The following is a 57,671-nucleotide window of genomic DNA, read 5'->3' as shown; positions in this document are numbered from 1 at the left end:
TTGCTGCTGGCTAGTTGGCCAGCAATGCGCGGGGGTGACCCTGCGCGATGCGCGCCACTCGCGTGGTGCAGCCGTGGCGTACCACGTAGCCGTCGCAGGCGGCGGGTGCGAGAGGACACAGCATGCAACGTGCGCAGCCATCATCTCTGCGCGGCATGCATCCAGTCTTCTGCACATGCCAGGGCGTCGGCTTGGGTTGCGCTACAACCACCGGCCAGATGGCGATCGTGCGCAGGGTCGATCGCCTCCCATTCCCAATGTGGTGCAGACCGCCACACCGCGAGCATGCACATGCGCGCATCGGCTAGCCGGACATCGCGTTGCCAGATTTGCAGCGCGTCCACCCACACGCGGTGCCAATGCAGATGCGTGCAGTCGGCGTCGGCATGCACGCCTGGATCGCGCATGGACGACGCAGAACGGCCGGTGTTGGCACTAGCGCGCACGGAGCGCATCCGGAAGGAGTGAGCGGGAGCAGTGACGATCATCACGGGGATCCTTGGTCGAGCAGATGCGCCATGCGGGATGTGTCACTCCCACCCACACATCTGCGTTACTGGCAACGCCGGCTGCGGATGTCGTGGGTACCTGATGGCTAAGATGCCGCCTATCTAGCGGCGGCCGGGCTACCATCCGGCCTGCTCTCTTTCGACCGCGGCAGCGTACCCAGCTGGCGCCATCTGCGCAAGCACTCCCGCGCCTCGTTCGGTGCTTGTTTTTAACTGGTTTCTGTGTGCAAACAGGCGTGTGCCAGCGATGTATGCGTGACCGAAAAAACGCGTTCAGCTGCGGCTGGCACATACGAACAGAGCGCCTGTTGGTACGCCCTTTCTTGTTGGCGTTTTCAGACATCGCAGCCGCGCCCCGGCGATGTGATCCCTATAGCGGGATTCTGGACTTACGTGCCTTTTGTCAACCGCGCTACCGGCCCGGTGTTGCGGGCGCTTGTGTCGCGTAACTGCCGCTATCGAGCTTGAAAAGCGCCACGCCGCAGCGGTGAGCTAAGCTATTTGCGGACCATCACCGCTGCGCCACATGCAGGCGCAGCCGGCGAGGGCGCACACGTTGGCCGTGATCAGGCTTCCAGTGCGGCAAGCACGTCAGCGTGCAACTGCTCGGCGCCTGCCTCGGTGTTGAAGCGTGCCACGACATCTTCGCCAGAGATCAGGCCGATGCGGACCGTGTGGCAATACGAGCCAAAGTTCTCCCCGGCATTGAACGGATCGCTGATGACGGAGATATGGTTGAGGCGAACCCGGGTGGTGCCGAACGTGATGAACATCTGTGGTCTCCTGTGTGAGTGGCGAGTGTCCCACTTTGTGCGGCATGGCAGAAGCACGACGCTTGCCAGACCTTGGCTGGCGCCGCTATGCGGATGAGCGAGCCACACCTTGGCGCAGGCTTCAGGCGTCGTACCGGCGGCAGCGACCACGTACACTGCCCGGCCCTGACGTAGAGCATGACCGATGTCCGATCCGATCCGTCTCGACAAGCACGTGGCTGCCGTGTTCGGCTGTTCGCGCGGCGAGGCGCAGCAATACATCGAAGGGGGATGGGTCAGTGTGGACGGCGTGGTGGTGGAAGAGCCGCAGGCGCCGATCACCGGCCAGCAGGTGAGCCTGGCGGCCGACGCGGTGCTTGGGCAGGCCGAGCCCGCCACCTTGCTGCTGAACAAGCCGGCTGGCATGAGCTGCGAGGCCGCCGTGGCGCTGGCCACGCCGCAAAGCCGCAGCAGCCTGGATCAGACCGAGATCCGCGTGCTGAAGCGCCACTTCCTGCGCCTGAGCGCGCCGATGCCGCTGGACGACGAGGCCAGCGGGCTGCTTGTGCTCAGCCAGGATGGCCGGATCTTGCGCAGGCTCACTGCCGATGCGGCCACGATCGAGCAGGAGTATCTGGTGGAAGTGCGCGGCGAACTGCGCCCGTACGGCATGGCGCGGCTGGCAAGCGGCCTGGTGTATCAGCAACGGAGCCTGCCGGCCTGCAAGGTGAGCTGGCAGAACGAAGAGCGTCTGCGCTTTGCCATCAAGCACGTACAGCCGGGGCAACTACGCTACATGTGCAACGAGGTAGGGCTGGATGTGGTCACCATCCGTCGCCTGCGTGTTGGCCGGATTTCGTTGGGCAAACTCGCGCTAGGCGAATGGCGTTACCTGCCCACCGGCGAGCGCTTCTGATCTTGTGGCGTCTGTCGCCCGATAACTCGTGCGGTGATAAAAAGCGGTTGGAATTCCGAGCGTTGCCTGATGTGCTGCGCTGAGGGCATCACGATGCGCCTGCCTCTGCCTCTGCAGATGGGCGAGGGCTGATCGTGATGTGAGCCGCTGCAGTAATCGGCAGGCTGATCGAGGCGCGAGAGTAAGCAAGCTTTCGTCGCGCTAGGCGATGTTCGTCATTGCACATGCCGCAAACAGACTGCCGATCCGCGAGGTACTTCGAACTCCCCCAAAGCTAGAGTAGAGACGCGCCTTTCAGCGCGCCGACGTGCTCCGCCGCAGTTGCCGCGTGTGAATCACTTCTTGTTGCGCTTCTTCTTGGCGCGGGTCACCAGCCACACGACCACGGCGATGATGCCAACCACCAGGATGACGAAGGCCGGTGACAGAAATGAGTTATCGCCCATGTGGATCTCCTGAAATTCAACAGCCAAGCGCTGCATTGGGTTTAGCCTAGCGAGCGCCTTGGGTGATAGCGTGAAATGGACACGCAATCGCGGATGCATGCATGCGGTCGCAGCGCTGCTGGCCTTTCTCCTAGTGCGTTCGACTGCGCGTTTGGCGTTGCCACGACGCACGCATCGACGTCAGGCGACGTTGATCGAAAGATTGATGGCAAAGCTCATCGCATGCGTGTCAAGCGTTCCTCCGGCTTGGTCGCAGGCTCGAACCAGGTGCGTGCAACCGGTCGGCAGGCGCTCATGGATAGACGCCGATGGACAGAACGGCGTGAGGACGCTCAAGGGCTGCGGATGCAGTGCATCCAAGGAAGGCCGCTGCCGGGATATAAGCCACCAAGGTGGATACAGCAAGCGTACTCAGCGATGCATTCAAAATGCGCTGGTCGCAGCCGTGTGTCACGGAGGAACTGGGATTGTTGTACGCAGCGTCAGGCGCCGAGCACCACGACAGAATCAGTTGCTGCGGCGAATTTGATCGCTGAGCTTGAGAAAGCATCGATCGCAAGCGCGATGCGCATGCCTTGATCTGGTGTGCCCACAGGCCAGGGGATTTGCTGATGTGCTGATCAGTGAGGGTATGAAACCTGGACCGCATTCGGTCGATCTTGCGCGGGATCGCAGACGTGCTCACTACTGACGCCATGCAGCTAGCGACGTAGGTCGTGCAACTCGGTATCTTTCACTACCGTCTGGCAGCGAGCACAACCATTTCAGGGCAGCGTCAAGCAAACAGGCCAGCCGGATAGGCATATTCCGCCTAAGGCAGTGACCATCATGATCCGGCGAGGGCGTGCTCCGCGCCCCGCGAGTTGAGCGGCCAACAGGCCTCGCGTCCGGCAGCTGCAGTATCAAGTGAGATGTGCGTCACGAAAATCAGGGGCGAACTGACGGGCTGTCAGGGCGTTCCTGACAGCGGTCTCGGCCGCAAAACGCCTGCTGCGCCGGGCTTACGCCATCGGTGTGGACGGCACGCGGTGCTTGGCCATGACGCTGCGGATCGCATTCAACAGCTGCTCGGGCGTGTACGGCTTTTCGAGGAAGGCCACACCATCAGGAAGGATCTCTTCTACATATTCCACGGCTAGACCGGAGGTCAGCAGGATCGGCAGGTTGTACGGCGCATGCGCTGCTTTCAGCGCGAGGTCTACGCCTGTGAGGCCGCCCGGGAAATGGATGTCGGAAAACAGCACATCGACGCGCGGGTCGCTTTCGATCAACGCCAACGCTTCTTCCACCGAACCGGCACTGCGGCAGGTGAAGCCATAGCTCTCCAGCACAAGGCAACTGAGTTGACGTGTTCCATCGCCATCTTCGACGACGAAGACAACCGGTCGTTCCTTGTTCTGTGACATGAGCACATCTCGTGAGGCAAGCCACATTTTCCGCAAAGCAGGGGTGAACCCCTTGTCAATGCAGGCCGAGCTGTAGTGTTACCAACCGAATGGGCCAGGGCCGTAACCGCCAGGTGCGTAGCGTGGGCCGAAAATGGGGCCTTCGCCGCGACCAACACTGATGCTGACGCCGATCTGATGCGCCTTGCCGTCATCGTCGTAATAGGTCTTGCACGAATTCAGATTGACGGCCTGCCAGTTGCTGTTGCCGCCACGGTTCGAATAGCCCATGCCGGTCTCGACCGCACCTTGCAACTTGCCCTGACACTGTTCGGCTCGCTCGGCGGCGATGGAGGCAGCGGAAGGACGCGCCAGTGCCGGTTGTGGGCCCGTCTTGTCGCCATAAAAGGTGCCCGGCGGATCGGTGCTGTATTCCGGATCGGAGCGGTACTGCACCGGCTCCTTGGGAATGCTCAAGTCCAGCGAACGGGGCGTCACCGCGTCGGTGCCGCTGTCGCCGGTCTGGGCGAGCGCACTGCCGGTGGCGAGCAGGGTGGCCAAAAGAAGCAGGCTGCGTTTCATCGGTTGGACTCTAAAGGAGGGACTGGCGGCGCGCGCCAGATCGCTCCGCTGAAACTAGCAACGGCAGATTGAATGCGCGCTGTCGCTTCCGCGGATTGTTGTGCCGGCCGCGGCACCGGGCCGACACACACCTGGCGCATCAGCCCTGTTCGCGCACGATCTCGATCAGTTGCGCACCGTAACGGGCCAGCTTGCCGCCGCCGATGCCGCCCACACGCGAGAGGGCATCGATGCTGGTGGGCCGTTGTTCGGCGATATTGCGCAGTGTGCTGTCGTGGAAGATCACGAAGGCCGGCACGTTCTGCTCCTTGGCCAGTTCCGCGCGCAGGCCGCGCAAGGCGTTGAACAGCCCCAGATCCTGCGGCTGCACCGGCAGCCCGGTGCGTTGCGCGCCGCGGTCGCGCTCTCGCCCGGCAGCCGGGTTTTCGCGCCGCATCATCACCTGGCGCTCGCCCTTGAGTACCTGGCGACTGGCATCGGTGAGGCGCAGGCCGCCGTGGCCTTCGCTGTCGACTTCCAGCAGGCTGGCAGCCACCAGCTGGCGGAACACCCCGCGCCAGGTACGCTCGTCCATGTCGCGGCCGATGCCGTAGGTGCTCAGCTGGTCGTGGCCGAGCTGCTTGATGCGCTCGTTCTCGCTGCCGCGCAGGATGTCGATCAGATGGCCCACACCGAAGCGCTGCCCGCTGCGATACACGCAGCTCAGCGCCTTCTGCGAGGCCACGGTGGCGTCCCAGGCGGCGGCCGGGGTCAGGCAGTTGTCGCAGTTGCCGCAGGGCTTGGGATAGGTTTCGCCGAAGCCGGCCAGCAGCACCTGGCGGCGGCACTGCATGGACTCGCAGTAGCCCAGCAGGTGATCGAGCTTGGCGCGTTCCAGGCGCTTGCGCTCTTCGGCGGCCTCGCCCTGTTCGATCATCTGCTTGAGCAGCACCACATCGCCCAGGCCATAGCAGAGCCATGCCTCGGCGGGCTCGCCATCGCGGCCGGCACGCCCGGTTTCCTGGTAATAGCCTTCCATCGATTTGGGCAGGTCCACGTGCGCCACGAACCGCACGTCTGGCTTGTCGATGCCCATGCCGAAGGCGATCGTGGCGGCCATGATGATGCCGTCCTCGCGCAGGAAGCGGCGCTGGTTCTCCGCGCGCACTTCCGCCGGCAGGCCGGCGTGGTAGGGCAGGGCATTGAAGCCTTGCGCACACAGCTGTTGCGCGGTTTCTTCCACTTTGCGCCGCGACATCGCATAGACGATGCCGGCCGAGCCGCGGTGGCGGCCCAGGAACTCCTGCAGCTGCTTGCGCGCGTTGTCCTTCTGCACCACGGTGTAGCGGATGTTGGGGCGGTCGAACGAGCTGACGAAGTGGCGCGCCTCCACCAGGTCCAGGCGCTCGGCGATCTCGCGTTGGGTGGGCGGGTCGGCGGTTGCCGTCAATGCCATCCGCGGAATGTGTGGCCAACGCTCGTGCAGTACGGTGAGCTGGCGGTACTCCGGGCGGAAGTCGTGGCCCCACTGCGACACGCAGTGCGCTTCGTCGATGGCGAACAAGGCGATGCGGCTACGTTCCAGCAGCGACAGGAAGCGCGGGGTGAGCAGTCGTTCCGGTGCGACGTACAGCAGGTCCAGATCGCCCGAGAGCAGGGCGCGTTCCACCCGCTGGGTGTTTTCCGCATCCAGGGTGGAGTTGAGGAATTCGGCGCGCACCCCGAGCTGGCGCAGGGCTTCCACCTGGTCCTGCATCAGGGCGATCAGCGGCGACACCACGATGCCGATGCCGTCGCGCAACAGCGCCGGGACCTGGTAGCACAGCGACTTGCCGCCACCGGTGGGCATCAGAACCAGCGCGTCGTTGCCGGCGGCGACGTGTTCGACAATGGCTTGCTGGGGGCCGCGGAAATCGTCGTAACCGAAGACGCGGCTGAGCAGTTCGTGTGCGGGGGAAGACATCCGCCTAGGATACCGCGCGGGTCAAGCCCGGGCCGGTGTCATGCGGGCGGTGTTGCGCAGTGGTGTGTCGGGGATCGCCGCGCCGTGGTGGATGCGGTAGACGAAGACGTCTGCGGATGCAACTGAGCGCTGGCCGCGTGGCGCAAGAGATGTCAGGCAGCGGGTGCGGGTGCGACGGCCAGGGCTTCGCTCCGTACCCTCACCCCAACCCCTCTCCCGGGGGGAGAGGGGCTTAGTGTCTAGCACTGCTTACCGGTGGTAGGCAATTGCGCAGGGGGCCAAGGTTGGGCAGGGCTCAAGGTTGCGCCTTTGGCAAAACCTTGGACAAACCCGTGGAGGCTACGCGTGAAGGGTTTACTGCAGCAGCGAGCGCAGCATCCAGGCGTATTTTTCATGGGTCTGCAGACGCTGGGTCAGCAGGTCCACGGTCGGGTCGTCGCCGGCGTCGTCGGCGGTGCCCAGCACCTTGCGGGCGGTGCGGCAGACCGCTTCGTTGCCGCTGACCAGCTGGCGCACCATCTCGCGCCAGTCGGCGCTATCGCTCAGGCCCGGCTCTTCCGGGATCGAGGTCAGCGCCACGAACTCGCGGTACGAACCCGGTGCGTTGTAGCCCAGGGCGCGGATGCGCTCGGCCACTTCGTCCAGCGCGCCCCACTGCTCGGTGTACTGGGTTTCGAACATGGTGTGCAGCGAGTTGAACATCGACCCGGTGACGTTCCAATGGAAGTTGTGGGTCTTCAGGTACAGCGTGAACGCGTCGGCCATGTAGCGGGCCAGGCCGTCGGAGATCTGCTTGCGATCGGCATCCTTAATCCCGATATCGATGTGTGGCGCCGAGGGAGCGGCGACCGGCAACGCGTCAGTGGGAGCCGCGGGTTTGTTTGCTGCGTTCTTCTTCTTGGACATGGATGGTCCTCCTTAGGAACTGATATGGCGTCACAATAGACAGGCTAAAGGATCACTTGTCATTCAATCTTTCACATTTTTCCATCGATGAGCGCTATCGACACTGACCTCGCCACCACGTTGCGTGAGCGCCGCGGCGCCGTGGATGCCGCCATGAGCCGCGATCGTGGCCGTTTGCTGGGCCTATGGTCGCGCTGGCAAGGCAAGCCCGGCAACCCGCAGCTGCGCCAGGCCTTCGAACAGGCGCTGGCCGCCTCACAGGCGCAACGGCAGGCGCGTGCCGCGCAGCAGCCGGCGATCACGCTGGATACGCAACTGCCGATCGCGCGCGAAGCCGATCGCATCATCGCGCTCATCCGCGACCATCCGGTGGTGGTGATTGCCGGTGAGACCGGTTCGGGCAAGACCACCCAGTTGCCCAAGCTGTGCCTGGCAGCCGGGCGGGGTGCGGCCGGCATGATCGGCTGCACGCAGCCGCGGCGTATCGCTGCGCGCGCGGTGGCCGCGCGCGTGGCTGAAGAACTCAACACCCCATTGGGCACCACGGTGGGGTTCCAGGTGCGCTTCACCGATCGCGTGGGTGAGGACTCGCGCATCAAGTTCATGACCGACGGCATTTTGCTGGCGGAGATCGCCAGCGACCGGTGGTTGTCCGCCTACGACACCATCATCGTGGACGAAGCGCACGAGCGCAGCCTCAACATCGACTTCCTGCTGGGTTATCTCAAGCAGCTGCTGCGCAAGCGTCCCGACCTCAAGTTGATCGTCACTTCGGCCACCATCGACACCGAGCGGTTCTCGCGGCATTTCGATGACGCGCCGGTGATCAACGTGGAAGGCCGCACTTTCCCGGTGGATGTGCGCTACCGCCCGCTCGAAGGCGAATCTGGCGACGGCGACACCGGCGATGTTGGGCGCGATGGCGAACGCACCGTCAACGACGCCATCGTGGCGGCGATCGACGAGATCACCCGCATCGACCCGCGTGGCGATGTGCTGATGTTCCTGCCGGGCGAGCGTGAGATTCGCGATGCGCACCAGTCGCTGGAGCGGCGCAAATACCGTGAGACCGAAGTGGTGCCGCTGTACGCGCGGCTGTCGGCGGCCGACCAGGACCGCGTGTTCAACCCGGGCCCGCGCCGGCGCCTGGTGCTGGCGACCAACGTGGCCGAAACCTCGCTGACGGTGCCGCGCATCCGCTACGTGGTGGATCCGGGCTATGCGCGCGTCAAGCGCTACAGCCCGCGGCAGAAGCTGGACCGGCTGCATATCGAGCCGATTTCGCAGGCCAGCGCCAACCAGCGCATGGGCCGCTGCGGGCGTATCGCCGAGGGCATCTGTTACCGGCTGTACGCGGAGGCGGATTTCGCCGCGCGCCCGGCCTTCACCGACCCGGAGATCCGGCGCGCGTCGTTGTCGGGCGTGATCCTGCGCATGCTGCAGTTGGGGCTGGGGCGCATCGAGGAGTTTCCGTTCCTGGAAGCGCCGGACGAACGCGCCGTGGCCGATGGCTGGCAGCAGCTGCTGGAGCTCGGTGCGATCGATGCGGAGCGGCGGCTGACGGCGATCGGCCGGCAGATGGCGCGCCTGCCGGTGGACGTCAAACTGGCGCGCATGCTGGTGGCCGCGCAACAGCACGGTTGCCTGCGCGAGATGATCATCATCGCCGCGTTCCTGGGTATCCAGGATCCGCGCGAGCGCCCGCCGGAAGCGCGCGAGGCCGCCGATAACGCGCATGCGCTGTTTGCCGATGCGCGCTCGGAGTTCGTCGGCATCCTGCGCCTGTGGGACGCCTACCGGCAGGTACACGAAGACCTCACCCAGTCCAAGTTGCGCGATTGGTGCGGACGGCATTTTCTCGGCTTCCTGCGCATGCGCGAGTGGCGTGAACTGCACCGCCAGTTGCGCTTGCTGTGCGAAGAACTGGGCTGGAGCGAAGAGCCGGCCGGCGCGATGCTGGCGCCACTGCTGGCCGGTGCCAGCGCGCCGGTGCGCGAGGACGGGCAGGCGCACCGTGCCACCCGTGGGCAGCTGCACCGTGCCGCGCGGCTGGCGCGCGAAGGCAAGCCGGATCCGGCGGCGCCACCCGCGCAGGCGAAGGCCGCGGCTGCAAAGAGCTCACCTGCCGATGCCACCGACGCGGCGGTGCGCACGTCCGAGCGCGAACGTGCTGCCGCCTACCAGGCCTTGCACCGCGCACTGCTGGCGGGCCTGCCGACGCAGATTGGCCACCGCACTGAAAAAGGCGATTTCCTGGCTGCGCGGCAACGCCGGTTCGTGCCGTTTCCGGGCTCCGCGTTGGCACGCAAGCCGCCACCGTGGATTCTTGCGGCGACCTTGCTCGACACCCAGAAAGTGTGGGGCATGACCAATGCGGCGATCGAGCCGGACTGGGCCATTGCCGAGTTGCCGCACCTGCTGGCACGCAAGCATTTCGACCCGCACTGGTCGCGTGCACAAGGGCAGGTGGTGGCCTCCGAGCAGATCAGTCTGTTCGGCCTGGTGCTGGCGCCCAAGAAGCCGGTGCACTTCGGCAAGATCGACCCCGCCACCTCGCACGACCTGTTCGTGCGGCAGGGCCTGGTGCCGGGCGAAATCAACACGCGTGCGGCGTTTGTCGCCGATAACCTCAAGGTGCTGGAACAGGCGCGCGAAGAGGAAGCCAAGCTGCGCCGCGCCGGCATCGTGGCCGACGAGGACTGGCAGGCGCGCTGGTATCTGGATCGCATTCCGGCCGAACTGCATTCGGCCAGTGGCCTGGATGCGTGGTGGAAGACCTTGCCTGCCGACAAGCGCCGCAGCCTGCATTGGTCGTTGAACGATCTGCTGCCCGGCGAAGGCAGCGAGGCGGACCGGTTCCCGAAGTATTTCGCGCTGGGCGATGCGCGGTTGCCGTTGCAGTACCGCTTCGAGCCGGGGGCCATCGACGATGGCGTGACGCTCGAGGTGCCGTTGCATTTGCTCAATGCGCTGGATCCGTCGCGCTTGTCGTGGCTGGCGCCCGGATTTGTGGCCGACAAGGCGTCGGCACTGATCCGCAGCCTGCCCAAGGCGCAGCGCCGCAATTACGTGCCGGCTCCGGATTACGGCCGCGCGTTCTACGAGGCCTTCAGCACGCCATCGGCGGACGATATGCGCGGCGAGCTGGCGCGCTTTTTGAGCAAGGCCACCGGTGCGCCGGTGGCGGCGCTGGATTTCGACGAAGAAGCGCTGGACACGCACTTGCTGATGAACCTGCGGCTGCGCGACGAGGACGGCAGGGTGCTCGCCGAATCGCGCGATCTGGTGGGATTACGTGCGCGCTTTGGCGAGCGTGCCGGGCAGGCCTTTGCCGCGCGTGCCGGACGCGCGCTGGCGGCGGAAGGGCTGCGCGATTTCCCGGCCACGCCGATCCCCGAACAGGTGGCCGGCGAAGCGGGCGTGCCCGCCTATCCGGCCTTGGTGGATCAGGGCGAGGATGCCGCGCTACGGATCTTTGCCGACCGCAACGAAGCGCTGCGGGCGCATCCGCGTGGTGTGCGCCGGCTGCTGGAAATTGCCTTGGCCGACAAGATCAAGCAGGCGCGCAAGCAGCTGCCGGTGTCGCCCAAGACGGGGCTGTTGTATGCAGCGATCGAATCGCAGGAGCGCCTGCGCGGCGATCTGGTCGATGCGGCGCTCAATGCGGTGCTGGCCGAGGGGCTGGGCGCGATCCGCGACCCTGCCGCGTTCGCACAGCGCCGCGAGGATGCGGTCAAGCGGCTGTTTGGCGAAGCGATGGCACGGTTGACGCTGGCAGAGAGCATTCTCGGCGCGGTGGCCGAACTCAAGCCTTTACTGGAAGCACCGTTGATGGGCTGGGCGCGTGGCAATCTGGATGACATGGAACAGCAGCTACGCGCGCTGGTGCATGCCGGGTTCCTGCGCGACACGCCGGCCGATGCGCTGGCCAATTATCCGCGCTATCTCAAGGCGATGATCCTGCGCACCGAACGCGCCAAGCGCGACCCCGCGCGCGACCAGGCACGCATGCTCGAGCTCAAGCCGTTCGTGGATGCACTCAACGACGCCGCGGCGCGTGGGCTGCAACAGCACCCGGATTGGCAGGCGCTGCGCTGGGATCTGGAAGAACTGCGGGTGTCGGTATTTGCGCAGGAGCTGGGCGCCAAATCCGGCGTCTCGGCGAAAAAGTTGTCGCAACGCGTGGCGGCCTTGCGAGGGTAAGGCGCGCGCTGGCAGATGGCGGCGGGTTGCCGCTGCCTGCGAGGCGTCGCCTTGCCGTCTGGTTTCGTGCGCGTGAGTCTGCGGATGTTTGGCGTGTGATGCGCGCTATTGCGTGTGCCGCTGCCCACTCCGCAGGCCTCAACCGCAGAGCGCAGCTTCGACACCGCAGCGCCGTGCAGGTCGTACTGACCCGCTAACACCACGGCGCCGGGAGCTGCTGCATTGCTCCCGGCGCCCTGGCATGCGGTAGGTCAAAACTTCAGGTGCAGGGTCGCCATGTAACGGCGGCCACTCTTGTAGCGCCCGGCCAGATGCTCCTTGTCGCCGAGATACTGCAGGTATTCCTCGTCCAGCAGATTTTGCGCGTCGATCTGCAGCGACCAGTTCGGGCTGAACGCATAGCCCACGCTGGCGCCGAGTTCGGCGTAGTCGTCCACGCTGGCGGGCGCGGCGCCGGCCACGTAACCGCCGGCCAGGTAGCTGTCACGCCAGTTGTAGGTCAGGCGGGCGTTGAGCGGGCCTTTTTCGTAGTACGGCGAAAACGCCACGCTGTTGCGCGACTGGTAGGGCAGCGGGTCGCCGGTGTTGTTTTCGCCATTGGCATAGGTGTAATTGGCAGTCAGACCGAAGCCGCTGTCGCCGAACGGCTGCTGGAAAGAAAGGTTGAACCCCTTGACCTTGCCATCGCCAGCGTTGCGTGGCCGCTGGATGCTGTAGTCGCAATAACCGTCGGCGGTGCAGCCGTTGCTGCCGATCAGCTGCGCCCAGCTTTGCGGCGCGGTGTCGCGCAGGGCGTTGTATTGCCGCTCCACGCTGACGCTGGTGTCGATGTAGTTGTCGATCTTCTTGTAGAACACCGACCAGGCCACCACCGACTGCGGCGCGAAGTAATACTCCGCCGACAGATTGAAGTTCCACGATTCGTACGGCGATAGCTCCGCGTTGCCACCGCTGCCGGTCAGTGTGGTGTCGTTGAGGAAGGTGTTGTTGACCATCTGGTTGTACGGCGCCCAGGCGATCACCTTGGCCGCGGCAAAGCGGAACACCCAGTCGTCGCTGGTGTCGTAGGACAGCGTGAGCGATGGCAGCAGGAAGTCTTCCTTGCGCGTGCGCGTTTGCCACAGGCTGTCGGCGTTGGCCAACGACGGGGTGCCGCTATAGACGAACCCGCTGCCTTCGGTCTTGGAGTCCACATAGCGCACACCGAGGTTGCCACGCAGGCCGCCGCTGGAGAAGTTCACCTGTGCGTAGGCGGCGTTATTGGTCTGCTCCAGCGCCCAGCTGTTATTGAGATAGCTGGCCGGATCCGGCGCGCTGTAATCCACCGGGCTGTTGCGGATCCAGTTGAGCACATTGTCGCGGCCGGCCTGCACATGCTGCCCGTGGTCCGGGTAGAAACCTTGCAGGTCGGTCAGGCCGATCGTGCCCACATCGGCCAGCGTGCCCGGCGTGACGCCACCATAGACGTTGAGCTCAAAGCGCTCGTCGTGTTTGCCGTGGCGCACGCCCAGTAGCAGCTGATTGAACACGCCATCGAATTGCAGGTTGAAATCCAGCTGGCCGTAGGTGTCCTTGCTCTCGGTGGAGAAGATGCCGTTGTTGCCGAACCAGCCGCCGGCCGAGCCCCAGTTGGCCGGGTCGCGTGCAGCGGCCGGGTCATCGAAGCGGATGCCGCGGCGCGTATCCCAGCTGAAGCCGCCGTTGTAGAACGGCTCGATGAAATACTGCGACAGATCCTTGTTTTCGGACTTGCTCTGGCCCACCTGCCCGTTGAGACCCCAACCCTCGCCGCGGAGGGCGCCACGCAGGTCCAGCCCTTTGGTGGTCACTTCCGATTCGCGCACGTTGTTGTCGTAGATCACCGTGCCGCCCAAGGGGTCGGCGTTGGCGCTGGAATGGCCGCTGGTGACCACGCCATTGCGCACGCCACCCAGCTGGTCCACCGCGCCAACAGTGCCTGCATTCCAGGTGAGAAAGCTGTACATCGACTGGTTGTAGTTGTCGAAGTTCTCGTTGATGTACAAGCCGCTGAGATTGAACTCCAGCGCATCGCTGGGCTTGAGCTGCAGGTTGACCACGGCGCTGTCGCGTTCGCGGTCCTGCTGGAACCACGCGGCGTTGATCGAGTTGGGCACGTCCGCATCGGCCGGCACGCCGCCGGCTGCATTGGCGAAGGTGCTGGCTGGCGCATAGCCGAACACTTCCATGCCGCGCCGGTCCACGCGTTCTTCGTAGTGCTGCGCGGAGACGGTGACGCCGAAGGTTTCTGCCGGATTTTTCCAGCTGTACAGCAGCGCCGCATTCGGCTTGCCCTGGCTGGCCTGGTCGCTGTAGCTATAGCCGATGGAGGCGGCCACCTCGTTGGCCTTCAGGTCGAGCGGCTGGCGCGTGTGCATGAGCACGGTGCCACCCAGGCTGCCTTCGGTCAGGCGTGCTTCGGACGACTTGATGATTTCCGCACGCCCCAGGATTTGCGGTGCCAGCAAGGTGTAATCGAAACCGCGGCTGGGCTGTTCGCCGTAGAGCCAGATTGCCTGCGCCACCGGGTGGCCGTCCAGAAAGGAGAGATTGAGGCTGGGGTCGGTGCCGTCGATGCTGACGCGCTCGCCCTGGCCAAAGCGACGGTCCAGGGTGACGCCGGGAATCTGCGACAGCGCTTCGGCCACGTTGGTGCTGGGGAACTTGCCGATGTCCTCGGCGGTGATCGCTTCGGAAATGCCGGTGTTGTTACGCTTGGTGTCCAGCGATTTTTCAAGGCTGGCGCGGATGCCAACCACCTGCACGGCATCCAGTTCGGTGGCCTGTGGGTCGGCCGTCTGCTGTGCCTGGGCGGCGAACACCAGCGACATGCCAATGGCGCTGGACAGCAGCGAAGTGCGGTATTTCATGATGTCTCTCCTCATCACGCAACAGGGATGGACGGCGGGCCTGCGCTCGCCGGATGCACTGGGGGTACACGCCGCTCGCGGTCGGGAGACGCGAGTGGTGGAGCGCTTACGACACCTCGGTGTGGTGTTGCAGATACCAGCTGGCCGCGCCGAGCACGCCGAGTTGCCCGTGTTCGACCAACTTGACCGGAATGCGCTCCAGCACCGGGCGCATGCGGCCCTTGGCGAGGAAGCGTTCGCGGAAATCACTCGCAGCCAGAAACTGGCCGATGCTCGGCAGGATGCCGCCGGCCAGATACACGCCGCCGGAGGCGCCGTACGCCAGCGCCATGTCGCCGACCGCGCTGCCGAGCAGCGCGCAGAACAGCTGCAGGCACCGCCGCGCCAGTGCATCGTCGCTGTGGAGCGCGGCGTGGGTGATGTCGGCGGGCAACGGGTGGATGGGCGTGGCCGCGTGCAGTTCGCACAGCGCCAGATACAGGTTGCGCAACCCGGGGCCGGAGAGCACATGCTCGATCGGCAGATACGATGCGTCGCGCGCCAGGATGCGCAGCACCTGCGCGGTGTCGGGGTCATTGCTTGCCAGTGCGACCTGGCCGGCTTCGGTGGCGAGCACGGTCGGCTGGCGCGGGCCGTTGATCCACACCGCAGCGCCTAGCCCGGTGCCCGGGCCGACCACCAGGATCGGGCCACCGGGCTGCGCATGCCGCGGCGTGGGGCCGCTTAGTTGCACCACCGCACGCTGTTCCATCTGCGGCGCGGCATACGCCACCGCTTCGAAGTCGTTGACCAGATGCACCGCACGCACGCCAAGCGTGTCGCGCAACTGACGCGGCGCGATGGTCCAGGGCAGGTTGTTGCTGATGAAGCGGCCGTCGTCCAGCGCGACACCTGCGCTGGCGATCACCACTGCATCGACGGCGCGGCTATCGCGCAGGAAATCAGCCAGGATCGCGTCCAGGCTGGCATGGTCGGCGCAGCGGTAGGTGCGGTACTGCGAGAGCTCGATCGGCGCATCCGCGCCATGCGAGACCCGGCCGACACGCACATGCGTGCCGCCGACATCGGCAGCCAGAAACGTGGTGGGAGCGGGGACAACGGGCAGAGCAGAAGCGCAAGCAGAGTGCGAGGTTGCAGCCACGGTCAGTCCTCTGGGACGCCTGGATCGGCCGATGCCGTCAGCGCGTAGCGGCTTGTTTAGGAGCTGATGACAACGCTGTCAATGGTCCAGTCGGGTTGGATCGATCTTGTTGACAGGCTCAAGCGCTAAAACAGCTCCGTGATGGGCTTTGTGCGGAGTTCCTTGCGCAAACTGTCGAAGCCATGCCAATCGTTTGCAGGGATTCACCGGGCGTGCATGACATCGTTGTGCCTGCCGCGTGGCACGCACTTCCGGCGTCTGTCGCGACCGTCGGAGGCGGCCATGAGGGATGCCCAGGCCAGATTCCTGTCCTGCTGTGGCGACCAAGTCCTGCCGGCGTGCTCAGGTGGCGGGCGGCGGCGCGACCGCAGGCAAGGTCCGGCAGGCGGCGTTGTCCGAGGGCGGCGCCTGGGTCGGGTAGTCCTGCTTGCCGAGCACATAGGTCTGGCTGGTGGCGACAAAACCGTCTGCGTAGGTGGCTTCCACAAAATAGGCGCGCCAGCCGGCCTCAGGAACCTGCACAGGAACCGTCACCGCACCGCGCTTCCAACTCACCGCCGTGGCGGTGTAACGGATGCCGCAGGCAAAGCGGAAGTCACGCGCCTGCGGATTGCTCGCGCTCCATACCTTCACCTGCACCGGGCGCTCGCTGGAACGCACCCGGATGGCAGGCGTTGCGCCGCCACGCAGGCTGCCGCGCAGGTCGGGCAGCGGGCGCTGCTGCTGCAGCCGGTTGACGAACGGCACCAGCGTATCCACCACCGATGCGCGGATGCCACCGTGCGATGCATTGGGCACCACGCGCAGCGCTTTGGTGCCGGGCAGTGCGTCGTAGAAGAACTGCGTGTTGTCTGGCACGAAGAAGTCATCGCCGCTGGCATTGACGATGTCCTTGGGCACGGACAGCCGCTTGCGGTAGCGCGTGTGCAGGTACTGCAGGGGGTCCTGGATCTGGACCAGCTGCGCAAACGCAGGCGTGGCGAGCTGGTTGGTCATGCCTTCCTTGGCGTAGGCGTTGAACGGCACCGGCCAGTTCCCGCCATAGACCTTGGCCATGTGCGTGAGCACGGCCGGCATGTTCAGGATGTCGATCACGAAGGGCGCCACGGCCTCCACGCGCTGGTCGGCGATGGCCGCATGCCAGCTGGCCCAGCCGCGCTTGGACGCGCCGGCCAGGATGAAACGGTGAATCCGCAGCGGCGCCAGTTCGCGTTCGGCCAGGCTCATGGTGCGCGCGATGGCCGCGGCCATCGGAACATGCAGCGGCAAGGTCTTGCGCTGCGCCGGCGCTTTCATAAACAGCGACCAGGTGTGCGCAACGCTGTCGTCTTCGCGGCGTGCGGTGCCGTCATCGCGATACGTCAGCGCCTGGCTGGGGAGGTCGCTCAGCACGATCACCACGGTGCGCGTGCGCTGCGCCAGGGCCGCGATCGCCTCGGGGGCCAGTTCACTGGATGGCTTCGCCGGGCCACCATCGACGGGCTGGCGCGTGCCATTGCTGGAGATCAGCAGCGCACGCGTGGGCAGGGCATCGGGCGGCACATAGAGCGCAACGTCGTGCTGCCAGCTGGCCGGCTGGACCAGGCCTTCCGGCGACCAGTCCTGCGAGGTCAGCAGATAGTCGCGGCGTTCGACCCCGGCCACGGTGCTGGTGGCAGTACGCCGGTAGCTCAGCGGCTGCGCCTCTACCGCATCGTGGTAACACACCAACGCCTCGCCAAAGCCAACAGCGGGATCGGTGGCGCAGCGCTGCGTTGCGGGCGATGCACAGGCCGAGCCGGCAGCGAGCAGGGCGAGGAGCAGAACGCTGCGACGAGCGAAGGACGTCATTGCATGTCTCCAGACGCAGGATGCGGGGCTAGCGGGTCTGCAGTGAGCAGGCGCGCCAGCATGTCACAGCGCTGATCGGCGATGGCCGGCCCTGCGAACCCATTGCAGCAAACACGCATCTGCGGCGTGCATGAGTTTCAGGCCAGGGCGTGTGCGGCGCGCCAGCAGGCGACGCCGCTGTGCGCGCGGGCTTGGGAACGGTGTGCTCCCGCCGGGTGATCGGAAACGATCCCTCCGCCGCCGGCACCCATCTCGCAAATGCTTACTTGACCCGGCGCACCTTGGCCTGGGTGTTGTAGCCCTCGATCTGCATGTACCACACGCCGATCAGGCCGGGCTTGATCTTGGTCTTGGGCGAATCCTTGCGCACGCCGGGCAAGGTCACGCTGTCGGTCTGCTCCCACTCCTGCCCATTGGCGAGGGTGTAGGTGCGGCCCTTGGAGAAGCCCCTGAATGCACCGACCACGGTGCTTTCAATCGGGTCCTTGATACCGAAATCGGAGAAGCCGCGATTTTTCACGATCACTTCCTGGCGGCCGGCTTCCTTGGCCTGCTCCACCACCACCGCCGCTTCCTTGGCCACCTTGCCCTGCAGCCAGTCGTTGAGCGCGGCGAGTTCGCGGGCATCGAGCTTGTCCAGGCCGGCGGCCTTGAACTGTTCAGCGCTCATCTGCGACTGCAGGTCGCCCTGCACGGCGCGCTGCGCCAGGACTGGCGTGGCGTGTAAGGCGAGGGTCAGGCAAACCAGGAGGGGAACGCGGCGCGCGAACGACATGGAGGCAACCCGGAGAGAGAGGCGGCTAGTGTAGACGCTCGGCCGCGTGCCGCCAGCGGCTCATTCGGTGTCGCTGATTGCGGCCTCGGCGGCAACGGCGGCAGGACGCTCCGGCCGGCGATAGACGAAATCCGGTGCCGGCGATGCGGCCTCGCGTTCGGCGGTGGCGCGGATCCCGGCATGGGCCGGGGAGCGTTCGCAGACCGGGTCCAGGGTGGCGGCATCGCCGGCCAGGGCCAGTGCCTGGCAGCGGCAACCGCCCCAGTCGATCTCCCGCTTCGGGCAACCCTGGCAGACCTCGGGCATCCACGCGGTGCCGCGGAAACGCGCGAAGGCCTCGCCGTGATTCCAGATATCGGCCAGCGAGCGATCGCGCAGGTTGTCGAACTGCAGGCCGTCGATGGTTTCGGCCGCATGGCACGGCAGCACGTCGCCACGCGGAGAGATATTGACGAAGCGCTGCGCCCAGCCGCCCATGCAGGGCTTGGGCTGGCGCGCGTAGTAATCGGGGGTGACGAAGTCGATGGCCAGCTGGTCGCCAAGGCTGCGCCGCGCGGTCTCCACCGCCACGATGGTCGCGGCCAGCTGCTCGCGGCTCGGCATCAAGGCGGCACGGTTGCGCAGGCCCCAGCCGTAGTACTGCGTATGCGCCACTTCAATGCGCTCTGCACCCCATTCCAGCGCCAGCGCGATCATGCCGGGCACGCGCTCGGCGTTGTGCCGGTGGATCACCGCGTTGAGCGTCAGCGGCAGGCCGCGCGCACGCACGGCGGCGGCGAAGGCACGTTTCTTGGACAGGCTGTTGCGGTAGCCGGCAATGTGGTCGGCGCCGGCCGGGTCCACGTCCTGCACGCTGAGCTGCACATGTTCCAGGCCGGCGGCCTGCAATTGGTCGAGCATCGGCTCGCCGCCGGCCACGCCGGAGGTGATCAGGTTGCTGTACAGGCCCAGCGCGCGTGCATGCGCCACCAGTTCGGGCAGGTCCTTGCGCAGCATCGGCTCGCCGCCGGAAAAGTGCGCCTGCAGCACGCCCATCTCGGCGGCCTGTTCCAGCAGCGAGCGCCAGCCGGCGGTGTCCATTTCCTCGCGTAATGCCGCCAGCGCGATGGGGTTGGAGCAATACGGGCAGGCGAGCGGGCAGCGATGCGTCAGCTCCAGCAGTACCGAAAGCGGTGGCGGCACAGTGCTCATAACCGCAGCAAGCGCTTCTGGTGCAAGGTGGTGGTGAGTTCGATCACGTCGGTCTCGATCTCGCTCGCATCGGCATCGAATTCGGCGGCCAGCGTCTGCGCGATCTGCGCCAGCGACTGCGTCCCGTCGTAACGCTGGGCCACCACCAGTGCGATGTCATCCAGCTCCACCACGCGTTCGGGCGCCAGCAATACCCACTGGTCGCGCGCGCGGTCGTGCTGCAGGCGTACGCCGGCACGCAGCGCAGGGCAGCTGTCGCGGCTGATGGTGCTCACGCGGCGGCCCGCTTGCTGTCGCGCTCCGGCACGAACGCATCCGGCCAGACAACGCCGGGGCTGACGTAGGCCACGTGCAATGCGTCGAGTTGTGCCCACAGTACCGAGCATTTGAAATGCAGCGCGGCTTTCACCAGCTGCTGTTTTTCGATGGTGTCGGCGTGTTGCTTGACGTAGTCCAGCGCGAAATCCGAATCGCGCGGCGCTTCGGTCAGGCGGTGCTCGAAATACGCCAGTGCTTCCGGCGAGACAAAGTCGTAGTGCTGCAGCATGCCGGCCACGCGCTGGCCGATGATGTTGGGCGCAAACAATTCGGTGAGCGAAGAGGCGATCGCTTCCAGCAGGCTCTTTTCGCGCACGAAGTGCAGATAGGCCTGCACCGCGAAGCGCGTGCCCGGCAGCAGGGCACGGCCCGATTCGACCAGCTCGCGTGGCAGGCCCAGTGCGTCGGTTAGGTGCAGCCAACGCGCGATGCCGCCATCGCTGGGGCTGTTGCCATCGTGGTCGAGAATGCGCTGGCGCCAGATGCGGCGCAGTGCGGGGTCTTCCATCCGCGCCAGGATCGCCGCGTCTTTCAGCGGAATGCAGCGCTGGTATTCAAAACGATTCAACGCCCATGCCTGCACCTGGCCGCGATTGAGCTTGCCGTGGTGCAGCAGTGCATGGAAAGGATGCTGGTCGTGATACAGCCGCGCGCCGATCGCGCGCAGATCCGCTTCCAGCTGGTCGGGCGAGAGCAGGGCAGTCACAGGGAAATCTCCAGGCCGTCATGTGCCACGTCCCAGCCGGCTGCGCGCACTGCGGCGTGCTCCGGCGAGTGAGCGTCGAGGACGGGGTTGGTGGTGTTGATGTGGATAAGGACCTTGCGCGCCACCTGCAACTGCGCGAACGCGGCCAGGGTGCCGTCAGTTCCGTCGATGCTCATGTGGCCCATGCGCTGGCCAGTTTTCTGGCTCACGCCCAGTTGCACCATTTCGTCGTCGCGCCACAGCGTGCCGTCGAAGAACACCAGCTCGGCGCCATGCAGGCGCGCGCGCAGGTCATCGGTCATGGCCGCGCAGCCGGGAATGTAGTGCACGCGGTGGCGGCCATCGTCGATGGTCAGCCCAAGCGTCTCTTCGTTGGAGCCGGCCAGGTCGCCGCCGCTGCGCGATTCCATAAACAACGGCACCTTGCCGGGAACCGAGAACGGCGTCAGCTGCAGGTCGCACAGGGTCAGCGGGGTATTCAACGCGAACGGATGCCGGTCCACGTACTGCGGATTGAGCGCGTCGAAGATCGGGTTCTGCGCGAGCAGGTCAAGCACGCGGCTGCTGGCATGCAACGAAAAGCGTTGGCTTTCGCGCATCGAGAGCAGGCCGGCAATATGGTCGATCTCACCACTGGTCAGCAGCACCGATTCGATCGGTGAATGGCGCAGGCCGTGTTGCGGCCAAAGCGCGGGCGTGGCGAGAATCTGTTGGCGAAAATCGGGAGAGGCGTTGATCAGGACCCAGCGCTGGCCGTCGGCACTGACGGCGATACTGGCCTGGGTACGACGCTGGGCACCGTCCGCTTGCTGCCATGCCCGCTGACTCGCGGGTGTGTGGCAATTCCACTGCGGGTGCCCACCGCCGGCCGCCGATCCCAAAACGATGATGCGCATGGAGAACTGTTACCTGTCTGCCGGCAACAGCCGGTCATGCATCGAAAGAGAGGGCGGCAGGGTCGCTCAGAACTCGCCGGAAACGTAGCAGTTGATCTCGGCGCCACAATTGACTTCACGTACAACAGGCTTCTTCCAGGTCTTCATCGGCTACCTCGCAGTTGGTTGGAGTAACGCCGGCGCAGATTGCGCCGCGACGACGTGCAGGGAGCATAGGCACGCGGTTTGGGCCAGTTGTAAAGAGCATGTAAAAAGCTTGGGCCACGTCGCGCTTTGCACCGGCCTGGCGCCGCGATGGGTTGCCAATCAAGGCGTTGCCGGGTGAACCGTGCGTAAGCGCAGCGGGCACGCATGGGCGTGAGGGCGCACGAAACACGCGTTGTGGAGATGGTGACGCGCACGTTACCGTAGCTGTCAGCCCCCATGTCCCTGCCGCCTTTGTGTCCACCGTTGTGAACAGCTCCGCCCCCGACCGCCTGCATGCCGTGCTGCAGCGTCCCGCCCTCGCATCGATCGCGCCCGCCTTGCGCGATGCGTTGGCCCAGGCCTGGGCAGCGTCCGAAACGGCGCAGGCAGACAGCGTGCCGTGGGCCTTGCTCACCGATACGCTGGACGCCCTGGCGCACCTGGCGGCCGACGAAGCGACCCTTGTGGCCGCGTTGTTGTTCGATATTCCGGCGCTACGCCCGGGTGTTGCCACGCTGCCATGGCAGCCGGCGGAACGGCGCGGCGTGGTGGAGGGGCTGCTGGATGGCCTGGATGCCGCCGACCAGGTCTGGGCGCTGCATGCCGGGCGCGAGGCGGGGCGTAATAGTGAAGGCCTGCGCCGCCTGTTGTTGTCCATCATCCACGACCTGCGCGTGGTGCCGATCCTGCTGGCCCGCCAGCTGGCGCGCATGCGCGTGGCCGACCGGCAGAGCGAGGAAGAGCGCCGCGCGCTGGCCCAGCTCACCCGCGACATCCACGCACCGTTGGCCAACCGGCTGGGGATCTGGCAGGTCAAGTGGGAGCTGGAGGATCTGGCATTCCGGCACCTGGAACCGGATACCTACCGGCGCATCGCCCGCGATGTGGACGAAACCCGGGTGGCGCGCGAGCGCTACATCGAGGCGGTCAAGCGCACGCTGTCGGCAGCGCTGGCACAGCAGGGCCTGCGCGCGGATGTCAGCGGGCGGCCGAAGCACATCTACAGCATCTGGCGGAAGATGCAGAAAAAGCGGCTCTCCTTCGACCAGCTCTACGATGTGCGCGCGGTGCGGGTGATGGTGGACGACGTGGCCGCCTGCTATGCCGCGCTGGGTGCGGTGCACGCGCTATGGGCGCCGGTGCCGAGCGAGTTCGACGACTACATCGCCCGGCCCAAGGCCAACGATTACCGCTCGCTGCATACCGCGGTGGTGGGTCCGGAGGGGCGCACCATCGAGATCCAGATCCGCACCCACGAGATGCACGCCCAGGCCGAACTCGGCGTGGCCGCGCACTGGAAGTACAAGGAAGGCGGCAAGGGCGCGGAAAAGGCGTTCGATCGCAAGATCCTGTGGATGCGGCAGTTGCTGGAGCAGGTGCAGGACGGCGAGCACGGCGAACTGGCTGGCGCGCTGGATGCGGAGCTGATCGAAGACCGCGTTTATGCGCTCACGCCCAAGGGCGAGGTGATCGACCTGCCGCAAGGGGCCACGCCGCTGGATTTCGCTTACCACGTGCACACGATGGTGGGGCACCGCTGCCGCGGCGCACGCGTGAACAACCGCATCGTGCCGCTGACCTACCGGCTGCGCAGCGGCGACCGCGTGGAAATCATGACCGCCAAGGAAGCCGACCCGCGCCGCGATTGGCTGTTGGCCTCCAACGGGTTCCTGGCCAGCGGGCGCTCGCGCGACAAGGTACGCGCCTGGTTTCACAAGCTCGACCGCGCCCGCAACGTGCAGGCCGGCAAGGACGTGCTCGATCGCGAGCTCAAGCGCTTGGGGCTGCAGCATGCCGACCTCAGCGTGGCCACGCGCAAGTTCCACGCCGACAGCATCGACGACCTGTACATCCAGGTGGCGCTGGGCGATACCGGGCCCAACCAGATCAGCCGCGCGCTGCTGGAAGCCGAGCGTGCGGCGTCGCAGCCGGCCGTCCCGGCGCCGCCGCGCCCGACCGCGCGCCGCGACGGGCTGGGCAAATCCAAATTTACCGTGCAGGGCGTGGGCAATCTGCTGGTGCAGCTGGCGCGCTGCTGCCACCCGGTGGCGGGCGAGCCGATTGCCGGGTATCTCACGCGTGGCCGCGGCATCACCGTGCATCGGGCCGACTGCGTGGCGCTGTCGCGTCTGGCTGCCGCGCATCCGCAGCGGGTGCTGCCGGTGGAGTGGGGCCAGGCCGGGAGCGGTTACGAGGTGGACGTGCAGGTGCGGGCAGTGGACCGGCGCTGGCTGCTCAAGGACATCACCAACCTGATCGCGCAGGAAGACGCGCATGTGCTGGAAATCAACAGCGATAACGTGCGCGACAGTGGCCGCGCGCAACTGCGGCTGCGCCTGAAAGTGAGCGATTACGAGCAGCTCTCGGCGCTGCTGGGCAAGCTGGACGCCTTGCCCGGGGTGAACGAGGTGCGCCGGCTGGGCTGAGCGCACGCAGTCTTCGCAGCCGGGGCGGCTACCATTGCGTGGTGAACGCGTCCCCGTCAGGTCGCGCCAAGGACGGACGCCACCGCATGTTCCCGCTTCCGCGCTGGGCCAGATCGCCGCGCCTCTGGGCGCCGCTGCGCAGCCGTGCGCTGTGGCGCGTGGTGCTGGTGCTCGCCGCGTGCCTGTTGCTGAGTGTCATCGTGTTCCGGCGCCCGCTGGCCGATCTGCTGTGGCCGGACAGCCGCATCCAGCAACTCCTGCAGCGCGGCGACGCGGCGCTGGCACGTGGTCAATTGAGTGCTGCCGATGGCAGCGGGGCGCGCGAATTCTTTGCCGCGGCACTGGCACTGGACGGCGACCGTAGCGAAGCGCGGCAGGGCCTGGCCCGCACCGGTGCGGCCGCGGTGGTGCAGGCGCGTGCGGCACTGGCTGCGGGCGATGTGCCGGCGGCCCAGCGCGGGGTTGCGCTGGCACGCGCGCTGGAAGTGGCGCAGGCGCAGATTGCGCCGGTCGAGCTGCGCCTGCGGCAACTGCAGGCGCGCCGGGCCGGCCTGGATGCGCTGGTGGCCCAGGCCGTCGCCGCGCAACAGCAGGGCCGCCTGGACGGCACGCCCGACAGTGCACTGCCGTTGTATCAGCGGGTGCTCTCCCTGGCCCCGGACCGCACCGATGCCCTGGAAGGCCGCGAAGATGCGCTGACCGACCTGCTGGCACAGGCCCGCCACGCGCTGGCACGCGATGCACTCGCCGAGGCGGCCGCCTTGCTGGCCGCGGCCAAGCGCTACGACGCCGGGCATGCCGATGTTCCTTCGACCGAGGGCCAGTACCACCGGCTGATGGATCAGCGCCGGCAGCGCGCCGACACGCTGTTGCGGCGCGGCCGGCTGGCGCCTGCGGTGCGCGACTTCACTGCCGTGCTGGCTGCCGAGCCGGGCGATGCGCAGGCGCAACGCGGCGTGGAGCGGGTTGCTGCCGAATATGCCGCGCAGGCCACCCGCCAGGCCGCGGATTTTCAGTTCGATGCGGCAACACAGTCGCTGCAGCAGGCGCGCGCTCTGGTCCCCTCTGGCCCATCCATCGCCGCGGCCGAGCAGGGCGATCGCGCGTGCGCGCGATGCGCAGCGCGGGCCGGAATCCGGGTTGTCGCGGGGGGCGCGCGAACGCCGCCTGCGCAGCCTGCTGCAACGCGTCGCCGCAGCCGAAGCGCAACAGCAATGGATGACGCCGCCTGGCGCCAGCGCCTACGACGCCGTACGTGCCGCACAAGCGCTGGCACCCCGCGACCCGCGCGTGCTGCAGGCTGCCGCACGCGTGGCGCCGGCCAGCCAGCGCTGTTTCGAGGACGAGTTACGCAACAACCGGCTACGCGCCGCGCGCGGCTGTCTGGATGCCTGGCAGGCGCTGATGCCCACCGGCGACGCTCTGGCGAGCGCGCGCCGGCGCCTGGCGCAGCGCTGGGTGGCGGTGGGCAGCGAGCGGCTGGGCCAGGAAGACGCGGCCTTTGCGCGCCGCGCGCAGAACGAGGCCCGTCAGTTGGATCCCTCGTTGCCGGAGTTGGCGGACTTCAGCCGGCGCGTCAAAGCGGTGAGTGAAGAGCGCTGAGCGAATGATCGGTTGAGGCGGTGTCTGTGAGAGCCCATGCAGTACACCAAACGGCGCATGCACGCCCACCTCGCCTCACTCAGCGATAAACAAAGTCCGCACCGTCGCGCGTGCGGCATCCAGCGAAAAATGCTGCGCCACATTGCGCAGGCCGTTGTCGGCCAGGCGTTGCCAGAGCGCGGCGTCCTGATACAGGCGCACGATGGCGGCGGCGAACGCATCTGCTTCATCTGCCACGCACACGTCCTCGCCATCGTGCAGGTGCATGCCTTCCACCGCGCAGGTGGTGCCCACCACTGGCTGGCCGTGCGCCATGCTCAGGTTGATCTTGCCCTTGACGCCGGCACCGAAGCGCAGCGGCGCCACTGCAATACGCAGCGTGTCCATGTACGGCACCAGATCCGGCACGTGCCCATGCAACTGCACGCCCGGCGTTTCATCGGCCAGTAACTGCAGCGCGGCGGGCACGTCGGCGCCGATGCAGTGGAACACCACGTCCGGCAACTGCGCGCACACCAGCGGAAAAATCGCACTGATGAACCACTGCACCGCATCCACGTTCGGTGGATGCCGGAAGCCGCCGACAAACACCAGATCGCGCCGCTGCGCGAACGGCTGGCCGCTGCCGGCAACCTCGTGCAAATTGGAGAGCAGGGCGGTGCGGATCTGTGGTGCATCCGCGTGCAGCTGTGCCTGCTCGGCCGCCGACACCAGCACGGTCACGTCGGTGGCCGCCATGATCTCCAGCTCGCGCAGGCGCGTACGTTCGGCGCTGCGCAGCAGGTTGGCGTCGCCGGTAAGCTCGGCGCCACGGCGCTCGCGCAGATAGTGCAGATCCACCGTATCGAACAAGGTGCGTGCCTGCGGCGCGTAACGCTTGAGCAGTGGCAGGCAGGCATGGGCGACGTGGTGGCGCACCAGCAGCACCGCGCTGAAACGTGGGCCATGCGTGCGCAGCCAGGTGCCGATGCCTTCCAGGAACGGCGCATACCAGACTTCCACGCCGAGTTGCTGCAAGGCCTGCGTGTGGCGGCCGGCATGCTCGCGACGGGTGGGCACGAACACCACGTGTGCACCTTCGGCGCACAACAGGCGGATCAGGTTGAACTGCCGCAACGAACCGGAGTCACGGTCCGGCTGCGGCACGCATTCGTCCAGGATGAGGACCTGGCGTTGGTGGCGGTGCAGGCTGGCGGGGTCGGGCACGCTGCCAACCGGCAACTGCGCCTGCAGCACCTGCTGCCATTTTTCGGCGAACACGCTGCGGTTGCGCACCTGATACGCCTTGACGCCGGTGCGGGTGTCGGTGCCGTTGCTGGTGCCTTCGTCATGCACCACCACGCTAGCCGGCTGCACCAGCACGCTGTGCCCTGCGGCACGCACCGCGAAGGCCAGGTCGGTGTCTTCGTAATACGCTGGCATGTAGCGCCGATCCAGCCCACCCAAGGTCTGCAGCAGCGCACGCGGCAGCGCGATCGCCGCGCCGGAGCAATAGTCCATCTGCCGCACGTAGGCGTAGCGCGGATCCTCAGCGGACTCGAAGCGCCCGTAGCTCCAGGCGCTGCCATCGCCGAACACCACGCCGCCGGATTCCTGCAAGCGCCCGTCCGGATACACCAGCTGTGCGCCCACCAGGCCGGCAGATGGATGCGCGGTAAAGGTGCCGATCAACCGGTCCAGCCAGCCCGGCTGCGGCACGGTGTCGTTGTTGAGCAGCACCACGTAGTCGCCGCGTGCCAGCCCAATGCCGTCGTTGCAGGCAGCGATGAAGCCGCCGTTGCGTGCGCGCTGGTGGTAGTGCAGGCCCTGTACGTGCGGCAGATTGGTAGCGGTGGCGTCGCTGCTGCCGTCGTCCACCACCACGATCTCGATGCCCAGCGCCGGTGGATGCGCGGCCAGTGCACGCAGGCAGGCGAGTGTGTGCGCGATCTGGTTGTACACCGGAATCACCACCGTCACCTGCGGCGTGGCGCTGTGCGGCACCGCAAATGCCGTAAATGGCGCAGCCTCGGGCAACCACAGCGGCGTGCCGAGCGCGACCGGCGGCGCCTGCGTGTGCACGCGGATGCGCTGCCAGGTGGCGCGCCATCCGCGGGTCCGCATGCTGGCGACGCTGCGGTGGATCAGGCCAAGCACGCGATTGAACAGATAGCGCGCATCGGCCAAGGACATCGACATTCCGTTGGAACTCCAGCTTAAGCCACAGGGTCCGGCACGCCGCAGCCACGACAGGGCTGCGCTAGACTCGCCGGACTCTACATTCTCGCATCCCTGTGCCCCGACGCTACGATCACGACGCTCCCGACGATTTCGAGGACGACTCCGCCGAACAAGGCTCCCGCTGGCAACGCAGGCTGATCGTCTGGAGCCTGGCGGCATTCGCGCTGGCGCTCGGTTTCCTGATCCCGTACACGATGTATCTGAACAAGCAGGTGACCCAGCGTTTCGGGGAACTGCGCTGGCAGATCCCCACGCGTGTGTACGGCCGGCCACTGGTGCTGGTGCCGGGCAAGGCGCTGGACGCAGCCACGCTGAAGACCGAGCTGGACGCGGCGTCCTACCGTGATGACGGGCTGGGCAAGCTGGCGGGCACCTATCAGCAGGACGGCAGCCGCTTCGTGATTGCCAGCCGTGGCTATATCGACGTGGACGGGCAGGTGCCGGCGCGTCGGATCGAGGTTGCGCTGTCCGCTGGACGGGTAGCCAGTGTGCGCGATGCGGCCGACCGCAAGGCGCTCAAGAGCGCGCGGCTGGATCCGGCACGCATTGCCACGCTGTATGGCCAGAAGCAGGAAGAGCGCCGCCTGGTGCGCATGGAAGAAGTGCCCGAGCTGCTGGTCACCGGCCTGCAGGCGGTGGAAGATCGCGATTTCAATAGCCACCACGGCATCGACCTGAGCGGCATGGTGCGCGCGGCCTGGATCATGGCGCGCTCCGGCGGCCAGGTGCGTCAGGGTGCCAGCACGCTGACCCAGCAGCTCGCGCGCAGCGGCCTGCTCGGCATCGGCAAGGAACAGACGGTCACCCGCAAGTTCAACGAGATCCTGTACGCGGTGATCATGGAGGCGCGTTACGACAAGCGCACCATCCTGGAGGCGTATCTCAACCAGGTGTACCTGGGCCAGCGCGGCGGGCAGGCCGTACATGGCGTGTCGTCCGGTGCAGAGCTGTGGTTCGGCCGCGAGCTGGGCTCGATGACCACCGAACAGGTCGCGCTGCTGATCGGCCTGGTCAAGGGGCCGTCGTATTACGACCCGCGACGCAGCCCCGCACGCGCGCTGGACCGGCGCAACTTCGTGCTGGGCAAACTGCGCGAGAACAATCTCATCGACGAGGCCGAGTACAAGCGCGCGCTGGCCGCGCCGCTCGGCGTGCCCAAAGAGCCGGGCCTGGTCGCCGCCAATCGCTTCCCGGCCTACGTGGACCTGGTGCGCCGGCAACTGGCGCATGACTACCCGGAAAGCGTGCTGCAAGGCGCTGGCATGAGCGTGCTCACCGGCATGTCGCCGTCTGCGCAGGCGTATGCCGAAGGTGCGGTGACCGGCACCATCAAGCGGCTGGACAACAAGAAGCGCCCGCCGTTGCAGGCCGGCCTGGTGCTGACCGACGTGCATAACGGCGATGTGCTGGCGGTGGTCGGCAGCCGCGACGTGGCCAAGCCCGGGTTCAACCGCGCCGTGGAAGCGCAGCGCCAGGTCGGCTCGCTGCTCAAGCCCTTCGTCTACTTGCTGGCACTGGCCTCGCCTGACCGTTGGGCGTTGTCCAGCTGGGTCGACGATTCCCCGGTGACCGTGCAGCTTGCGCGCGGCAAGACCTGGTCGCCCGGCAATTCGGACAACCGCAGCCATGGCACGGTGCGCCTGATCGATGCGCTGGCGCATTCGTACAACCAGGCCACGGTGCGGGTGGGCATGCAGGTGGGTCCGGAGCGCGTGGCGCAGCTGATCCAGGTGCTGGCCGGCATCAAGGCCGAGACCAATCCTTCGTTGATCCTGGGCGCTACCGACCAGAGCCCGTATGGCATGGCGCAGCTGTACCAGTTTCTGGCCGCCGGTGGCGAGATCCAGCCGCTACATGCGGTGCGCGGCGTGCTCGATCCGCAGGGCAAGTTGCTCAAGCGCTACGACAAGACCCCGGCGCCTGCGCAGGAAGGCGATTCGGTCGCCGCCAACCTGATCAGCATCGGTCTGCAGCAGGTGGTCAGCGGTGGTACCGCGCGCCAGTTGCTCGGCGATGGCCTGGGGCGGTTGTCGCCGGCCGGCAAGACCGGCACCTCCAACGATGGCCGCGACAGCTGGTATGCCGGCTATACCGGCGACCATCTGGCGGTGATCTGGATGGGCAACGACCAGAACGCCGAAACCGGTCTGTATGGTGCCACCGGCTCGATGCGGGTGTGGTCGAGCATCTTTGCGCGGCTGCCAAGCGCGCCGTTGAAGGTCAGCGGCAAGGGCCTGGATTGGCAGTGGGTGGACGCCAGCGGCATCGGCGTGACCGATGCGGGTTGCCCCGGTGCGCGCCAATTCCCGTTCGTGGTCGGCTTCACCCCCGCATACGCGTCGTGCGCCGGCAACGCACCGTCCATCGAAGAGGCGCCTGCCGACGGCAGCGCACCGGCCGAGCAATCCAGCGGCGGCGGCTGGCGCCGGTTCTTCGGTCTGGACAAGAAGACCGAAACGCCCGCGGCCGCACCTGCCTCGCCCCCACCTGCGCACTGACAGGAACGACTCATGATCCGATTGCACCGTTTGCTTGCCCTTGTTGGCGTCCTCGCCACCCTGACCGCCTGCATCAGCGCGCCGCCCGCGCCACCACCGGCGCCGGTGGACACCACCACCCCGGCGCAACGGCTGGCCTTGATCGAACGCGAAGCCGGCGTCGACGATACCGAGCTGTCGGTGCAGCCGCTGCGCGACCCGCAAGTGGACGATCTGCGCGAAACCGCCAAGGCCAAGCGCCAGATCGGCGACCTGGCCGCGGCGGCGGCGGCGCTCGATCAGGCACTGGGCCTGGTGTCCGGTGACCCGGCGATTCTGCAGGAGCGCGCCGAAGTGGCCGTGTTGCAGGGCGATTGGAATGCCTCCGAGCGCTTTGCCAAGCAGGCCATCGAACTGGGTTCCAAGACCGGCCCGCTGTGCCGCCGTCATTGGGCGACCATCGAACAGGCGCGCTTGGCGCGTGGCGAAAAAGAAAACGCGGCCTCGGCCAAGGCGCAGATCGTCGGGTGCACGGTGCCGGGCGTGAAGCGGTATTGATCGAGCTGCAGGGCGGGTAGCCGCCCTGGGAGTGGGGTGAGGCACGGCGCGCGCGGCCGCCTGCGACGCGTTGATGTGTGCGGGCGGTTAGGTGGCATGTGCGAAGCGCTGCTCGCAGCCTTGAGGATGCGCACAGTCAACGGCCTGCTGTTTGTCTCGTTCGCTCGTGGCTGCCTGGCAAGTCATGCCGATGGTCCGAAACCGTGCCGGTAGGCCGGAAGGTCCTGGAGACCACGGCGTGCCCCAAGGCGCGGCGTCTGCAGCCGGGTAGCGCATTCAAGCTCCAATCCGGCCCGTGGCCGCCAACGATTAGCGCCTCACGTTGAGGCCGGCAGTCGCGTGGTGCCACGCCGCCCGCAACAGGCTCCGCGCCCAGGCCCGTCCTTCACGCTCATGCTCGTCCTTCAACAGTATCGCCTGGCGTGCGATCCGCCATGCCCCGCCAAGGCAGCGGCCGCGCGCACGCGTTAGGCTGTTGCGTTCCCCACGCTGTCGTCGTCCGTCATGTCCCAACTTGCCACTGCCAGCATCGAGGCGCTTAGCGAAGGCGGGGCGCTCGCGCGCCAGCTCGACGCGTTCGCGCCACGTGCCGCGCAGTTGCGCCTGACCGGCGCCATTGCCGAGGCCTTCGAACAGCGCGACGTGCTGCTGGCCGAGGCCGGTACCGGTACCGGCAAGACCTATGCGTATCTGGTGCCGGCGTTGTTGTCCGGGCTGAAGACCATCGTCTCCACCGGCACGCGCGCGCTGCAGGACCAACTGTTCCATCGCGATCTGCCGCGCGTGCGCGCCGCGCTTGGCATCGGTCTGCGCAGTGCGCTGCTCAAGGGACGCGCCAATTATCTGTGCAAATACCGCACCCAGCAGGCGCGTGGTGAACCCCGGTTTGCCAGCCCCGAGCAGGTCACCCAGTTCCAGCGCATCGTGGCCTGGAGTGGGCGCACCCAGTTCGGTGACATGGCCGAGCTGGATGCATTGCCGGACGACTCGCCGCTGCTGCCGATGGTCACCTCCACCGTCGACAACTGCCTGGGCACGGAATGCCCGTTCTATTCGGAATGTTTCGTGGTGCAGGCGCGGCAGCGTGCCCAGGCGGCCGATCTGGTGGTGGTCAACCACCATCTGCTGCTGGCCGATCTGGCGCTCAAGCAGGAGGGGTTTGGCGAAATCCTGCCGGGCGCGCAGGCCTTCGTGATCGACGAGGCGCATCAGCTGCCGGAACTGGCGGCCAATTTCTTTGGCGAGAGCTTCGGCATGCGGCCATGGCAGGAACTGGCTCGTGATTGCATGGTGGAGGCGCGGTTGGTGGCCGGCGCGCAGGCCAGCCTGCAGGCGCCGATCCTGGCGCTGGACGACGCCCTGCGCGGGCTACGCGCAGGCATGGAAGGCCTGCCGCCGCGCGGCACGCAATGGCGCGCGCTGGCCAAGCCGCAGGTGCGCGAGGGCTTCGATGCGGTGCTGTCCGCGCTGGCGCGGCTGGGCGAGGCGTTGCTGCCGTTGCGCGAGGCTTCGCCGGGGTTTGACGGCTGCACGGCGCGTGCGCAGGAGGCGCTCAATCGCCTGTCGCGCTGGCTGGGCGAAGACGTGCCGGTGCCGGATTTCGAACAGGACCTGCCGGAAACGGTGGACAACGACGTGCTGTGGTACGAGCTCAGCCCGCGCGGCTTTCGTTGCCAGCGCACGCCGCTGGATGTGTCCGGCCCGTTGCGCGAGCACCGCGAAAAATCGCAGGCGGCGTGGGTGTTTACCTCCGCCACGCTGGCGGTGGGCGGGGAGTTCGACCACATCGCCTTGCGGCTGGGCTTGAACGACCCGATCACCTTGCTGCAGCCCAGCCCGTTCGATTGGGCGCGTCAGGCGCTGTGTTATCTGCCGCCGAATCTGCCGGACCCGGCAGCGCGCGGTTTCGGCACGGCGCTGATCGCCGCACTGCATCCGGTGCTGGAAGCCTCCAATGGCCGCGCGTTTTTGCTGTTCGCCTCGCACCGCGCCCTGCGTGAAGCGGCCGAAGCCTTGCGCGATGGGCCGTGGCCGTTGTTCGTGCAGGGCGAGGCGCCGCGCGCGACCTTGCTGCAGCGTTTTCGCACCTCGGGCAATGGCGTGCTGCTGGGTTCGGCCAGCTTCCGCGAGGGCGTGGATGTGGTTGGCGATGCGTTGAGCGTGGTGGTGATCGACAAGCTGCCGTTCGCCGCACCCGACGATCCGGTATTCGAGGCACGCCTGGATGCGATCCGCCGCGACGGCGGCAATCCCTTCCGCGATGAACAATTGCCGCAGGCGGTGATCGCGCTCAAGCAGGGTGTGGGCCGGCTGATCCGCAGCGAAACCGATCGCGGCGTGCTGGTCTTATGCGACCCGCGGCTACTGAACAAGGGCTACGGGCGTACCTTCCTGAATTCGTTGCCGCCATTTTCGCGCACCCGCGAGATCGATGATGTGCGTGCGTTTTTCGGCTCGGGGCCGGAGACTGGGCAGGCCGGATCAGAGATTGCGACGTTGCTGCCCGACTGAGCAGCGGTTAGTGGCGATTGCGTCGCTGCGCGTGGATGGATTCGCTGCGAAGACTGCTGCAGGTACGCATGCCGAACTGTGCCAAAGGCGCTGCCGACAGCGGCACTGCCGCACGGTCGCCGCTGATGCAAATCTTAGAGCAGCTATCAAAACGACTGCGCAGCCGGCAGGCGGGCGCGGCCGGTGCTCGGAATCGGCATGTACCCATGGACACTCCGGTTCCTCCGCGCCGTCCGCACCCACCTGACGGCTGCTCGCTGCGTTTTGTTAGCCGCTCTTAGTCAGTGCTGCTGCGAGCCTCCCGTCACCGCAGCACGTGGCGTCATCCATCGACATAGACGCCCCGCCGCATGCCGCCCTCCGCCAACCCGTTACGACCCGGCTTACGCCCCGACTCGGGCGCCCCAGGTCGATCAGTTAAACTTTGCGTCTCTCCGGGCCCCGATTCCCGGTCCCTGATTCACGGTTCTCGCCCATGAAAATCCTCGCATTCGAAACCTCCACCGAAGCCTGCTCCGTCGCGCTGCATGTCGATGGAGCCGTACGTGAGCGCTTCGAACTCGCGCCACGCCGGCACGCGGAGCTGGCGCTGCCCTGGGCCGAGCAGCTGCTTGCCGAAGCCGGCATCAGCCGCCGCCAGCTGGATGCGATTGCAGTGGGCCGCGGGCCCGGTGCCTTCAGCGGCGTGCGCCTGGCGATCGGTATCGTGCAGGGCATTGCATTGGCACTGGATCTGCCGGTGCTCGCCATCTCCACCCTGCAGGTCTTGGCACTGCGCGCACCGGCCGAGGCGAGCCATGTGCTGGCTTGCATCGATGCGCGGATGGGCGAGGTGTATGCCGGGCTGTTCGAGCGTCAGGGCGAGGCGCTACTGACGCTCGGGTCCGAAGTGGTCTGCGCGCCGGAAGCCGTGCTGCTGCCGCAAAGCACACCGCAGTGGGCCGGCGTCGGTACCGGCCTGGCTGCCGGCGAGATGCCGCTGCAGCAACGCTTCGCCGGCCGCCTGTCCAGCGTGGATGCGGCTGCGCTGCCACATGCCGCGGACCTGCTGACCTTGGCGCTGCCTGCAGCGCTGCGCGGCGAAGGCGTGGCGCCGGAGCGGGTGGAGCCGGCCTATCTGCGTGACAACGTCGCGCTCACCCTGGTCGAACAGCAGGCCGCACGCGCAGCGAAGGCGGCGGCGGTTCCACGTTGATGAATAGTGCAACGGTACAGGCGCGTTTCCGCGGTTGCCTGCTGGGACTGGCGGTGGGCGATGCAGTTGGCACCACGCTGGAATTCTGCGCGCCCGGCAGCTTCACCCCGATCACTGACATGCACGGTGGCGGGCCGTTCGCCTTGCGCGCCGGGCAATGGACCGACGACACCTCCATGGCGCTGTGCCTGGCGCACAGCCTGCTGTATCGGCAGGGCTTCGACGCCGCCGATCAGATGAACCGCTATTGCAACTGGTACCAGCACGGTTATCTCAGCAGCACCGGCACCTGTTTCGATATCGGCGGCACCGTCCGCCAGGCGCTGGAGCGCTATCTGGATGGCGGCCCGGCTTTCAGCGGCAGCGACGACCCGCGCTCGGCGGGCAACGGCTCGCTGATGCGTCTGGCCCCGGTGGCGATGTTTTACGCGCAGCGTCCCGAGCAACTGGGCGAGCGCGCCGCAGACAGCTCACGCACCACCCATGCCGCGCCAGAGGCGCTGGATGCGTGCCGCCTGTTTGCGTTCCAGCTGCGTGCGGCGCTGCTCGGCAGCGGCCGCGATGAGGTGTTGCGGCCAGCCGCGTTGCCGTCGCAATCGTTGGTGACGCCGGCAATTGGCGCGCTGTTGGTGCGCGTGCATGCATCCGTGGCACGTGCGCAGATCCGCGGCACCGGCTACGTGGTCGATGCGTTGTCGGCGGCGTTGTGGTGCTTCGCCACCACAGACACCTTTGCCGATGCAGTGCTGCGCGCGGCCAACCTCGGTGACGACGCCGACACCACCGCAGCGATCTGCGGGCAACTGGCCGGCGCGTTCTACGGCATCGACGGCATTCCGGCGGCCTGGCGTGAACGGGTGCAGGATGCCGCCGAGATCGTCGCATTGGCCGATCGCCTCTACGAAGCAGCTCAGGTGCTCTGATAGCACCTGCGAAGCGCGTCTAAGCCAACGAAGGCGATCAATCGCCCGGCGTCCTGCATCTTTACGTATGCGCAGCCAAGGCCAGTCGCACACATCGAAGCGCGCTGCACTCCAGCGCGCAATGTGGGCGCTCATCAAGACGCTACCGATTGACCAGCAGCGCGTGCCCAGGCAGTGCCCATTCAGCCCCTCGCGGATGCACGCTCAGCGGTCGTCGTGCAATTCGCCGCCGGGCAGGAACAACCAGGTCCGGGTGACCTGCAGGATGTCGACATCGTCCTTGCTGCGCGGCAGCGGCGGAAACGGCTGTGCCAGTTGCACCACCCGCAAGGCGGCCGCATCCAGCACCGGGGTGCCGCTGGAGACCAGTACGCGGCTGCTTTCCACGCTGCCGTCGCGGCGCACGCCAACGGTGATTACCACCTTGCCGCCTAGCCGGCGGCGGCGCGCTTCGTCAGGGTAATTGAGGTTGCCGACCCGTTCGGCGCGGTCCACCCAGGCACGCAGATAGTTCGCGTAGGCGTACTCGCGGGTGCTGGCAGAGACGAACTTGCGGTTGGGGCGCTTGGCGTACTGCTCCGAGCGCAGATGCACCTCGGCCGCCAGCCGCGCCATCTCGGCATCGCGCTGCACGCGTTGCGCGTCGGCAGGCGAGAGCGGGTCGGTCTGCGGATTGGGTTGTGGCGTCGGCACGGCCTGTTCGCCGCGGCGGCTGGACACCACCCGCGTCTGCGTCGGCAAGGGCGCCTGCACGGTGGTGGCGCGCTGCGCCTGCGGCGCCAGCCCGTTGCGGTCTTGCGGTACCACGCCCGGTTGGCTGTCGCGCGGGCGCTGCGCGGTGTCGTGGTTGCCGCCGCCCTGCTGGTTGGCCTGGGCCAGGAAGTCGGCCTGCTTGGGCGTCAGCGGGGTGCTGGTCTGGCTGAAGATCACATCCAGGGTGGGCACCAGCGGTGCGTCTTCGCTCACCGCAAAGCCCACACCCAGGATCAGCAGGCCATGCAGCAGCAGCGAGATCACCAGCGTCGCGGTCAGACGCTGGCGTTCGTCCATCGGTGCAGGCAAGGCCGCGGCCGTGCTCATTGCGCGGTGCCGGCCTCGATCGCATCGAACAGCAGCCCGGCAATATTGAGCCCGAACTGCGCATCCAGCTCACGCACGCAGGTGGGGCTGGTGACGTTGACTTCGGTGAGGTAATCGCCGATCACGTCCAGGCCCACGAAGCGCATGCCGCGGCGTTTCATTTCCGGGCCCACCTGCGCGGCGATCCAACGGTCGCGCTCGGACAGCGGGCGGCCTTCGCCGCGGCCGCCGGCGGCCAGGTTGCCGCGGAACTCGTCGCCCTGCGGGATGCGTGCCAGGCAGTAGTCCACCGGCTCGCCGTCCACCAGCAGGATGCGCTTGTCGCCGGCAGTGATGTCGGGGATGAAGCGCTGCGCCAGGGTCAGCTTGCGGCCGCCATCGGTCAGCGTTTCCAGGATCACGTTGAGATTGGGGTCGCCGGTGCCGCTGCGGAAGATCGAGCGCCCGCCCATGCCGTCCAGCGGCTTGAGCACCGCCTGGCCATGTGCGAGCACGAACGCCTTCAGCGCGGCCGCGTCGCGGCTGACCAGGGTCGGCGGGCAGCACTGCGGGAACAGCAGCGCGGCCAGCTTCTCGTTGTAGTCGCGCAGGCCCTGCGGGTCGTTGACCACCTGGGCACCGGCGCGCTGCGCCACGGCCAGCACCTGGGTGTCGTAGATGAACTCGGCATCCACCGGCGGGTCCTTGCGCATCAGCACCACCTGGCCGGGACCAAACACCAGCTCGGTGAACGCGCCCAGGGTGAACCAGCTGGCCTTGTCCTCGCGCACGCTCAGCGGCGCGACCTGCGCCACGGCGCGTCCTTCATGCAGGCTGAGTCCGCCGGGGCGCACATAATGCAGGCGGTGACCACGGCGCTGGGCTTCCAGCAACATGGCGAAGGTGGTGTCTTTGGCGATCTTGATGGAGGCGATGGGATCCATCACCACAACGACGTCGAGCGACATGGGGCTAAACCTTTAGAACAAGCTGCCGATGGTAACTTCAAGCGGTGGGCGATGGCGCGCCCGGCGGGTTGCGAATGCGCGACTTCCCGGTCCAAGGGCGCCCTGCTGCGGTCGGAACGTCCGCCTGGCGGGGGCCCGGCAACGCACCCTTGACAGTCGATGCGGGTCTTGGGATATACATGTAGTTTCGTAGCGACGTCGGAAGGGATGAAGCGTCGCGCGCCCGGGGATATTTGCATGACTGAAAACATGGCTGCGGGTGGGGAACTCGCAGGACTGAAGGTGATGGTTATCGATGATTCGAAGACCATTCGCCGCACTGCCGAAACGCTGCTCAAGCGCGAAGGCTGTGAAGTGGTGACAGCGACGGACGGATTCGAGGCACTGGCCAAAATTGCGGACCAGCAACCTCAGATCATTTTCGTGGACATCATGATGCCGCGCCTGGATGGGTACCAGACGTGCGCGTTGATCAAGGGCAACCAGCTCTTCAAGTCGACGCCGGTGATCATGTTGTCTTCCAAGGATGGCCTGTTTGACAAGGCACGCGGCCGCATCGTCGGCTCCGAGCAATATCTGACCAAGCCATTCACCCGTGAAGAACTACTGAGCGCGATCCGTACGTACGTCAACGCCTGACCAGGGGGAAAGGCAACATGGCTCGAATCATATTGATCGAGGACTCGCCCACCGACCGGGCAGTCTTCAGTCAATGGCTGGAAAAAGCTGGCCATACGGTCGTCGCCACCGACAACGCCGAAGAGGGACTTGAGCTGATTCGCAGCCAGGCGCCCGATCTGGTGCTGATGGATGTGGTGCTGCCCGGCATGAGCGGCTTCCAAGCCACACGTGCACTTGCGCGCGATCAGGCAACCAAGGACATCCCCGTGCTGCTGGTCAGCACCAAGGGCATGGAAACGGACAAGGCCTGGGGATTGCGGCAGGGTGCAAGTGACTACATCGTCAAGCCGCCGCGCGAGGACGATCTGATCGCGCGCATCAAACAACTGGTGCGTTGATGCGTTCTCCATTCGACATTCTCGAAGACTACGAGCGCCGTAGCCTTGCGCATGCCACGCCGCTGCCCGAACGTCAGTTCTCGGCCGATATCTGGCGTGGCGTGGGGTATCGCGTTGGCACCCGCCGGCTGGTCTCGGATTTCCGCGAAGTCGCCGAAATCGTGCCGATGCCGCCGGTGACGCCGGTGCCGGGCGCGCAACCCTGGCTGCTGGGCGTGGGCAACCTGCGCGGCAACCTGTTCCCGGTGATCGATCTGAAGCAGTTCCTGGAGGGCCGGCGCACGGTGCTGCAGGAAGGCCAGCGCGTGCTGATCATGCGTCAGAGCGGCGGCGACGTCGCGCTGACCATCGATGAGCTGTACGGCCAGCGCAGCTTCGAACAGGCGCAGGCGGTCGAACCGGGCGAGTTGGCGCAAGGCCGCTACGCCCACTTCATCGACCGTGCTTTCCGCAACGAGACGCAGGACTGGGGTGTGTTCTCCCTGGCGTTGCTGTCACGCACTCCTGAATTCCGGCAGGCCGCGGCCTAAGCCGCGACCCCGCCACGTCATACAGATCGAGGTCGAACCATGAGTACCGCCCCGGACGCCCGCAAGACCAATAAGCTCGGCAGCGTCAGTACCAGCTTCTGGCTTGGCCTGCTGGTGTTGTCGATGATCGTGTTCGGCGCCAATACCGGCGTCGCCACCTGGCAAGGCAGCCGCCTGGCCGGTGCCAGCACCGGCGCGGCCGACCTGCAGGTGCTCTCGCAACAGCTGGCCAACCAGGGCCGCGAAGCGGTCTCCGGTGACGCCAAGGCCTATGCCGCGTTCAAGGAGACCAAGGGCCGCATCGACAGCACAGTGAGCGAACTGGATGGCCGCTACGGCCAGGAAGGCTCGGTCTCTGGCGCGATGGCGCAACTCAAGTCGACCTGGGTGCCGCTGAGCAAGAACGCCGACCAGGTGATCGCCAGCGAACCGGCCGTGCTCGGCCTGGCCGGCAATGCCGACCGCTTCTCCGGCAGCGTGCCGCAGCTGCAGGCGCAGTTGAACGAAGTGGTGCGCGCGATGACTGTCAGCGGCGCGCCCGCGTCGCAGATCTACAACACGCTGCAGCAGGTCGTGGTCGCCGGCACCATGGCGCGCCGGGTGACCGAAATGCGCGCTGGTGGCGCCAATGCGGCGTCCTCGGGCGACGCGCTGGCACGCGACTCGGTGGTGTTCACGCAGATGCTTGAGGGCCTGCGAGCCGGTAACGACGAACTCGGCATTGCCGCGGTGCGTAACCCGGCCGCGCTGTCGGCACTGGAGCAGTCGCAGGCGCAGTGGACGACGATGAAGAAGGACGTCGACGCCATTCTGGCCAGCTCGCGCAATCTGTTCGCCGCGCAGTCCTCGGCCGCGGCGCTGACCGCCGGCTCGAGCAAGATGCTCGACGACAGCAAGAAGCTGTTCGACGCATTCTCCGCGTTCGGTTCGGTGCGCGACACGCGCCTGTTCCCTAACTTCTGGCTGGGCGTGGTCTCCGGTTTGCTGGCGCTGCTGGCGATTATCGGATTCGTGTGGAGTACGGTGCGTGCGCGCTCGCGCGAGCAGGACGTGCGCTACCAGTCACAGGTGGAATTCAATAGCCGTAACCAGCAGGCCATCATGCGGTTGCTGGACGAAATCAGCTCGCTCGGTGAGGGCGACCTGACCGTGAAGGCCTCGGTGACCGAGGACATGACCGGCGCCATCGCCGACGCAATCAACTACGCCGTGGACGAGCTGCGCCACCTGGTGACCACGATCAACGACACCTCGGCCAAGGTGGCCGTGTCGACCGAGGAAACCCAGGCCACTGCAATGCAGCTGGCCGATGCGGCCGGCCAGCAGGCCAACCAGATCACCACCGCTTCCGAGCGCATCAGCGAAATCGCCGCCAGTATTGAGCAGGTGTCGCGCAACTCCACCGAGTCGGCCGAAGTGGCGCAGCGCTCGGTGGTGATCGCCGCCGAGGGTGCCGGCGTGGTGCGCGAGACGATCCAGGGCATGGACCAGATCCGCGACCAGATCCAGGAAACCTCCAAGCGCATCAAGCGCCTGGGCGAGTCTTCGCAGGAAATCGGCTCGATCGTGGAACTGATCAACGACATTTCCGAGCAGACCAACATCCTGGCGCTCAACGCCGCGGTGCAGGCCGCCTCGGCAGGCGAGGCCGGTCGCGGTTTCGCGGTCGTGGCCGACGAAGTGCAACGCCTGGCAGAACGCACCTCCAGTGCGACCCGACGCATCGAAGGCCTGGTCCAGACCATTCAGGCCGATACCAACGAAGCGGTCAGCTCGATGGAGCAGACCACCTCCGAAGTGGTGTCCGGTGCACGCCTGGCCGAAGACGCCGGCACCGCGCTGACCGAAATCGAGCGCGTGTCCAACGCACTGAACAACTTGATCAAGAACATCTCCATCGCCGCGCACCAGCAGTCCGCTGCGGCGGCGGACATCACACAGACCATGGGCGTGATCCGTCAGATCACCAGTCAGACCTCGCAGGGTGCAGGCAAGACGGCCGCGTCGATCGGCAATCTGGCCCAGCTGGCGGCCGATCTGCGCCGTTCGGTTGCCGACTTCAAGCTGCCGGCGTGACCACGACGCGGAACGGGAAAGGATCAGCAGATGGCGCGTAGTCGCGTTACGTCGATGCAGGAATGGGCCAAGCGCCGCAATTGCGGTCGTGCGGTCGTTGTCAGGGGGCTGCAATGAGTGCGCTTCGCGATGCGATGAGCCACGCCGCACTGGGCTGGGTCAAGCCGGAGCTGGATGAAACGTTGCGCCAGGCGCGCAACGAGATCGAGTACTTCGCCGAAGAACCGTCCGACACCAGTCGGATGCGGTTCTGCGCGGGCTATCTGCACCAGGTGCAGGGCACGTTGCGGATGGTCGAGCTGTACGCGCCGGCGATGGTGGCCGAAGAACTGGAACTGCTCGCCAACGCGGTGCAGGCCGGTGAGGTCAGCGACCGCGACGAGGCCTGCGCGATGCTGATGCGCGGCACCGTGCTGCTGCCCGATTACCTGGAGCGCCTGCAAAACGGCCACCGCGACATTCCGATCGTGCTGCTGCCGCTGCTCAACGAGATCCGTGCCACGCGCGGCCAGCCGGGTCTCAACGAGAGCGTGCTGTTCGCCTTCGATCCGCAGGCCGGTGTTGCCACCGAGGCCGAGCTGGATCACGCCCGCGGCAGCCTGAGCGGACGTAACCGCGAATTGCTCGACACCGTCGGCAATGCGGTCAAGGAAGAACTGCTGCGCGTCAAGGACGCGCTGGACCTGCATCTGCGCACCGGTGGCGACATCGCCGAGCTGCAGACCCAGGTCAAGGAACTCGGCAGCGTGGCCGACACGCTGGGCATGATGGGCCTGGGTGTTGCACGCAACGTGGTGGTGCAGCAGCGTGATGCGCTGGCCCGCGTGGTCGATGGCCAGGTGCAGATGGACGAAGGCGTGCTGCTGGATATTGCCGGCGCGCTGCTGTACGTGGATGCCTCGCTGGACGATCAGGTCGCCAGCCTCGGTGCCGACGTCGGCGAAGCCGGCGATGAAGCCAGCACCAGTGCCAGCGCGTCGGAAGTGCGTCGCACGGTCGACGTGCTGGCGCAGGAAGCGATTGCCAACTTCGGTGCCGCGCGCGAACACTTCGTCGCCTTCATCGAAACCAACTGGGACCACGCCCGCCTCACCGACGTGCCGCATCTGCTGGGCGAAGTGGGCGGTGCGCTGCGAATTCTGGAATTGCCGCAGGCCGCCGATTACCTGGAAGGCGTGCGCCGTTATGTCGATCTGGAACTGATCGGCAAGCAGCGCGTTCCCAGTGGTCGCCAGCTGGACACCCTGGCCGATGCCATGGCCAGCCTGGAGTACTACCTGGAAGCCCTGCGCGAGCGCCGTCCCGGCCGCGAGGAAATCCTCGACATCACCCGCAACAGCCTGGAAACCCTGCGTTACTGGCCGTTGCCGTCGGGCCAGCCGTCCGAACTGCCGGTGGGTGCCGACCAACCTGGCGCGGCCGAACCGCAGCCTGCGGTGGTGCCGTTCGCACAGCAGCTCAGCGAGCCGAACCCGGCCGCCAACGACGCCGCGCCCGCTGCGTCGCTGGAATGGGCCAGCGAGACCGTGCATGAAGCGCCGTTTGCCGACAGCGCGGTGCAGGACACCGGCGCTGCGGCAACCGACAGCGTGTTCTCGTTCGACCCGGTGGCTGCGGAAGAAACCGTGTCCGGCCAGTCGCACGTGCCCTTCACCATTACCCCGGTGGCCTTGTCCGATGACGGCGCGCAGGCGTCGGGCAGCTGGCAGCTGGACACCACCGAGCAGAGCGCACCGCCGACGTTGTCGGCGTTCGACCCGGTCTCGGCCGAGCAGGACGGCAGCGATGCCGAGGCCGCGCAGGTCAGCTATACCGTCGATCTGAGTGCGCTGGAACAGGACGTGCCTGTCGTGCCGGTGGTGGCCGAGGAGGCTCCGCTGCAGATCGAGCAGATCGACCTGCCGGGCGAAGACACCATTGCGCCGCTGGAGTTCATCACCCCGGTGCAGTCGCAGCGTGCCGGCAGCCTCGAGGATGCGTTCTCGCCGCCGCCCCCGCAGGAAGACGACAACCCGTTCGTGGAATCGGCGCCTGAGCCGACGCCGGAACCGGCCGAACCGACCACCGAGGCCGCGGGCCCGCGCGTACAGCAGGCCACGGTCAGCGAATTCGAGCTGGACGATGCGTCTGCCGCGTTCCTGGCGCAGCTGGATGCCGCTGCCCAACAGTTCGACGTTGATGGCGCACCCGCCACGCCGGCAACCGCCGATGCGGCAGCGATGCCGGTTGCAGACGCGCCTGCGCCGGTCGCGGCAGAGGCCGGTATTTTCGGCGGCTTCGGCGACAGCGATATCGATGACGACATCCGCGACGTATTCCTGGAAGAATTCGACGAGGAACTGGTCAACCTGGGGCAGCTGCTGCCGGTGTGGCGCGCTGCGCCGCACAGCCAGGAAAACCTGCGCCCGATCCGCCGTGTCTTCCACACCCTGAAGGGCAGTGGCCGTCTGGTGGGCGCCAGCACACTCGGCGAGTTCAGCTGGAAGATCGAGAGCATGCTTAACCGCGTGCTCGACAACTCGCGGCCGGCCAGCCCGGCGGTGGTGGCGATGGTCGAACTGGCCTACGCGGTGCTGCCGCAGTTCAACGCCGCACTGCGCGACCAGGGCCGCATCAGCGCCGATTTGCCGGACATCCAGGCCGTGGCCGAGCGCGTGGCCGCTGGCGAAGAAGCCTATTACGTGCCCGCCGTGCAGGCCGTGGCCGAGGCGCCGGTGATCCCGGCGCTGCCCGCCGGCACCGCGCCGATCACCGAAGGCACGCCCGCGTCGGTGGACAGCGTGTTGCGCGAAATTTTGGAAGCGGAAGTCGCCACCCATCTGGAAACCGTGCACGGCTGGCTGCAGGCCGCCCAGCACGGCCCGCAGTTGGTAACCGAAGAACTGTTGCGTGCCGTGCACACCATGAGCGGCGCGTTCGCCATGACCGACGTGCCGGAAATCACCCTGGTCACCACGCCGGCCGAAAGCTATGTGAAGCGCCTGCTCGGCGCGTCGGCCACGCCGTCTGCAGAGGGCGTGGAAGCGCTGGCTGCCACCGCGGCGGCGATCGCCACCACGGTGACCGCGCTGCGCGCCGATGCGCCGCTGATTCCGTCGTTCGCGCCGCTCACCGAGCGCCTGCGCGGGCTGGTGGACGAGCTGCCGGAAGCGCAGTGGCCGCCACAGGTGTTCCTGGACGAACTGGAAGAGGTGGATACCGCGCAGGACACCGCCGGCATCGAACTGACGGGTGTGGAAGACCTGTCGCGCTACGTCGATGCGGATGCCTTGGCGACCACCGGCGATATATCTGCACAGACCACCGGCGACGCGGCGTTGGACGCCCAGCCGCAGGACGACGCGCCAATTGCAGTCGACGAACTGGCCACCGCCGAAGCCGACGACAGCAGCGCGCTGTCGCTGGACGACGCCGCGCCGCGCGAAGCGATCAGCGACACCGCCGAGCTCGAACAGCAACTGCGTGAAGCGATCGACGCGGTGCCGATGTCGGCCGATGCCTCGCTGGAGAACACCCAGCAGGCCGACAGCGATGCCGATGCCGAACTGACCACCGCCCAGGACACGGTTGCCGACGAACCGGTGCTTGCCGCCGATGCCTGGGACGCGACCGATCTGCAGACCACCGCGCCGGCCGATGTCGATGCGCATGCTGGTGATCGGACGCACGAGGATGCGACGACGGATCGCGCAGCTGACCAGGCCGAGCGCACCGCGCACGCCGAGACAGAGGCCGCGACCTTTGCGGCGAGCGATGCGGTGGCCGTCGATGAACTTGCCGAGGCCGAAGCACGCCTGGGCGATGCGCAGACTCTGGACGTGCCGTCGCTGGATGAGGCGCAGGCCGAGCAGCACGCGTCGAGCGACCTGCAGGCCGAGCAGGGCGAACAGCCTTCCGAGCAGACGCACGCCGACGCCGATGCTCTGGGTGAGCATGCCGGGCAGCAAGATCAAGATCGCGACGAACACGCGGCCGATACGTCGGTCGAGACGATCGACGCGTTGGAAGCGGTGCACGCCGGGACCGACGCGAACGATGGTGCCTATGCGCCGGTAGCCGAAGAATGGACACCGGAAACCGCCGCACTGGATAGCGTGGACACCACGCACGCGATGCAGGATTCCGGGCAGCAGGAGCAGCACGAACTGCCGCACGACCACGTGCAGCCGTCCGAGCACTTCGACACGCAGGACGGCGCCGCCGCCCACGATCACGACCAGCAGGTGGCTGACGAGGCCGCGTTGCTGGCGGTGGATGGCGCGCAGCCACTCGATGCATTTGCCGCATCCAGCGAGACCGACGCAGCGCAACTGGACGACGCACCGCGGGAGCACGCAGAGGCAGGCGACAGCGTGCCGGCGCAGACCATCGAGTCGGTGCAGGCGTTCGAGATGGCGCAGGTCGCCGACCGTGTGGAACAAGCCGGCGATCCGCTGGCCGACACCTTGCCGAGCGAGGCGATTGCCGACGCTGCACCGGCGCAGGACGCCGCCGCTGGCGGTGCGGACAGCAGCAACGACCAATTCGCCGAAGCTGCCGATGGCAGCAGCGATCAGTACGCTGCGCAGTTGCGCGACGCCACGCGTGACGAGCACGCCGAGCAGGACGAGCACGTCGAACAGGTCGCGCAGGAAGAGCCCGCCGTCACCGCAGAAGATGCAGCAGCCAGCGCAGAAGAAGACACCGCGCCGGTGGCCTTCAGTGCGCCGGTGGAAGAGGCCGCACCGGCCGACACCACCGCCAGCGATGCCGGCGCTGCCTTCGATATCGGCCCGCTCAACTTCGACGAGCTCGATGGCGAACTGGTCGACATCTTCGTCGAGGAAGGCCGCGACCTGCTCGACCATTGCGATGGCCTGATCGCCCGCATGCGAGAAGTACCGGAAGACCGCGATGTCCTCAACGGACTGCAGCGCGATCTGCACACGCTCAAGGGCGGCGCGCGCATGGCCGGCATCAACGCCATCGGCGATCTCGGTCATGCGATCGAATCGCTGCTCGAAGCCGTGGCGGCCAACCGCACCGACATCGATCGCGATGACGTGCGGCTGTTCGAGCGCGGCTTCGATCGCCTGCACCAGTTGTTGACCCGCACCGGCATGCACCGCGCCGTGGCGATGCCGACCGACCTGGTGGAAGCCTTCGAAACCCGCACCCGTGGCCGTAGCACCGCGCCGCAAACCGATGCCGATGTGCGTGCCATCGCCAAGGCCTCGGTCGAGCCGGCACCGCTGTCGGCACCGATCCCGGTGGATGGTCAGGTCGAAGAGGATTTCCTGCCGCGTGTGCAGCAGGAGCAGGTGCGCGTGCGCGCCGATCTGCTCGACCGTCTGGTCAACCACGCCGGCGAAGTGGCGATCTACCGTTCGCGGCTGGAACAGCAGCTGGGCGCCTTCCGCGGCGCCATGGGCGAACTGGATCGCACCAACGCCCGTCTGCGCGACCAGTTGCGCCGTCTGGATCTGGAAACCGAAGCGCAGATCGTTGCGCGCTATCAGCGTGAGCAGGACCAGGGCGATCGCACCTTCGATCCGCTGGAACTGGACCGCTTCTCCACCCTGCAGCAGCTCAGCCGCGCGTTGAACGAATCGGCGGCCGACTTGGGCGGCCTGCAAGGGGTGCTGGAAGACCTCTCGCGTCAGTACGACGGCCTGCTGCAACAGCAGTCGCGCGTCAGTTCCGAACTGCAGGACGGCCTGATGCGTGCGCGCATGGTGCCGTTCGACGGCCTGGTGCCGCGTCTGCGCCGTGTGGTGCGCCAGGCGGCTACCGAGACCGGCAAGCAGGTGCATCTGGTGCTGGAAGGCACCCAGGGCGAACTGGACCGCAACGTGCTCGACCGCATGGTCGCGCCGCTGGAACACATGCTGCGCAACTCGGTGGCGCACGGGCTGGAAACGCCCGAGCAACGCCGCGATGCGGGCAAGCCGGAAGAGGGCAGCATCGCAATCCGTCTGCGCCGCGAAGGCTCGGAAATCGTGCTGGAAGTGGCCGACGACGGCGCCGGGCTGGACCGCGAGGCGATCCGTCGCCGTGGCGAACAGCGCGGCCTGATCGAGCCCGGCCAGGAGCTCAGCGAGGCCGAACTGGATGGCCTGATCTTCGCGTCCGGCTTCAGCACCTTCGACCAGGTCAGTCAGTTGGCTGGTCGTGGCGTGGGCATGGACGTGGTGCGCAACGAAGTGCGTCAGCTCGGCGGCTCGGTGGACATCCACTCGGTGCGCGGCCAGGGCGTCACCTTCACCCTGCGCCTGCCGCAGACGCTGGCGGTCACCCAGGCGGTGTTCGTGCGGATCGGCGAAACCACCTTCGCGGTGCCGGTGGGTTCGGTCAGCGGTATCGGCCGCATCTCGCGCACCCGTTACGAGTCGGGCGAGGGCGGCTACCACTACGCAGGCGAGGAATACGTGCTGCACGACCTGGGCTCGCTGGTCGGCCAGCCGGTTGCGCGTGCCGATGGCCAGGCGCAGGTGCCGTTGCTGCTGGTGCGTGCCGGTGATCTGCGCGCCGCCGTGGCGATCGACCAGGTGCTGGGCAACCGCGAAATCGTGGTCAAGCCGGTGGGCCTGCAGATTGCCTCGGTGCCGGGCATCTACGGCGCCACCATCACCGGCGATGGCCGTGTGGTGGTGATCCTGGACGTCTCACCGCTGGTGCGCCGTTACCTCACCCAGCCGGCACGTCCGGCACTGGAAACCCCGGCCGAAGCACAGCGCCAGGTACCGTTGGTGATGGTGGTGGACGACTCGCTGACCATGCGCAAGGTCACCAGCCGCGTGCTGGAACGCCACAACCTGGATGTCACCACCGCACGCGATGGTGTCGAGGCGCTGGAGCTGCTCGAAGAGCGCGTGCCGGACCTGATGCTGCTGGATATCGAAATGCCGCGCATGGACGGCTACGAATTGGCGACCGCGATGCGGGCCGATCCGCGCTTCAAGGCGGTGCCGATCGTGATGATCACCTCGCGCAGTGGCGAGAAGCATCGCCAGCGTGCCTTCGAGATCGGCGTGCAACGTTATCTGGGCAAGCCCTACCAAGAGTTGGATCTGATGCGGAACGTGTATGACCTGCTGGGGATCGCCCGTGTCCGAGAATAATGGCGCTATGGGAACGCCGGTCGCCCTGCTGGGCCGGCCCGGTCCGGCGCGCGAGCGCCTGCGTGAAGCGCTCGGTCTGGCCGGCGCGCAGGTCGTGCTGGAGGATGATCCCTATGCGGTGGATGTGCAGATGCTGCGCGATGCCGAGCCGGTGGCAGTGCTGGTGTCGCTGGAGCCGTCGATCGAAGATGCGCTCGAAGCCCTGGAGCCGGCCTTCAACATGCCCGGTGTCACGGTGATCTTCGACGAAGCCGAGCTGACCGTGCGCCGCGAGGGCTGGGAAGCGCAGCGCTGGGTGCGCCATCTGGCGGCCAAGCTGCACGGCCATGCCGATGTGCTGCCGCCCGGCACCGAAAGCGAGCCATCGCTGCAGCCGGAGCCGGGCCTGGCGTTCGTCTCCAATCGTCAGGATTCGGACCTGCAGCTGGATCAGCACCTGGAAGCGGCTGCGCATGCCTTCGAACGCGTGCCTGGCGATGGGATGTTCAGTCACGTAGCCGAGGCCGCACCTGCGGTGTCTGGGTCGACATCGGCGCTGGGCGATTCCAGCACCTGGGGCCTGGTCGATGAGGTGGCCGTGGTGGTGCGTCCGCGCAGCGAGCCGGATATGGCCGCGCTGTCCACGGGCAGCCTGTCGCTGGTGGATCTGGACCAGGCTGCGGCCAGTGAGGGTGCGGTGCTGGTGATGGCCGGGATTGGCGGGCCGGATGCGATCCGCCGCCTGCTGGCCGCGCTGCCGCCGGCCTTCCCGCGCCCGCTGCTGGTGCGCATGGCGCTGGATGGCGGGCAGTACGGCAACCTGGTGCGGCAGATGGGCCGGGTGTCGGCGTTGCCGGTGGAGCTGGGAGAGATTGGCCAGCCGATCGAGGCTGGCAAGGTCTATGTGTTGTCCGACGAGGTCGGCGTGCAGCAGCAGGCCGGTGCATTGGCGTTTGCCGCGCAGACCGACCCGGCGGCGCTGGTGGCCGCGTTGCCGCCGGCCGACAGCGCGGTGCTGATGCTCAGTGGTGCCAACGAAGCACTGGTTGAGGCCACGCTGGCCCTGGCCGGGCAGGGTGGTTGGGTAGCCGGGCAATCCGCCGATGGCTGCTACGACCCGGCCGCCGCCGCGCGCCTGGCGCAGCAAGGCATGCTTTCCGGCGACCCGGCGCAGTTGGCGCAGGCGTTGGCGCAGCGTTGGCCGGCGTAAGCCGGGCGTTCCCACCCAGATTGGAAGACAAGCGATGAGCTACGCCAACAATGACGAAATCCGCGGCGTCCTGATCCAGGCCGGGCAGGAGCGCGTGCTGCTGCCCAACGCCACGGTGGCCGAGGTGATGTCGCGCGTGGCGGTGGAGCCGCTGGCCGACATGCCACGCTGGATGGTGGGCCGCATCGACTGGTACGGCTGGAAGGTGCCGCTGCTGTCGTTCGCGCACCTGAGTGGCATGGGCGAAGAGCCCACCGCGCTCAACAACAAGGTGATCGTGCTGAAGGCGCTGGGTGGCAACCCGGTGCTGCCGTATTTCGCATTGCTCACTGCCTCGTTCCCGCAGCTGATTTCGGTGCCGCGCGATGGCCTGCTGGCCGACGCTTCCGAAGATGTGTTGCCCGACGGCGTGCACATGCGCGTGCTGCTGGGCGAACAGAGCGCGTTGCTGCCCGACCTGGACGCCATCGAGGCGCAGGTGGGCCAGGCGCTCGCCGCCGCGGCCGCCTGACACCAACGCCCCACGGCTGCGTGACCGCCACGCAGCCATGTGTGCCATCGCCTCCGGTAGCGAACGTAGCGACGCGATGGATGCGTTGCAGCGCTGCTCGTTCAGAGCGGCCACCAGTGCCCTGTTTCAGCCGTCGTTCTTTCTATCCAGAGGAGCCGCGCATGCTGCGGTTGCATGCGGGGGTCGCCCTTGTTGCTGCGGCTGCGCGCTGTGCGAATGGCCTGCCTGAAACGCTGTTTTTCGCGATGCAGTTGATCGGCGCGAGCGTGCCGCGTTTGGGCAGGATGCGTCGTTCGAGCGCGCCACCGTGAGCATTCCGGTGTTTGCACCGCGACGGCATGCCGACGGCGTGGTGTTGTGCGACCTGGCCGTGGTGGACCCGGCAGCCATGGCCGAGTACCACACCCGCAATCGCGCTCACCTGGCCGATGCCATGCCGGCACGGCCGCCGGCGTTCTACACGACCGATGGCTGGCGGCGCCTGTGCATCGCGTACCGCACTGCAGTGCCAGGCGAGCGCGAACTCCAGCTGGTGTTGCTGATGGAGAGCCAGGTGATTGGCACGCTGGGCTTTACCCAGATCCAGCGCGGTGCGTTTCAGGCCTGCCACATGGGCTACGGGCTGGATGCGCAGCAGCAGGGCCGTGGCCTGATCCACTGGGCTGCCACCCAGGGCATTGCTTTTGTATTCGAGGCGCTGGGCCTGCACCGCGTAATGGCGCAGTACGTGCCCGAGAATCAGCGCAGTGCGCGCGTGTTGCAGCGCCTGGGCTTCCAGGTGGAAGGGCAGGCGCGCCGCTATCTGCAGTTGAACGGCGTGTGGCGCGACCATGTGCTGACCAGCCTGCTGCGTGAGGATGGGTTTCCGGTTGAGGAGTGATGGATGGCCTTTGAGTAACCGTTGCACTCGGTTGCATGCGCTTGGTCGGTCACGCGTTCTCAGTCGTTGTATAGGTTGGTGTTGAGAGCGGAGTTGCGGATGGACACGCTTCTGGATGTATCGCGCTGTTTAAAGAAGTCTGGAAACGGCGAAGGCCACATGGAGTGGGGCGACACGAACGCCCGTGTGAGCGTCAAAGTCATTGCGGCCCAGCGGCTACGGCCGCTTGACAGGCCGCTGGCATCATTCCTGCGCGTTGCTGGAAGAGACGTCCACGCGCAGCTGGTCCGCTGCCAGCTGCGTGTCCTGCAAAACGTCCACGCGCGTGGTCCAGCCGCGTTGCTGGATCTGCTTGCGCAAACCCGCGGCCCAGCGTTGTACAGCCGGTGCGTCGGGCGCTGCAGCCCATAGACGGATGCGCGGCGGCGCAGTGTTGGGCGCACGTTGGGCGAACCACGCGGTAGGGCGTACCGAAAGTGCGACGGCCTCGCCTGCGGGTCGTGGCGCCGGGGATGGTTTGGCGGGGGCCTGCATCGCAAGCGACGCTTCGGCAGGCTTCGGTGCCGACTGGATATCGCGCTGCGCGTCGTTATGGATGAGCGGTGCGCGACGCGCTGACGCGCTGAACTGACCGACCACGGTTGCAGCCGGGACGGATGCCATGTCGGCGGGCGATATGGAGGATGTGGATCTGCTGCGGTCCATCACCGAGGGTAGTGCGTCTGACTCTGCCGATGTGCGCGACGGCATCGCAGCAGGGCGCATCAGTGTTGTCTGTGCAAGCGATGCATCGGCAGACGCATCTGCCTGGCTCGCGGCGATCGGTGCAGGCGGTGGTGGCGCTGCGGTGGGTGCGGCTTCGGCTGCAGCATTGCCTTCGGCCATGGGTTCCGGCAACGACAGCGCCGCTGCGACTGCAACGTCGGAGGGCGCGGGTGCCGGTGCCGGTCGTGCAACGGCAGGCGCCAACGGAGGCGCAGGGGCCGGCAGCGATTTGGCCGCGCCTGCGGGCGCTTCGGCGGGCGAGGGCAGAGCAGGTTGCGCATATGCAGGGGCAGATGCAGTGGAAGATGCAGTGGAAGATGGAGGTGCATCGATGGGCGCCTGCACGACCATCGAAGACGCTGCGGGGGCATCGATCAGCTGTGCCATCGGAAGTGGTGGTTGGCCAGAATCTGTCGTTGCTTGATGTGCATCCGATGGGGGGGCTGGCGCTACGTCCATCGCAGCATCGGGCACGGGTTGATGGGCCTGCCATTGCAGCCCCACACCGACGGCGAGCGTGATCGAGGCGGCAAATGCGAGTGTCGGCATCCAGCGCCGCCGCCGTGTGCTCCTGAGGGCTGGCGTTGCGGGCACATGCGTGTCAGCCATGGCAGGCTGCGGTGTTTGCGTCGTTGCCGCTGCGGCCACCTCGCGCGTATTGCGTTCGGAGGCGGGGTGAGGAACGGGTCCGGTGGAGGCTTGTGCCGCTTGTGCGTGCACATGCTTGCCCAGGCGATGATTGTCGCTGTCGCTGTCGCTGTCGCTGTCGCTGTCGCTGTCGCTGTCGGTTTTGTTGTTGCTGTTGATTTCAAGCCGACGTGCTGAGGCAGCCTCCGCGAGATCATTTATCGCAGCAGGTGCAGCCGTTCCCGCGGATGTCTCCGAATCCAACGGCGCATCTCCGCGCGATGAAACGCTGCGAACAAACGCAGTGGGCCGCTCCGCCAGCTGCACGTGCTGTTGCGCGTCGATCCACGCGTGCGCCTGTGCGCTCAATGGCGCACCGATTGCCTGCACGGCATCACCGCCCTGTGCCAGTTGCGTCTGCACTGCCTGTCGCTGCGACGCCTGTGCTTGATCGGCCTGCGCGGCGGCGGCGGCAAATGCCGCGTGCAGGCTGGCAGGAGGCTCGAAATCAAATGTCTGCGCTGCCGCAGCGCGGATCACTGGTGTCGCCCCGGCTTGCGCCTGCGGTGCTTCTGCTGCGGCTCCTGCTGCGGTTGCCGCATGCGCCACCGATGCTGCCCGTGCCGCCTGCACAAACCACGCATCCATCCCCGCTGGGGGCGCGTACGCAGGCAGTGCGCGCAGCAGCACCGAGATGCCGTCTTCGCCCGCCAGGAACTGCTCGAACAGTGCGCTCATTGCACCGCATCCAGGCTGACGCGCAGCTTGGCGAATGCATAGCGCAGGCGGCTTTTCACGGTCTCGAAGCCTTCGCCCACCACGTGGGCGATTTCTTCAACACCAAGTTCGGCAAAGAACCGCAGCACCACCACTTCGCGCTGCGCATCCGGCAATGCCATGACGGCCGCGCGCACGCGGTGCTGCTGTTGGCCAAGCATCGCCAACTGCTCGCCCGACAACTCCTGGTCGGGCAGTTGCAGATGCGCCTCGTCCAGCGCAGTCGAGGTGGTGTGGTGCGCGCTGCGGCGCGTGTCGATCCACGCATTGCGGCCGATCTGGAACAGGAATGTGGTGAACGCGGCCTGCCCGGGCCGGTAGTCGCTGCATCGGGTCATCAGCTTGACCCAGGTTTTCTGCGCCAGGTCTTCGGCCTCGCTTAGGTTGCCCTCGCAGAGCCAGGCCAGGAAATTGAACAGCGCACGGTTGTGGCGCTGGAACAGCATGCTTGCCGGTTGCTCGATGAAGCCATTGGCGACGAGGAGCATGAGCTCCTCGTCGGGAAGTTGCGCAAGATCGGTCGATGGCATGCGCGCAGTGTAGAGCGCGTGCTGCGTGGTGCAATGGCTCATTGCCAGCTCAGCGCGCATGCCATCTCCCGGGGAACGACCTGGGGATCAGTCGTTAGTGGCAAGCGGCCGGCTGCTCAATGCGTCTGCCTGCTGCAGCAGCTGCAGGAAATCGGCGCGGTAGCCATGCCGGTCGCTGCCCAGGCTGCCAGCCGCCAATGCGCGCAGCTGCGGGTAATCCCAGCCGTGCAGCTGGCTGCCGCCACGCAGCCGTTGACCAAAGCCGGCCACCGCTGCCGAAAAGCGGAACGCATCGCTGGTGGCAGCCAGCGCTTGCTGCTGGTTGGCACGCACCACGGTATCGAGCAGGCGGCTGCGCTGCGCCTCCGGCAGCTTGTAGCGCAGCTTGACGTGCGCCAGCTCGTTGCCGGTCGTAGGCTGCGGGCGCCGCGCCGCGGTGGTGGCGTAACGCAGCGGGTCGACGGAGGCGGCGCCCTGTGCCGGGGTGATTTCATACAGTGCGGTGACGGTGTGCCCAGCGCCGATGTCGCCGGCGTCGACCTGGTCGTTGTTGAAATCCTCGCGGCGCAGGGCACGGTTTTCATAGCCGATCAGGCGGTATTCCTTGACCGTGCCTGGGTTGAATTCGACCTGGATCTTGACGTCGCGCGCGATGGTGGCGAGTGTCGATCCCAGTTCGTGGGTGAGCACCTTGCGTGCTTCCAGCGCCGAGTCGATGTAGGCGTAGGCGCCATCGCCGGCGTCGGCCAGTTGCTCCATGAGCGTGTCGTTGTAGTTGCCGGTGCCAAAGCCGAGCGTGCTCAGTGCCACGCCGGAACGGCGCTTTTCGGCCACCATGCCCTTGAGCTGGTCGAAGTCGGTGACGCCCACGTTGAAGTCGCCATCGGTGGCCAGCAGGATGCGGTTGATGCCGCCGCGCAGATACGCCTGCTGGGCCGCTTTGTAGGCCAGCTCGATGCCACTGGCACCGGCGGTGCCGCCGCCCGATTGCAGGCTGTCGATGGCTTCGACGATGCGCGTTTGTTGGGCGCCGGATGTGGGCGGCAACACCACGGCGGTGCTGCCGGCGTAGGTCACCAGGGTGATGCGGTCCTGCTTCCGCAGTTGCCGCACCAGCAATTTGAGCGATGACTGCAGCAGCGGCAACTTGTCTGGCGCGCCCATCGAGCCGGAGACATCCACCAGGAACACCAGGTTGGCGGCCGGCAACGCGGCGGTTGGTACTTCGCGGCCGGCGACGCCGATGCGCAGCAGCAGCGTGTCGGTGTTCCAGGGCGTGGGAGCGAGTTCGGTGCGGACCGCGAACGGCGTGCCATCCGTCGGGGCCGGATCGTCGTAGCGGAAATAGTTGATCAGTTCTTCTACGCGCACTGCATCCACCGGTGGCAAGGTGCCGGCATTCAAGAAGCGGCGCACATTGCTGTAGCTGCCGGTATCCACGTCGATGCTGAAGGTGGAGACCGGCTGTTCGGCGGCCTGCACGATCGGGTTGTCGCTCAGCGTTTGATAGGTCTCGCGGTTCTCGGTGGGCGGGCTGGGCGGCATTGGCATCAGCCGCTCGTGCATGTGCATCGGCTCTGCGAGTGCGGCCGCCGGGACAGGGGCTGCGGGGGTGGAAAGCACCGGCGGTGCAGGCAGCATTGGGCGTGAGGCTGTCTTGGAGGCCTGCACGTTCCCTTGTGCGCGCTGGCGCAGGGAGCTTTCGACCTGGGGCGCCACCATGCTGGTCTCGGGTAACGGCAGGTTTGCGGCCGAGTCCGCTACTGGTGGCTGCTGTTCGCGTGGTGTGGCGGCGTCGTGAGTGAGCGACGGGGTAGTGGGCTGATTGCTGCTGCAGGCGCCCAGGAGCAGGGCGAGCGCAAGAAGGCTGTGGCGCGGCATACAACGTCCTTTGCTTGTGTAAACAAGCGTGGCGAGAGAAGAGGTCCGGAGGTCGCCGTGCACTGCGCCTCTGAACGTCTAACGGGCCAGGATGGGAAACGGGGTTAACCGATGCGACATTTTTTTCGCCGACTTGGCGGCTGCGTTCGCGCTGCCGTGGTTCGCGTTGTGCGCGGATCCGCATGCACGGCAGCGGCGTTGTGGTTTATCGGCGCGCCACGCTGTCGCATCATGGGAGGCTGCCGCTGATCGCGCGGTCACCTGTTTCCGTCACGGAGTGCATCTGGATGATCCAACGTCGTCACTTCCTCAAGAGCGCCACGCTGGGCGCCATTGCTTCCGGGCTGGCCGGGTGGGGCGCGCGTGCGCAGGCAGCTGCGGGTGTGGCTACCACCGCACGTGTGCCGGTCCTGCCCGCTGGCGCGCCGCGGGTGATCTCCACCTGGGATTTCGGCATCGCCGCCAATCAGGCGGCCTGGGACATTCTGAAAGCCGGCGGCAAGGCGCTGGATGCGGTGGAAGCGGGCGTGCGCGTGCCCGAGGCCGATGCCAGCAATCCCACCGTGGGCCTGGGTGGCTATCCGGATCGCGACGGGCGGGTGACCCTGGATGCCTGCATCATGGATCACCTCGGCAATTGCGGGGCGGTGGCTTCGCTGGAAGATGTGGTGCACGCCATCTCCGTGGCGCGCGCGGTGATGGAAAAAACACCGCACGTGATGCTGGTGGGCGATGGTGCGCGGCAGTTCGCGCTTGAGCAGGGGTTCCCAAAGACCAAGCTGCTGACGCCCAGTTCGGAGGCGGCGTGGAAGGAGTGGTTGAAGACGTCCAAGTATTCGCCCGAAGCCAATATCGAGAACCGCGCCTGGCGCGATGCCAAGCTGCCGGGTGGCAAGGACAACCACGACACCATCGGCATGCTGGCACTCGATGCGCACGGCAATCTGTCCGGCGCGTGCACCACCAGTGGCATGGCGTGGAAGATGCACGGCCGGGTCGGCGACAGCCCGATCATCGGTGCGGGCCTGTATGTGGACAACGACGTGGGCGGCGCCACCTCCACCGGTGTGGGCGAAGAAGTGATCCGCAATGTCGGCAGCTTTGCGGTGGTGGAAATGATGCGCCAGGGCAAGTCGCCGGCAGATGCCTGCCGCGAGGTGGTGATGCGGCTGGTGCGGCGCAAGCCCGAGCTCACGCGCACGTTGCAGGTGGGCTTTCTGGCGATGAACAAACGCGGCGAGGTCGGCGCGTTCGCGATCCAGAAGGGTTTCAGCTACGCGGTCTGCGATGCGCAGCGGCAGGACCTGCTGGTGCCCGGTGAGAGCCACTACCGCAACGAGCCCGCCGCATGAGTGCGGCAGACGTCGTGGTGGGATTGGAAGTGGCGGCCGATTCGGTGGGCTCGGCATTGGCCGCGCAGGATGGCGGTGCAATCCGCGTCGAACTCTGCGGCGGGCTGGATGGCGGTGGGCTGACGCCCTCGTTCGGCACCTTGGCAGTGGTGCGCGAACGCTTACAGATTCCGCTGTATGTGCTGATCCGCCCGCGCGTAGGCGATTTTGTTTTCGACGCCGCGGAGGTGGAGGTGATGCGGCGCGACGTGGAGCAGTGCGTGCGGCTGGGCTGCGACGGCGTGGTGCTGGGCGCGCTGGATCCGCAGGGGCAAGTCGACCTGCCGGCGATGCGTGCGTTGATCGAGGCCGCAGGGACGCTGGGGGTGACGTTCCATCGCGCGATCGATGTCAGCGCCGATCCCGCACGCGTGCTGGAGGATGCGATTACGCTGGGGTGCGAGCGTGTGTTGACCTCGGGTGCGCGTGCGAGCGCGCTTGAGGGTGTAGAGACCATTGCCGCCCTGGTGCGGCAGGCCGGCGAGCGGATCAGCATCATGCCGGGTGCGGGTGTTTCGGCGGCCAATGTGCAGGCGTTGCGCGCAGGCACCGGTGCGCGCGAATTTCATGCCTCGGCGCGTGGCCCGGTGGCGGCGCAGGTGCATGCACCGCATCCGTACATCACTGACCTGGGCGGCGATTATCAACGCACCGACGTGGCGCGCGTGCGCAGCATCGTGCAGTTGTTGCAGACAGCGTAAGTGGCGGGTGCGGGCAGGCTGCTACTAGGTGTTGTCTGCCTGTGCTCTAGGGATGGTCTGATCAACGGCGTCGGAGGATGAGCCCAACTACATCGGCCAGGCTGACGGCGCTCAGATCCTCGATTTTTTTGCCGTTTCCGGCGCGTTTGCAGGGTGTTGCCTGCGTTACAGGCGCACGCTCCC

40 protein-coding genes, 1 other RNA gene and 1 pseudogene are annotated in these 57,671 nt (G+C 66.8%); 21 read left to right on the top strand and 21 right to left on the bottom strand.

Annotated elements, in window-relative coordinates:
• Positions 1-140: 140 nt before the first annotated feature.
• Both XCC_RS15295 and XCC_RS15290 read right to left on the bottom strand, forming a co-directional pair.
• A complete protein-coding gene (locus tag XCC_RS15295; protein WP_011269572.1) occupies positions 141-488 on the bottom strand; it encodes a hypothetical protein in 348 nt (115 codons plus the stop codon).
• 587 nt (positions 489-1,075) lie between these two features.
• Positions 1,076-1,282, bottom strand: coding sequence for a hypothetical protein (locus XCC_RS15290; RefSeq protein ID WP_016945258.1), 207 nt, complete (start codon positions 1,280-1,282; stop codon positions 1,076-1,078).
• A gap of 184 nt (positions 1,283-1,466) precedes the next feature.
• Here XCC_RS15290 and XCC_RS15285 point away from each other — a divergent pair, with 184 nt between their 5' ends.
• Positions 1,467-2,177 carry an rRNA pseudouridine synthase gene (locus XCC_RS15285; RefSeq protein WP_011038074.1) on the top strand — a complete coding sequence of 237 codons (711 nt, stop codon included), beginning with the start codon at positions 1,467-1,469 and terminating at the stop codon, positions 2,175-2,177.
• Positions 2,178-3,624: 1,447 nt separating this feature from the next.
• Here the strand turns inward: XCC_RS15285 and XCC_RS15280 are convergent.
• The 4 genes from XCC_RS15280 to XCC_RS15265 form a co-directional block, all read right to left on the bottom strand.
• Positions 3,625-4,029, bottom strand: a complete 405-nt coding sequence (locus XCC_RS15280) for a response regulator (protein ID WP_011038072.1) — start codon at positions 4,027-4,029, stop codon at positions 3,625-3,627.
• A 78-nt stretch (positions 4,030-4,107) separates the two neighbouring features.
• Complete coding sequence (locus XCC_RS15275) at positions 4,108-4,590, bottom strand: hypothetical protein (RefSeq protein ID WP_011038071.1); 483 nt, start codon at positions 4,588-4,590, stop codon at positions 4,108-4,110.
• A 139-nt stretch (positions 4,591-4,729) separates the two neighbouring features.
• On the bottom strand, positions 4,730-6,532 hold the full coding sequence (recQ, locus tag XCC_RS15270; RefSeq protein WP_011038070.1) for a DNA helicase RecQ: 1,803 nt from the start codon (positions 6,530-6,532) through the stop codon (positions 4,730-4,732).
• 354 nt (positions 6,533-6,886) lie between these two features.
• Positions 6,887-7,438, bottom strand: coding sequence for a Dps family protein (locus tag XCC_RS15265; RefSeq protein ID WP_011038069.1), 552 nt, complete (start codon positions 7,436-7,438; stop codon positions 6,887-6,889).
• 87 nt (positions 7,439-7,525) lie between these two features.
• On the opposite strand from XCC_RS15265, the gene hrpA reads away from it, so the two are divergent.
• Positions 7,526-11,641 carry an ATP-dependent RNA helicase HrpA gene (hrpA, locus tag XCC_RS15260; RefSeq protein WP_011038068.1) on the top strand — a complete coding sequence of 1,372 codons (4,116 nt, stop codon included), beginning with the start codon at positions 7,526-7,528 and terminating at the stop codon, positions 11,639-11,641.
• A gap of 251 nt (positions 11,642-11,892) precedes the next feature.
• Here hrpA and XCC_RS15255 read toward each other — a convergent pair whose 3' ends face one another.
• The 9 genes from XCC_RS15255 to pqqA all read right to left on the bottom strand — a co-directional run bounded on the left by XCC_RS15255 (position 11,893) and on the right by pqqA (position 21,533).
• On the bottom strand, positions 11,893-14,529 hold the full coding sequence (locus tag XCC_RS15255; RefSeq protein WP_011038067.1) for a TonB-dependent receptor: 2,637 nt from the start codon (positions 14,527-14,529) through the stop codon (positions 11,893-11,895).
• Between the two features lie 106 nt (positions 14,530-14,635).
• Positions 14,636-15,670, bottom strand: coding sequence for a glucokinase family protein (locus XCC_RS15250; protein ID WP_011038066.1), 1,035 nt, complete (start codon positions 15,668-15,670; stop codon positions 14,636-14,638).
• Positions 15,671-16,012: 342 nt separating this feature from the next.
• A complete protein-coding gene (locus tag XCC_RS15245) occupies positions 16,013-17,500 on the bottom strand; it encodes a PhoPQ-activated pathogenicity-related family protein (protein WP_011038065.1) in 1,488 nt (495 codons plus the stop codon).
• Between the two features lie 262 nt (positions 17,501-17,762).
• Complete coding sequence (locus XCC_RS15240) at positions 17,763-18,275, bottom strand: hypothetical protein (protein ID WP_011038064.1); 513 nt, start codon at positions 18,273-18,275, stop codon at positions 17,763-17,765.
• A gap of 60 nt (positions 18,276-18,335) precedes the next feature.
• Complete coding sequence (gene pqqE, locus XCC_RS15235; RefSeq protein ID WP_011038063.1) at positions 18,336-19,466, bottom strand: pyrroloquinoline quinone biosynthesis protein PqqE; 1,131 nt, start codon at positions 19,464-19,466, stop codon at positions 18,336-18,338.
• Positions 19,463-19,741: a pyrroloquinoline quinone biosynthesis peptide chaperone PqqD gene (gene pqqD / locus XCC_RS15230; protein WP_011038062.1), complete on the bottom strand. Its 279-nt coding sequence runs from the start codon at positions 19,739-19,741 to the stop codon at positions 19,463-19,465. Before pqqD ends, pqqE begins: the two co-directional genes overlap by 4 nt.
• Positions 19,738-20,490 (bottom strand): pyrroloquinoline-quinone synthase PqqC, encoded by a 753-nt coding sequence (pqqC, locus tag XCC_RS15225; protein WP_011038061.1) that lies wholly within the window; start codon positions 20,488-20,490, stop codon positions 19,738-19,740. The genes pqqD and pqqC overlap by 4 nt, the downstream gene beginning before the upstream one ends.
• The gene (gene pqqB / locus XCC_RS15220; RefSeq protein ID WP_011038060.1) at positions 20,487-21,386 is read right to left on the bottom strand and encodes a pyrroloquinoline quinone biosynthesis protein PqqB; all 900 of its coding nucleotides are present in this window, start codon (positions 21,384-21,386) and stop codon (positions 20,487-20,489) included. Before pqqB ends, pqqC begins: the two co-directional genes overlap by 4 nt.
• 66 nt (positions 21,387-21,452) lie before the next feature.
• Positions 21,453-21,533: a pyrroloquinoline quinone precursor peptide PqqA gene (gene pqqA, locus XCC_RS15215; RefSeq protein ID WP_002812057.1), complete on the bottom strand. Its 81-nt coding sequence runs from the start codon at positions 21,531-21,533 to the stop codon at positions 21,453-21,455.
• Between the two features lie 305 nt (positions 21,534-21,838).
• Between pqqA and XCC_RS15210 the strand changes: the two genes are divergently transcribed.
• The gene (locus tag XCC_RS15210) at positions 21,839-23,998 is read left to right on the top strand and encodes a RelA/SpoT family protein (RefSeq protein ID WP_016945254.1); all 2,160 of its coding nucleotides are present in this window, start codon (positions 21,839-21,841) and stop codon (positions 23,996-23,998) included.
• 158 nt (positions 23,999-24,156) lie between these two features.
• Positions 24,157-25,600, top strand: a pseudogene (locus tag XCC_RS15205) (hypothetical protein).
• Positions 25,601-25,675: 75 nt separating this feature from the next.
• Here XCC_RS15205 and XCC_RS15200 read toward each other — a convergent pair.
• The gene (locus tag XCC_RS15200; protein ID WP_019237395.1) at positions 25,676-27,778 is read right to left on the bottom strand and encodes a glycosyltransferase; all 2,103 of its coding nucleotides are present in this window, start codon (positions 27,776-27,778) and stop codon (positions 25,676-25,678) included.
• Positions 27,779-27,873: 95 nt separating this feature from the next.
• Here XCC_RS15200 and mrcB point away from each other — a divergent pair, with 95 nt between their 5' ends.
• The 6 genes from mrcB (at position 27,874) to XCC_RS15170 (ending at position 35,484) form a co-directional block, all read left to right on the top strand.
• Positions 27,874-30,318 carry a penicillin-binding protein 1B gene (gene mrcB, locus XCC_RS15195; RefSeq protein WP_011038055.1) on the top strand — a complete coding sequence of 815 codons (2,445 nt, stop codon included), beginning with the start codon at positions 27,874-27,876 and terminating at the stop codon, positions 30,316-30,318.
• A 12-nt stretch (positions 30,319-30,330) separates the two neighbouring features.
• A complete protein-coding gene (locus XCC_RS15190; RefSeq protein ID WP_011038054.1) occupies positions 30,331-30,855 on the top strand; it encodes a hypothetical protein in 525 nt (174 codons plus the stop codon).
• 504 nt (positions 30,856-31,359) lie between these two features.
• Positions 31,360-33,366, top strand: a complete 2,007-nt coding sequence (locus tag XCC_RS15185; RefSeq protein ID WP_011038053.1) for an ATP-dependent DNA helicase — start codon at positions 31,360-31,362, stop codon at positions 33,364-33,366.
• 198 nt (positions 33,367-33,564) lie between these two features.
• A non-coding RNA gene (locus XCC_RS15180) (sX9 sRNA) lies at positions 33,565-33,639 on the top strand.
• A gap of 202 nt (positions 33,640-33,841) precedes the next feature.
• On the top strand, positions 33,842-34,561 hold the full coding sequence (gene tsaB / locus XCC_RS15175) for a tRNA (adenosine(37)-N6)-threonylcarbamoyltransferase complex dimerization subunit type 1 TsaB (protein WP_011038052.1): 720 nt from the start codon (positions 33,842-33,844) through the stop codon (positions 34,559-34,561).
• Entirely contained in the window at positions 34,561-35,484 is a 924-nt protein-coding gene (locus tag XCC_RS15170; protein ID WP_011038051.1) for an ADP-ribosylglycohydrolase family protein, read from the top strand. Before tsaB ends, XCC_RS15170 begins: the two co-directional genes overlap by 1 nt.
• Positions 35,485-35,688: 204 nt before the next feature.
• On the opposite strand, the gene XCC_RS15165 is transcribed toward XCC_RS15170, so the two are convergent.
• Positions 35,689-36,564, bottom strand: coding sequence for an energy transducer TonB family protein (locus XCC_RS15165; protein WP_011038050.1), 876 nt, complete (start codon positions 36,562-36,564; stop codon positions 35,689-35,691).
• Positions 36,561-37,511 carry a glutathione synthase gene (gshB, locus tag XCC_RS15160; protein WP_011038049.1) on the bottom strand — a complete coding sequence of 317 codons (951 nt, stop codon included), beginning with the start codon at positions 37,509-37,511 and terminating at the stop codon, positions 36,561-36,563. Before gshB ends, XCC_RS15165 begins: the two co-directional genes overlap by 4 nt.
• Positions 37,512-37,748: 237 nt before the next feature.
• Here gshB and pilG point away from each other — a divergent pair, with 237 nt between their 5' ends.
• From pilG to XCC_RS15120, 9 genes are all read left to right on the top strand, one after another.
• Positions 37,749-38,150: a twitching motility response regulator PilG gene (gene pilG, locus XCC_RS15155; protein WP_011038048.1), complete on the top strand. Its 402-nt coding sequence runs from the start codon at positions 37,749-37,751 to the stop codon at positions 38,148-38,150.
• 17 nt (positions 38,151-38,167) lie between these two features.
• On the top strand, positions 38,168-38,530 hold the full coding sequence (locus XCC_RS15150; RefSeq protein ID WP_011038047.1) for a response regulator: 363 nt from the start codon (positions 38,168-38,170) through the stop codon (positions 38,528-38,530).
• Positions 38,530-39,060, top strand: coding sequence for a chemotaxis protein CheW (locus XCC_RS15145; protein ID WP_014508568.1), 531 nt, complete (start codon positions 38,530-38,532; stop codon positions 39,058-39,060). The genes XCC_RS15150 and XCC_RS15145 overlap by 1 nt, the downstream gene beginning before the upstream one ends.
• 39 nt (positions 39,061-39,099) lie before the next feature.
• Entirely contained in the window at positions 39,100-41,136 is a 2,037-nt protein-coding gene (locus XCC_RS15140) for a methyl-accepting chemotaxis protein (protein ID WP_011038045.1), read from the top strand.
• Positions 41,137-41,249: 113 nt separating this feature from the next.
• A complete protein-coding gene (locus XCC_RS15135) occupies positions 41,250-48,236 on the top strand; it encodes an Hpt domain-containing protein (protein ID WP_165442009.1) in 6,987 nt (2,328 codons plus the stop codon).
• A gap of 7 nt (positions 48,237-48,243) precedes the next feature.
• A complete protein-coding gene (locus tag XCC_RS15130; RefSeq protein ID WP_011038043.1) occupies positions 48,244-49,425 on the top strand; it encodes a chemotaxis protein CheB in 1,182 nt (393 codons plus the stop codon).
• Between the two features lie 34 nt (positions 49,426-49,459).
• Entirely contained in the window at positions 49,460-49,936 is a 477-nt protein-coding gene (locus tag XCC_RS15125) for a chemotaxis protein CheW (protein ID WP_011038042.1), read from the top strand.
• A 161-nt stretch (positions 49,937-50,097) separates the two neighbouring features.
• Complete coding sequence (locus XCC_RS22265; RefSeq protein ID WP_019237397.1) at positions 50,098-50,247, top strand: hypothetical protein; 150 nt, start codon at positions 50,098-50,100, stop codon at positions 50,245-50,247.
• On the top strand, positions 50,244-50,816 hold the full coding sequence (locus XCC_RS15120) for a GNAT family N-acetyltransferase (RefSeq protein ID WP_011038041.1): 573 nt from the start codon (positions 50,244-50,246) through the stop codon (positions 50,814-50,816). Before XCC_RS22265 ends, XCC_RS15120 begins: the two co-directional genes overlap by 4 nt.
• 243 nt (positions 50,817-51,059) lie before the next feature.
• On the opposite strand, the gene XCC_RS22445 is transcribed toward XCC_RS15120, so the two are convergent.
• The 3 genes from XCC_RS22445 to XCC_RS15105 all read right to left on the bottom strand — a co-directional run bounded on the left by XCC_RS22445 (position 51,060) and on the right by XCC_RS15105 (position 55,087).
• The gene (locus XCC_RS22445; RefSeq protein ID WP_228442155.1) at positions 51,060-51,479 is read right to left on the bottom strand and encodes a hypothetical protein; all 420 of its coding nucleotides are present in this window, start codon (positions 51,477-51,479) and stop codon (positions 51,060-51,062) included.
• Between the two features lie 1,463 nt (positions 51,480-52,942).
• Entirely contained in the window at positions 52,943-53,515 is a 573-nt protein-coding gene (locus XCC_RS15110) for a sigma-70 family RNA polymerase sigma factor (RefSeq protein ID WP_011038039.1), read from the bottom strand.
• 87 nt (positions 53,516-53,602) lie between these two features.
• The gene (locus tag XCC_RS15105; protein WP_019237400.1) at positions 53,603-55,087 is read right to left on the bottom strand and encodes a vWA domain-containing protein; all 1,485 of its coding nucleotides are present in this window, start codon (positions 55,085-55,087) and stop codon (positions 53,603-53,605) included.
• A 596-nt stretch (positions 55,088-55,683) separates the two neighbouring features.
• On the opposite strand from XCC_RS15105, the gene XCC_RS15100 reads away from it, so the two are divergent.
• A complete protein-coding gene (locus XCC_RS15100) occupies positions 55,684-56,748 on the top strand; it encodes a N(4)-(beta-N-acetylglucosaminyl)-L-asparaginase (protein WP_011038037.1) in 1,065 nt (354 codons plus the stop codon).
• Positions 56,745-57,488 carry a copper homeostasis protein CutC gene (locus XCC_RS15095; RefSeq protein ID WP_019237402.1) on the top strand — a complete coding sequence of 248 codons (744 nt, stop codon included), beginning with the start codon at positions 56,745-56,747 and terminating at the stop codon, positions 57,486-57,488. Before XCC_RS15100 ends, XCC_RS15095 begins: the two co-directional genes overlap by 4 nt.
• Positions 57,489-57,671: the final 183 nt, after the last annotated feature.

Origin of the sequence: Xanthomonas campestris pv. campestris str. ATCC 33913 (genome assembly GCF_000007145.1) — a bacterium.
Taxonomy (GTDB): Bacteria; Pseudomonadota; Gammaproteobacteria; order Xanthomonadales; family Xanthomonadaceae; genus Xanthomonas; species Xanthomonas campestris.
The sequence above is the reverse complement of the archived record's forward strand: the minus strand, read 5'-3'. Positions and strand labels throughout refer to the sequence as shown.

What these genes read in the sequence shown, in the direction of transcription:
- XCC_RS15295 (WP_011269572.1), bottom strand. Translation starts at nt 488, where the DNA reads ATGATCGTCACTGCTCCCGCTCACTCCTTCCGGATGCGCTCCGTGCGC.
- XCC_RS15290 (WP_016945258.1), bottom strand. Translation starts at nt 1,282, where the DNA reads ATGTTCATCACGTTCGGCACCACCCGGGTTCGCCTCAACCATATCTCC.
- XCC_RS15285 (WP_011038074.1), top strand. Translation starts at nt 1,467, where the DNA reads ATGTCCGATCCGATCCGTCTCGACAAGCACGTGGCTGCCGTGTTCGGC.
- XCC_RS15280 (WP_011038072.1), bottom strand. Translation starts at nt 4,029, where the DNA reads ATGTCACAGAACAAGGAACGACCGGTTGTCTTCGTCGTCGAAGATGGC.
- XCC_RS15275 (WP_011038071.1), bottom strand. Translation starts at nt 4,590, where the DNA reads ATGAAACGCAGCCTGCTTCTTTTGGCCACCCTGCTCGCCACCGGCAGT.
- recQ (WP_011038070.1), bottom strand. Translation starts at nt 6,532, where the DNA reads ATGTCTTCCCCCGCACACGAACTGCTCAGCCGCGTCTTCGGTTACGAC.
- XCC_RS15265 (WP_011038069.1), bottom strand. Translation starts at nt 7,438, where the DNA reads ATGTCCAAGAAGAAGAACGCAGCAAACAAACCCGCGGCTCCCACTGAC.
- hrpA (WP_011038068.1), top strand. Translation starts at nt 7,526, where the DNA reads ATGAGCGCTATCGACACTGACCTCGCCACCACGTTGCGTGAGCGCCGC.
- XCC_RS15255 (WP_011038067.1), bottom strand. Translation starts at nt 14,529, where the DNA reads ATGAAATACCGCACTTCGCTGCTGTCCAGCGCCATTGGCATGTCGCTG.
- XCC_RS15245 (WP_011038065.1), bottom strand. Translation starts at nt 17,500, where the DNA reads ATGACGTCCTTCGCTCGTCGCAGCGTTCTGCTCCTCGCCCTGCTCGCT.
- XCC_RS15240 (WP_011038064.1), bottom strand. Translation starts at nt 18,275, where the DNA reads ATGTCGTTCGCGCGCCGCGTTCCCCTCCTGGTTTGCCTGACCCTCGCC.
- pqqE (WP_011038063.1), bottom strand. Translation starts at nt 19,466, where the DNA reads ATGAGCACTGTGCCGCCACCGCTTTCGGTACTGCTGGAGCTGACGCAT.
- pqqB (WP_011038060.1), bottom strand. Translation starts at nt 21,386, where the DNA reads ATGCGCATCATCGTTTTGGGATCGGCGGCCGGCGGTGGGCACCCGCAG.
- pqqA (WP_002812057.1), bottom strand. Translation starts at nt 21,533, where the DNA reads ATGAAGACCTGGAAGAAGCCTGTTGTACGTGAAGTCAATTGTGGCGCC.
- XCC_RS15200 (WP_019237395.1), bottom strand. Translation starts at nt 27,778, where the DNA reads ATGTCGATGTCCTTGGCCGATGCGCGCTATCTGTTCAATCGCGTGCTT.
- XCC_RS15190 (WP_011038054.1), top strand. Translation starts at nt 30,331, where the DNA reads ATGATCCGATTGCACCGTTTGCTTGCCCTTGTTGGCGTCCTCGCCACC.
- XCC_RS15185 (WP_011038053.1), top strand. Translation starts at nt 31,360, where the DNA reads ATGTCCCAACTTGCCACTGCCAGCATCGAGGCGCTTAGCGAAGGCGGG.
- tsaB (WP_011038052.1), top strand. Translation starts at nt 33,842, where the DNA reads ATGAAAATCCTCGCATTCGAAACCTCCACCGAAGCCTGCTCCGTCGCG.
- XCC_RS15170 (WP_011038051.1), top strand. Translation starts at nt 34,561, where the DNA reads ATGAATAGTGCAACGGTACAGGCGCGTTTCCGCGGTTGCCTGCTGGGA.
- XCC_RS15165 (WP_011038050.1), bottom strand. Translation starts at nt 36,564, where the DNA reads ATGAGCACGGCCGCGGCCTTGCCTGCACCGATGGACGAACGCCAGCGT.
- gshB (WP_011038049.1), bottom strand. Translation starts at nt 37,511, where the DNA reads ATGTCGCTCGACGTCGTTGTGGTGATGGATCCCATCGCCTCCATCAAG.
- pilG (WP_011038048.1), top strand. Translation starts at nt 37,749, where the DNA reads ATGACTGAAAACATGGCTGCGGGTGGGGAACTCGCAGGACTGAAGGTG.
- XCC_RS15150 (WP_011038047.1), top strand. Translation starts at nt 38,168, where the DNA reads ATGGCTCGAATCATATTGATCGAGGACTCGCCCACCGACCGGGCAGTC.
- XCC_RS15145 (WP_014508568.1), top strand. Translation starts at nt 38,530, where the DNA reads ATGCGTTCTCCATTCGACATTCTCGAAGACTACGAGCGCCGTAGCCTT.
- XCC_RS15140 (WP_011038045.1), top strand. Translation starts at nt 39,100, where the DNA reads ATGAGTACCGCCCCGGACGCCCGCAAGACCAATAAGCTCGGCAGCGTC.
- XCC_RS15135 (WP_165442009.1), top strand. Translation starts at nt 41,250, where the DNA reads ATGAGTGCGCTTCGCGATGCGATGAGCCACGCCGCACTGGGCTGGGTC.
- XCC_RS15130 (WP_011038043.1), top strand. Translation starts at nt 48,244, where the DNA reads ATGGGAACGCCGGTCGCCCTGCTGGGCCGGCCCGGTCCGGCGCGCGAG.
- XCC_RS15125 (WP_011038042.1), top strand. Translation starts at nt 49,460, where the DNA reads ATGAGCTACGCCAACAATGACGAAATCCGCGGCGTCCTGATCCAGGCC.
- XCC_RS22265 (WP_019237397.1), top strand. Translation starts at nt 50,098, where the DNA reads ATGCTGCGGTTGCATGCGGGGGTCGCCCTTGTTGCTGCGGCTGCGCGC.
- XCC_RS22445 (WP_228442155.1), bottom strand. Translation starts at nt 51,479, where the DNA reads ATGGCATCCGTCCCGGCTGCAACCGTGGTCGGTCAGTTCAGCGCGTCA.
- XCC_RS15110 (WP_011038039.1), bottom strand. Translation starts at nt 53,515, where the DNA reads ATGCCATCGACCGATCTTGCGCAACTTCCCGACGAGGAGCTCATGCTC.
- XCC_RS15105 (WP_019237400.1), bottom strand. Translation starts at nt 55,087, where the DNA reads ATGCACATGCACGAGCGGCTGATGCCAATGCCGCCCAGCCCGCCCACC.
- XCC_RS15100 (WP_011038037.1), top strand. Translation starts at nt 55,684, where the DNA reads ATGATCCAACGTCGTCACTTCCTCAAGAGCGCCACGCTGGGCGCCATT.
- XCC_RS15095 (WP_019237402.1), top strand. Translation starts at nt 56,745, where the DNA reads ATGAGTGCGGCAGACGTCGTGGTGGGATTGGAAGTGGCGGCCGATTCG.